The organism is Sphingomonas sp. Leaf28 (genome assembly GCF_001421685.1).
GTDB classification, from domain to species: Bacteria; Pseudomonadota; Alphaproteobacteria; order Sphingomonadales; family Sphingomonadaceae; genus Sphingomonas; species Sphingomonas aurantiaca.
Window position 1 is genome coordinate 905,683 of record NZ_LMKX01000001.1, and the last position, 57,671, is coordinate 963,353.

General features: G+C 66.4%; 50 protein-coding genes and 1 tRNA gene (1 of these 51 running past the window's edge). 24 read left to right on the forward strand and 27 right to left on the reverse strand.

What is annotated here, in order from left to right:
• Positions 1-124: 124 nt before the first annotated feature.
• The 4 genes from ASE79_RS04230 to ASE79_RS04245 all read right to left on the reverse strand — a co-directional run bounded on the left by ASE79_RS04230 (position 125) and on the right by ASE79_RS04245 (position 5,560).
• Positions 125-1,204 carry an acyl-CoA dehydrogenase family protein gene (locus tag ASE79_RS04230; RefSeq protein WP_056412096.1) on the reverse strand — a complete coding sequence of 360 codons (1,080 nt, stop codon included), beginning with the start codon at positions 1,202-1,204 and terminating at the stop codon, positions 125-127.
• A gap of 4 nt (positions 1,205-1,208) precedes the next feature.
• The gene (locus tag ASE79_RS04235; RefSeq protein WP_056413367.1) at positions 1,209-2,405 is read right to left on the reverse strand and encodes an acyl-CoA dehydrogenase family protein; all 1,197 of its coding nucleotides are present in this window, start codon (positions 2,403-2,405) and stop codon (positions 1,209-1,211) included.
• Positions 2,406-2,632: 227 nt separating this feature from the next.
• On the reverse strand, positions 2,633-4,156 hold the full coding sequence (locus ASE79_RS04240) for an alginate export family protein (RefSeq protein WP_416354503.1): 1,524 nt from the start codon (positions 4,154-4,156) through the stop codon (positions 2,633-2,635).
• A 60-nt stretch (positions 4,157-4,216) separates the two neighbouring features.
• Positions 4,217-5,560, reverse strand: a complete 1,344-nt coding sequence (locus ASE79_RS04245) for a dicarboxylate/amino acid:cation symporter (RefSeq protein WP_268796147.1) — start codon at positions 5,558-5,560, stop codon at positions 4,217-4,219.
• A gap of 206 nt (positions 5,561-5,766) precedes the next feature.
• On the opposite strand from ASE79_RS04245, the gene ASE79_RS04250 reads away from it, so the two are divergent.
• Positions 5,767-7,566 (forward strand): sensor histidine kinase, encoded by a 1,800-nt coding sequence (locus ASE79_RS04250; protein ID WP_056412101.1) that lies wholly within the window; start codon positions 5,767-5,769, stop codon positions 7,564-7,566.
• Positions 7,563-8,915, forward strand: coding sequence for a sigma-54-dependent transcriptional regulator (locus tag ASE79_RS04255; RefSeq protein WP_056412103.1), 1,353 nt, complete (start codon positions 7,563-7,565; stop codon positions 8,913-8,915). Before ASE79_RS04250 ends, ASE79_RS04255 begins: the two co-directional genes overlap by 4 nt.
• A 95-nt stretch (positions 8,916-9,010) precedes the next feature.
• On the opposite strand, the gene ASE79_RS04260 is transcribed toward ASE79_RS04255, so the two are convergent.
• The 14 genes from ASE79_RS04260 to rpiA form a co-directional block, all read right to left on the reverse strand.
• Complete coding sequence (locus ASE79_RS04260) at positions 9,011-10,045, reverse strand: AbrB family transcriptional regulator (protein WP_200910305.1); 1,035 nt, start codon at positions 10,043-10,045, stop codon at positions 9,011-9,013.
• Positions 10,046-10,062: 17 nt separating this feature from the next.
• A complete protein-coding gene (locus ASE79_RS04265; protein ID WP_056413375.1) occupies positions 10,063-10,725 on the reverse strand; it encodes a hypothetical protein in 663 nt (220 codons plus the stop codon).
• Positions 10,725-12,023, reverse strand: coding sequence for an Hsp70 family protein (locus ASE79_RS04270; protein ID WP_056412105.1), 1,299 nt, complete (start codon positions 12,021-12,023; stop codon positions 10,725-10,727). The genes ASE79_RS04265 and ASE79_RS04270 overlap by 1 nt, the downstream gene beginning before the upstream one ends.
• Before the next feature lie 90 nt (positions 12,024-12,113).
• Positions 12,114-12,587 carry a YaiI/YqxD family protein gene (locus ASE79_RS04275; RefSeq protein WP_416354498.1) on the reverse strand — a complete coding sequence of 158 codons (474 nt, stop codon included), beginning with the start codon at positions 12,585-12,587 and terminating at the stop codon, positions 12,114-12,116.
• Positions 12,588-12,819: 232 nt separating this feature from the next.
• Complete coding sequence (locus ASE79_RS04280) at positions 12,820-14,589, reverse strand: DEAD/DEAH box helicase (RefSeq protein WP_056412108.1); 1,770 nt, start codon at positions 14,587-14,589, stop codon at positions 12,820-12,822.
• Between the two features lie 56 nt (positions 14,590-14,645).
• Positions 14,646-15,827, reverse strand: coding sequence for an NAD(P)/FAD-dependent oxidoreductase (locus tag ASE79_RS04285; protein WP_056412112.1), 1,182 nt, complete (start codon positions 15,825-15,827; stop codon positions 14,646-14,648).
• Positions 15,828-16,153: 326 nt separating this feature from the next.
• The gene (locus tag ASE79_RS04290; protein WP_056412115.1) at positions 16,154-16,336 is read right to left on the reverse strand and encodes a hypothetical protein; all 183 of its coding nucleotides are present in this window, start codon (positions 16,334-16,336) and stop codon (positions 16,154-16,156) included.
• On the reverse strand, positions 16,336-16,803 hold the full coding sequence (locus ASE79_RS04295) for a GreA/GreB family elongation factor (protein WP_056412118.1): 468 nt from the start codon (positions 16,801-16,803) through the stop codon (positions 16,336-16,338). Before ASE79_RS04295 ends, ASE79_RS04290 begins: the two co-directional genes overlap by 1 nt.
• 4 nt (positions 16,804-16,807) lie before the next feature.
• Positions 16,808-17,551, reverse strand: a complete 744-nt coding sequence (locus ASE79_RS04300; RefSeq protein ID WP_056412121.1) for an HAD-IIB family hydrolase — start codon at positions 17,549-17,551, stop codon at positions 16,808-16,810.
• Positions 17,548-18,375, reverse strand: coding sequence for an HAD family hydrolase (locus ASE79_RS04305; protein ID WP_235516738.1), 828 nt, complete (start codon positions 18,373-18,375; stop codon positions 17,548-17,550). The genes ASE79_RS04300 and ASE79_RS04305 overlap by 4 nt, the downstream gene beginning before the upstream one ends.
• Positions 18,372-19,355: a phosphogluconate dehydrogenase (NAD(+)-dependent, decarboxylating) gene (gnd, locus tag ASE79_RS04310; RefSeq protein ID WP_056412124.1), complete on the reverse strand. Its 984-nt coding sequence runs from the start codon at positions 19,353-19,355 to the stop codon at positions 18,372-18,374. The genes ASE79_RS04305 and gnd overlap by 4 nt, the downstream gene beginning before the upstream one ends.
• 50 nt (positions 19,356-19,405) lie before the next feature.
• Positions 19,406-20,530 (reverse strand): transaldolase, encoded by a 1,125-nt coding sequence (gene tal, locus ASE79_RS04315; protein ID WP_056412128.1) that lies wholly within the window; start codon positions 20,528-20,530, stop codon positions 19,406-19,408.
• On the reverse strand, positions 20,530-22,620 hold the full coding sequence (gene tkt, locus ASE79_RS04320; RefSeq protein WP_056412131.1) for a transketolase: 2,091 nt from the start codon (positions 22,618-22,620) through the stop codon (positions 20,530-20,532). Before tkt ends, tal begins: the two co-directional genes overlap by 1 nt.
• Before the next feature lie 70 nt (positions 22,621-22,690).
• A complete protein-coding gene (rpiA, locus tag ASE79_RS04325) occupies positions 22,691-23,365 on the reverse strand; it encodes a ribose-5-phosphate isomerase RpiA (RefSeq protein WP_056412134.1) in 675 nt (224 codons plus the stop codon).
• A gap of 422 nt (positions 23,366-23,787) precedes the next feature.
• On the opposite strand from rpiA, the gene ASE79_RS04330 reads away from it, so the two are divergent.
• From ASE79_RS04330 to ASE79_RS04340, 3 genes are read left to right on the forward strand one after another with little or no spacing between them, the layout of a single operon-like run.
• Positions 23,788-25,026 (forward strand): efflux RND transporter periplasmic adaptor subunit, encoded by a 1,239-nt coding sequence (locus tag ASE79_RS04330; protein WP_056412137.1) that lies wholly within the window; start codon positions 23,788-23,790, stop codon positions 25,024-25,026.
• 6 nt (positions 25,027-25,032) lie between these two features.
• Positions 25,033-28,314: a multidrug efflux RND transporter permease subunit gene (locus ASE79_RS04335; protein ID WP_082445046.1), complete on the forward strand. Its 3,282-nt coding sequence runs from the start codon at positions 25,033-25,035 to the stop codon at positions 28,312-28,314.
• Positions 28,311-29,888: an efflux transporter outer membrane subunit gene (locus ASE79_RS04340; RefSeq protein ID WP_056412140.1), complete on the forward strand. Its 1,578-nt coding sequence runs from the start codon at positions 28,311-28,313 to the stop codon at positions 29,886-29,888. Before ASE79_RS04335 ends, ASE79_RS04340 begins: the two co-directional genes overlap by 4 nt.
• 204 nt (positions 29,889-30,092) lie before the next feature.
• Here the strand turns inward: ASE79_RS04340 and ASE79_RS04345 are convergent, their stop codons facing one another.
• Complete coding sequence (locus ASE79_RS04345; protein WP_056412143.1) at positions 30,093-31,232, reverse strand: Gfo/Idh/MocA family protein; 1,140 nt, start codon at positions 31,230-31,232, stop codon at positions 30,093-30,095.
• 374 nt (positions 31,233-31,606) lie between these two features.
• On the opposite strand from ASE79_RS04345, the gene ASE79_RS04350 reads away from it, so the two are divergent.
• The 4 genes from ASE79_RS04350 to ASE79_RS04365 all read left to right on the forward strand — a co-directional run bounded on the left by ASE79_RS04350 (position 31,607) and on the right by ASE79_RS04365 (position 39,711).
• Positions 31,607-34,285: an EAL domain-containing protein gene (locus tag ASE79_RS04350; RefSeq protein ID WP_235516739.1), complete on the forward strand. Its 2,679-nt coding sequence runs from the start codon at positions 31,607-31,609 to the stop codon at positions 34,283-34,285.
• A 90-nt stretch (positions 34,286-34,375) separates the two neighbouring features.
• Positions 34,376-35,101 carry a haloacid dehalogenase type II gene (locus ASE79_RS04355; protein WP_056412149.1) on the forward strand — a complete coding sequence of 242 codons (726 nt, stop codon included), beginning with the start codon at positions 34,376-34,378 and terminating at the stop codon, positions 35,099-35,101.
• Between the two features lie 105 nt (positions 35,102-35,206).
• Entirely contained in the window at positions 35,207-37,312 is a 2,106-nt protein-coding gene (locus ASE79_RS04360; RefSeq protein WP_056412152.1) for a PAS domain-containing protein, read from the forward strand.
• Between the two features lie 500 nt (positions 37,313-37,812).
• Entirely contained in the window at positions 37,813-39,711 is a 1,899-nt protein-coding gene (locus ASE79_RS04365) for a ribonucleoside-diphosphate reductase subunit alpha (protein WP_416354499.1), read from the forward strand.
• A 100-nt stretch (positions 39,712-39,811) separates the two neighbouring features.
• On the opposite strand, the gene ASE79_RS04370 is transcribed toward ASE79_RS04365, so the two are convergent.
• Positions 39,812-40,072 (reverse strand): DUF2171 domain-containing protein, encoded by a 261-nt coding sequence (locus ASE79_RS04370; RefSeq protein ID WP_055881432.1) that lies wholly within the window; start codon positions 40,070-40,072, stop codon positions 39,812-39,814.
• A gap of 56 nt (positions 40,073-40,128) precedes the next feature.
• Between ASE79_RS04370 and ASE79_RS04375 the strand changes: the two genes are divergently transcribed.
• From ASE79_RS04375 to ASE79_RS04405, 7 genes are all read left to right on the forward strand, one after another.
• Positions 40,129-40,332 (forward strand): hypothetical protein, encoded by a 204-nt coding sequence (locus ASE79_RS04375; RefSeq protein ID WP_056412158.1) that lies wholly within the window; start codon positions 40,129-40,131, stop codon positions 40,330-40,332.
• A gap of 59 nt (positions 40,333-40,391) precedes the next feature.
• Complete coding sequence (locus ASE79_RS04380; RefSeq protein WP_056412161.1) at positions 40,392-41,444, forward strand: ribonucleotide-diphosphate reductase subunit beta; 1,053 nt, start codon at positions 40,392-40,394, stop codon at positions 41,442-41,444.
• 186 nt (positions 41,445-41,630) lie between these two features.
• Positions 41,631-41,831: a hypothetical protein gene (locus ASE79_RS21220; RefSeq protein WP_056412164.1), complete on the forward strand. Its 201-nt coding sequence runs from the start codon at positions 41,631-41,633 to the stop codon at positions 41,829-41,831.
• 55 nt (positions 41,832-41,886) lie between these two features.
• Positions 41,887-42,201: a type II toxin-antitoxin system RelE/ParE family toxin gene (locus ASE79_RS04390; RefSeq protein ID WP_056412165.1), complete on the forward strand. Its 315-nt coding sequence runs from the start codon at positions 41,887-41,889 to the stop codon at positions 42,199-42,201.
• The gene (locus tag ASE79_RS04395; RefSeq protein ID WP_056412168.1) at positions 42,201-42,443 is read left to right on the forward strand and encodes a DNA-binding protein; all 243 of its coding nucleotides are present in this window, start codon (positions 42,201-42,203) and stop codon (positions 42,441-42,443) included. Before ASE79_RS04390 ends, ASE79_RS04395 begins: the two co-directional genes overlap by 1 nt.
• A gap of 37 nt (positions 42,444-42,480) precedes the next feature.
• On the forward strand, positions 42,481-42,783 hold the full coding sequence (locus ASE79_RS04400) for a DUF4160 domain-containing protein (protein WP_235516740.1): 303 nt from the start codon (positions 42,481-42,483) through the stop codon (positions 42,781-42,783).
• On the forward strand, positions 42,764-43,039 hold the full coding sequence (locus ASE79_RS04405; protein WP_200910306.1) for a DUF2442 domain-containing protein: 276 nt from the start codon (positions 42,764-42,766) through the stop codon (positions 43,037-43,039). Before ASE79_RS04400 ends, ASE79_RS04405 begins: the two co-directional genes overlap by 20 nt.
• 22 nt (positions 43,040-43,061) lie before the next feature.
• Here ASE79_RS04405 and ASE79_RS21560 read toward each other — a convergent pair whose 3' ends face one another.
• Together ASE79_RS21560 and ASE79_RS04415 are read right to left on the reverse strand one after the other, a co-directional pair.
• Positions 43,062-43,844 (reverse strand): thermonuclease family protein, encoded by a 783-nt coding sequence (locus ASE79_RS21560; protein WP_235516741.1) that lies wholly within the window; start codon positions 43,842-43,844, stop codon positions 43,062-43,064.
• 435 nt (positions 43,845-44,279) lie between these two features.
• A complete protein-coding gene (locus ASE79_RS04415) occupies positions 44,280-44,945 on the reverse strand; it encodes an outer membrane protein (protein ID WP_056412176.1) in 666 nt (221 codons plus the stop codon).
• Between the two features lie 338 nt (positions 44,946-45,283).
• Here ASE79_RS04415 and ASE79_RS04420 point away from each other — a divergent pair, with 338 nt between their 5' ends.
• The gene (locus ASE79_RS04420; protein WP_235516742.1) at positions 45,284-45,448 is read left to right on the forward strand and encodes a hypothetical protein; all 165 of its coding nucleotides are present in this window, start codon (positions 45,284-45,286) and stop codon (positions 45,446-45,448) included.
• A gap of 40 nt (positions 45,449-45,488) precedes the next feature.
• Here ASE79_RS04420 and ASE79_RS04425 read toward each other — a convergent pair whose 3' ends face one another.
• Positions 45,489-45,833, reverse strand: a complete 345-nt coding sequence (locus tag ASE79_RS04425) for a hypothetical protein (protein WP_056412184.1) — start codon at positions 45,831-45,833, stop codon at positions 45,489-45,491.
• 79 nt (positions 45,834-45,912) lie between these two features.
• Complete coding sequence (locus tag ASE79_RS04430) at positions 45,913-47,172, reverse strand: multidrug effflux MFS transporter (RefSeq protein WP_056412187.1); 1,260 nt, start codon at positions 47,170-47,172, stop codon at positions 45,913-45,915.
• Positions 47,173-47,308: 136 nt separating this feature from the next.
• Between ASE79_RS04430 and ASE79_RS04435 the strand changes: the two genes are divergently transcribed.
• The 4 genes from ASE79_RS04435 (at position 47,309) to ASE79_RS04450 (ending at position 53,657) form a co-directional block, all read left to right on the forward strand.
• A complete protein-coding gene (locus ASE79_RS04435; RefSeq protein WP_056412192.1) occupies positions 47,309-47,797 on the forward strand; it encodes a hypothetical protein in 489 nt (162 codons plus the stop codon).
• A gap of 139 nt (positions 47,798-47,936) precedes the next feature.
• Complete coding sequence (locus tag ASE79_RS04440; RefSeq protein WP_056412194.1) at positions 47,937-48,893, forward strand: isopenicillin N synthase family dioxygenase; 957 nt, start codon at positions 47,937-47,939, stop codon at positions 48,891-48,893.
• A 356-nt stretch (positions 48,894-49,249) separates the two neighbouring features.
• Positions 49,250-52,024, forward strand: a complete 2,775-nt coding sequence (polA, locus tag ASE79_RS04445) for a DNA polymerase I (protein ID WP_056412197.1) — start codon at positions 49,250-49,252, stop codon at positions 52,022-52,024.
• A 118-nt stretch (positions 52,025-52,142) separates the two neighbouring features.
• Positions 52,143-53,657, forward strand: a complete 1,515-nt coding sequence (locus ASE79_RS04450) for a lipopolysaccharide biosynthesis protein (RefSeq protein ID WP_056412200.1) — start codon at positions 52,143-52,145, stop codon at positions 53,655-53,657.
• Here the strand turns inward: ASE79_RS04450 and ASE79_RS04455 are convergent.
• Positions 53,654-54,970: an Nramp family divalent metal transporter gene (locus ASE79_RS04455; protein WP_056412202.1), complete on the reverse strand. Its 1,317-nt coding sequence runs from the start codon at positions 54,968-54,970 to the stop codon at positions 53,654-53,656. The genes ASE79_RS04450 and ASE79_RS04455 overlap by 4 nt on opposite strands.
• A 184-nt stretch (positions 54,971-55,154) precedes the next feature.
• A complete protein-coding gene (locus ASE79_RS04460; RefSeq protein ID WP_056412210.1) occupies positions 55,155-55,778 on the reverse strand; it encodes a DNA-3-methyladenine glycosylase family protein in 624 nt (207 codons plus the stop codon).
• A gap of 60 nt (positions 55,779-55,838) precedes the next feature.
• Between ASE79_RS04460 and ASE79_RS04465 the strand changes: the two genes are divergently transcribed.
• The gene (locus ASE79_RS04465) at positions 55,839-56,156 is read left to right on the forward strand and encodes a 2Fe-2S iron-sulfur cluster-binding protein (RefSeq protein ID WP_056412212.1); all 318 of its coding nucleotides are present in this window, start codon (positions 55,839-55,841) and stop codon (positions 56,154-56,156) included.
• Positions 56,157-56,317: 161 nt separating this feature from the next.
• On the opposite strand, the gene rlmB is transcribed toward ASE79_RS04465, so the two are convergent.
• Positions 56,318-57,061, reverse strand: coding sequence for a 23S rRNA (guanosine(2251)-2'-O)-methyltransferase RlmB (gene rlmB / locus ASE79_RS04470; RefSeq protein WP_056412214.1), 744 nt, complete (start codon positions 57,059-57,061; stop codon positions 56,318-56,320).
• Between the two features lie 150 nt (positions 57,062-57,211).
• Between rlmB and ASE79_RS04475 the strand changes: the two genes are divergently transcribed.
• Both ASE79_RS04475 and ASE79_RS04480 read left to right on the forward strand, forming a co-directional pair.
• A tRNA-Tyr gene (locus ASE79_RS04475) sits at positions 57,212-57,297 on the forward strand.
• Between the two features lie 173 nt (positions 57,298-57,470).
• Positions 57,471-57,671 carry the 5' end (the start) of a glycogen/starch/alpha-glucan phosphorylase gene (locus tag ASE79_RS04480; protein WP_056413385.1) on the forward strand. 2,232 nt of this gene lie beyond the right edge of the window, so 201 of the gene's 2,433 nt are visible here — the first part of the coding sequence; the start codon lies at positions 57,471-57,473; its stop codon lies off the right edge, out of view.

Consider the following 57,671-nt stretch of genomic DNA (forward strand, 5'->3'; position numbering starts at 1 on the left):
TCCCCCCACCGTCATCCTGACGAAAGTCAGGACCCAGAGCCACGAAGGACGACGCCCGTAACCCTGGGCCCTGACTTTCGTCAGGGTGACGAGCAGGCGATAACGGAACGCAAATGACGGGCCCTCACCCCAGCGCGATATACCGTTGCAGGTGATAGTCTTCGTCGCCGAGCTGGTGGTCGATCATTACCAGCCGCTTGGCGTAGTGCGACACCGCATATTCCCACGTCATGCCGATCCCGCCGTGCAGCTGGATCGACTCCTCCGCGACCAGCGCGCCGGTCCGCCCGATCGTGTACTTCGCCGCCGCCAGCGCCCGTGCGCGCGCCTTCGCATCGTCGCCGTCGAACGCCGAGGCGGCGTTGATCACCGCGGACTGTGCCTGCTCGATCTCGAGCAGCACCGTCGCCATCCGGTGCTGGAGCGCCTGGAACTTGCCGATCGGCACGCCGAACTGCTTGCGGTCGCGCAGATAGCCGAGCGTCGCCTCCTTGACGAACTCCATCGCGCCGACCGCCTCGGCCGACAGCGCGAGCAGCCCTGCGCCGACCGCTGCGTCGACGATTCGCTGCCCATGCCCTTCGCCCCCGATGCGTGCGTCCGCGCCGAGCGTCACACCATCGAACGTCACGTCGCCAGCGCCGCCGCCTTCGACGACGCTGTAGCTGCGGACCGACACCCCGGCGGTATCCGCGGGCACGAGGAACACCAGCGGTTCGTCCTGTTCGACCACCACGACGAACACCGACGCCGCACCAGCCTGCGCCACGACCGCTTTGGTCCCGCTGAGCGTCCAGCCGTCGCCGGTCTTCGTCGCGGTCACCGGCGTCGCGCCATCCTCTTGCGCGAACGCGGCGATCGTCTCGCCGGACACGATTCCGGCGAGCGCTTCGTCATGCCCGCCGCCCGCCGCCAGCGCGCGCCCCGCCATCAGCGCACCCAGAAACGGCTCGACCACCAGCGCGCGGCCAAGCGCCTCGAACACCACCATGATGTCGAACCCGCTGCCGCCGAAGCCGCCTGCCGCCTCGTCGAACAGCGCCGAGACGATGCCGAGTTCGGTCAACTGCTGCCAAACCGCCGGGTCGTACCCAGCGTCGCTATACGCCCCGGCGTTGCGCGTATCGATCGGATAGCCGTCGCGCAGCGCGCGGACGAGCGTATCGGCGAGCATGCGGCGGTCGTCGGTGTGGTCGAAGTTCATGTGCTCAGAGACCCAGAATGGCTTTGGAGATGATGTTCTTCTGGATCTCGTTCGATCCGCCGAAGATCGACAGTTTCCGATTGTTGAAATAGCTGGGCGCCGCCATCGCCGCGTCCTCCGGCCCGACATCCTCGCCGTTCCACCCGGCTTCCAAAGCTTCGGGTATGTAGGGCGCGGCGTAGGAGCCATAGGCCCGCCTGGTCAGCGCGGTGATCTCCTGGCGGATCTCGGTGCCCTTGATCTTGAGCATCGAGCTTTCCGCACCCGGCGCGCCGCCGCCCGCGACCGCGGCCAGCACGCGCAAATTGGTCGTCTGCATATTGGCGAGATCGATCTCGACGCGCGCCATCCGTGCCGCGAACAGCGGATCGTCGGCGAGCGCCCGCCCGCCCTTCTTCTGCATCTGCGCGACCTCCTTCAACCGCTCGAACGACGCGATCGAGAAGCCGACGCCCGCGATGTTGGTGCGCTCATAGGTCAGCAGATATTTGGCGTAGGTCCAGCCCTGGTTTTCCTCGCCGACGAGGTTGGCGACGGGCACCTCGACATCGGTGAAGAACACCTCGTTCACCTCCTGCTCGCCGTCGATCAGCGTGATCGGGCGGACTTCGATGCCGGGCGACTTCATGTCGATAAGGAGGAACGAGATTCCCTCCTGCTTCTTGGTGGTCGCATCGGTGCGGACGAGGCAGAAGATCATGTCGGCATGCTGGCCGAGCGTCGTCCAGGTCTTCTGGCCGTTGACGACATAGACGTCGCCGTTCCGAACCGCGGTGGTCTTGAGCCCCGCGAGATCGGAGCCCGCGCCCGGCTCGGAATAGCCCTGGCACCACCAGTCGGAGCCGTCGAGGATGCGCGGCAGCCACTGCTTCTTCTGCTCTTCCGAGCCGTATTTGATCAGCACCGGCCCGAGCATGTTCACGCCGAACGGAACGACGCGGGGGGCGTGCGCGAGCGCCGATTCATTGTCGAAGATGAAGCGCTGGATCACGCTCCAGCCTGGGCCGCCCCATTGCTCGGGCCAATGGTTCGCCAGCCAGCCGCGTTCGTTCAGGATCGCGTGCCATTCCTCCATGTCCGCCTTGCGCAGGCGTTTGCCTTCGCGGACCAGCGTCGAGAGGCGGGCGGGGAGTTTGTCGCGGAAGAAGCTGCGGACTTCGTCGCGGAACGATTCTTCCTCGGGCGTGAAGCTGAGATCCATGGCCATGTGCTCCTGATGTTGGAGTCCATGTGCCACAGTCGATCACGGAATTGAAGGACCGGTATGGTCTAAATCGTACGGATCTTGACGCAATGTGTCGCAGGTTAATCCGGACGGTATCGCCGCCGCCCCGCGTCATCCTGACGAAAGTCAGGACCCAGAGCCAGAAGCGTTAGCAGCTGTTACCCTGGGTCCTGACGTTCGTCAGGATGACGGCGTGGGGGAGATCAGAACCGGTAGCTGATCCAGCCGGCCATGAAATCGGAGTTCTTGTACCCCGCATTCGTCAGCGCAGGGCCGGCGATCAGATGCTCGTACCGCCCGAGCAGCGACAGTCGCGAGGTGATCGGATAGGTCGCCTGGAACCGGATCGTATCGGCGATCTTGCGCCCGCCGAAATTCTGCGTCCCGGCAAAGGCAGTGCCGTTGGCGCGGTATACCGCGTCGGTCGTCGTGTCGCGCCACGACAATTGATATTCCGCCGTCACGCGCAGCTTCTTGAACGCGCTGAAGGTGACGTTCGGCGCGAGCGCGATCAGGTTGGTCGGCGTCGCGAACAGCTGATAGCTGTAATAGATGTTGTTGCCGAACGGCGCGAGCGAGTTGCGCAGCGTGCCCTTGCCGTACGCGCCGCCGCCGCTGGCATAATCGGCGTGGAAGCCGATGCGCGGCGCGGTCTTGCCCTTGCCCAGCTGGTACGTCTGCGCGAGCAGCACCAGCCACGCCTTGATCGAGCGGTTGTCGTACGACCCGCCCTGATAGTTGATCGTCCAGTCGAGATTGACCGGACCCGCATCGCCCCAGACGTGCAGGCCGTAGAAGTTGCGGACTTCGCGCGCGGTGTCGGTGCCCCATACCGCCGTCCGGTTGCGGAGCCGCCAGAGGAAGGGATCGACGTACAGCTTCGACCCGCCGAACAGCGTCTCGGGCACGACGATTCCCGTCGAGATACCCGAGAAGCGCCGCGCGCTCTCCGCATTGTCGTCCTGCGTCCCGCCATTGCCATAGGCCGTCGGCTTGAAATCGAACACGTCGGCGCGGACGCCCGCCGCGCGCGCCCAGGCGCGGAAGCCGTTGAACCCGAAATAGAGCGTGTTGTTGTCGCGCGGCACGACCATCAGGTTCGGACCATCGGCGAAGGTCTGGCGACCATAGCGGACCCCGACATCGACATCGGCGACCGTGCCCGTCAGATCGACGAACGCCTGCTGCACCGCCAGCTTGTTGCGCAGGTTCGGCAGCGCGGTCCCCAGATTCTCACCCTCGAGCGTGCCGTGGGCCAGCTCGCCGTAGAACCGCACATGCTTGCCGACATGCAGGTCGGCGCCGCCGAAGAGGCGAAGAATGTCCTGCCGCTGCGCTTCGGCATCACGCAGATTGGGGTTGGTCGTCTGGTTGACGCGCAGCCGCGCCTCGCCCGACAGCGTCAGATACACGTCGCCATCGCCCGCGAGCGAGATGAACTTCAGCTGGTCGACGATGTCCTTGCGCTTCTTGGGGTCGCGCAGCTTCGACCAGTCTTCCGCCCAGCGCGACTGGTTGTAGCCACCCGCCGTCACGCCGTCGCCGATCGCGGCGTCGGGGTAGCTTTCGGCGATCGGCGACGCTGCGGCACTGTTGGCCGATTCCTTCGCCAGCAGCCCGGTCGGGTTCGCCGGCGCCGCCTGGGCGGTCGCAGTGGTCGAGGCAGCAAGCATCGAAAGCGCGGCCGCGGTCAGGCCGGCTGCATACGCCGTGCGGCGCATCATCATCGAGGTCATAGTGAATATCCGGTACAGGACGTGGGACCGGACGAACCGGCCCCGTACGCGTCAATGGGCGGTGGCGGCAGGCGGGATCGTCGCAGGCACGAACTCGGGCAGCTTGCCCGACAGCGCCGCGTCGAGCTTGTCGCGGTCGAGCGCGCCTTCCCAGCGGGCGACGACGATCGTTGCGACCGCGTTGCCGATGAAGTTGGTGAGGCTGCGGCACTCGCTCATGAAGCGGTCGACGCCGAGGATCAGCGCCATCCCTGCGATCGGCACGGTCGGCACGATCGACAGCGTCGCGGCCAGCGTGATGAAGCCCGCACCCGTCACGCCCGCCGCACCCTTCGACGAGATCATCGCGACGACCAGCAGCAGCAATTCCTGCCCGAGCGTCAGATGCGTGTTGGTCGCCTGCGCGATGAACAGCGCCGCCAGCGTCATGTAGATGTTGGTACCGTCGAGGTTGAACGAATAGCCGGTCGGCACGACCAGCCCGACGACAGACTTCTCGCAGCCCGCGGCCTCCATCTTCTGGATCAGGTTCGGCAATGCGGCTTCCGACGACGAGGTGCCGAGCACCAGCAGCAGCTCGGCCTTCAGATACTTGATCAGCTTGAAGATCGAGAAGCCCGTCAGGCGCGCGACGGTGCCGAGGACGACCACCACGAACAGCGCCGCGGTCAGATAGAAGGTCGCGACCAGCGCGCCGAGATTGGCGAGGCTGCCGATCCCGTATTTGCCGATCGTGAACGCGATCGCGCCGAATGCGCCGAGCGGGGCTGCGCGCATCAGGATACCGACCAGCTTGAAGACGATCAGGCTGAGGCGCTCGAGGAAGTTGAGCACCGGCTTGGCAGGCTCACCGACCAGGCTCAGCGAAATGCCGAACAGGATCGCGACGAGCAGGATCTGGAGGATGTTCCCTTCCGTGAACGCGCTGACCATCGTGTCCGGGATGATGCTCATCAGGAACCCGGTGATCGTCGTCTCATGCGCCTTCACGGTGTAATCGGCGATGCCCTTGGTATCGAGCGAGGCGGCGTCGATGTTCATCCCCGCGCCCGGCTGGACGACGTTGGCGACGATCAGACCGACGATCAGCGCGAGCGTCGAGAAGAACAGGAAATAGGCGAACGCCTTGCCCGCGACGCGGCCGACCGAGCCGAGTTCCTTCATGCCCGCGATCCCCGTGACGAGCGTCAGGAAGATCACCGGGGCGATGATCATCTTCACCAGCTTGATGAACGCGTCGCCGAGCGGCTTGAGCGCCGCGCCGTACGTCGGATAGAAGTGCCCGAGGGCCGCACCCAGCGCGATCGCGATCAGCACCTGGATATAGAGCTGGCCGCTCCAGCGCTTGCGCGCCGGCGTTTCCGCGACGCCATATGTCTGGGATGGTAGGGTCAACATCGCCTCCTGAAAACCTTCGTCCGCTGTCACGGGACGTTATGGCGATGGTAATGCCCGGCCGAACCGCGGACTACAAGACCGAGTCTGACTCCATATAAAACGTTGGTTTTCCGAGAGTTTTCGACATACCCACCTTTCAGATGTGTGAAAAATGCCGCTTTTCAGCAGTAGCAGGACGCGTTGGTGTGTGATAATCCGCACAAATGGCGCGGCTCAGATCCCCCCTTTTCATCACCGCGCTGGCGGTGCTGCTGGCGTTCGCCGCGCTCGGCATGGTCGTCGCAGGAGTCGCCTCGATTTATGGTCCGCGCGCGGTCGAGGACGCGACCGCGACGGTGCGGATGCGCGCGGTCCAGCAGACCCGCAGCAACCTCCGCCTGCTCGAGGCGGAGCTGCAAACCTATCGGCTGTTGCCCGTCATGCTCGGCGAATATCCCGACGTCCGTGCCGCACTCGCCTCGGGCACGATCGATCCGGCGCTCAATGTGAAGCTGGCGATGCTGGCGGAGCGGACCGGCGCCCCGGTGATCTACGCGCTCGATACGCAGGGCATGACGATCGCCGCCTCGAACGCCGCACGTGCGGACAGCTTCCTCGGCCATGATTATCGCTATCGCGACTATTTCACCAAGGCGATGGCGTCGGGCGCGACCGAGTTCTTCGCGCTCGGCAGCGTCAGCGGGCGGCCCGGCCTGTATCTGTCGCGGCGTATCGACCGCGCGGGCCGACCGCTCGGCGTGGTCGTGGTGAAGGTCGAGTTCGGCAAGATCGCGCGCGCGTGGATCCAGGACATGATGGCGACCTTCGTCACCGATCCCGATGGCATCATCCTGATCTCGAGCGATCCGAAGCTCGAATTCCGGACCACGCGCACGCTGTCCCCAGCGCGCCGCGCGGCACTGGTCGCGACGCGCCAGTTCGGCACGTCGCCGCTCGACCCGGCACCGCTGACGCTGCGCGGCGGCGTATGGCACGAGGGGGTGTCGCGGCTGCCCAACGGATCGCCGGCGATCGCAGTCTCGCTCCCGGTGCCGATCGCAGGCTGGCGGCTGGTGCATATGGAGCCGCTCGACGCCGCGTTGCGCACCGCCGCCGCACGCACGCGCTGGGCGACCGCGATCGCGGCGCTGCTGACGATCGCGGTGATCGTTGCCGCATGGTGGCTTCAGGCCCGCCGCAAGCGCAACGCGGGCGCGCGCGCCGAACTTGAGGCCGAGGTCGCAAGGCGCACCGCAGAGCTGCGCGCCACCGCCGACCGCCTCCAGATCGAGGTCGAGCAGCGCGAGGCGTCCGACCAGCGCTTTCGCCAGGCACGCGAGGAGCTGGCGCACGCCAACCGCGTCGGCTCGATCGGCACGATCACCGCCAGCGTCGCGCACGAGATCAACCAGCCGGTCGCCGCGATCCGCACCTTTGCCGACAATGCCGCCGCGTTCCTCGCGCGCGGCGAACCCGCGCGTGCGGCCACGAACCTCCAGTCGATCGTCGATCTCACCAGCCGGATCGGCACGATCACCGCCGGCCTGCGCCGCTACGCACGACGCGGCGCAGGGTCGATCGGCCCGGTTGCGCTCGACGAGGCGGTCGACGGCGTCCGCCTGCTGATCGGCGACCGCTTCCGCGCGAAGGGCGTGACGCTCGACCTCCCCACCGGTCCCGAGGCGCGGCTGACCGTGATCGCCGGCCGTGTCCGGCTGGAGCAGGTCCTCGTCAACCTCCTCCAGAACGCGCTCGACGCGGTCGCCGACCGGCGCGACGCGCGTGTCAGCGTCACGGTCGGCCGGAAAGGCCGCGACGTCGTGCTGACCGTCGCCGACAACGGCCCCGGCATCGCGCGCGATATCGCCGACCATCTCTTCACCCCGTTCGCGACGAGCAAGAAGGACGGCCTCGGGCTCGGCCTCGGCATTGCGCGCGACATCATGACCGAGTTCGGCGGCACGCTCGACCTCGTCCCAGCCCCCGAAGGTGCGATCTTCCGCATGATCCTGGTAAAAGCATGACCGAGCAGCCCCAGTTCGAGCAAAGCGTTCTCCTGGTCGACGACGACGACGTCCTGCGCGGCGCGCTCGAACAATCGTTCGAACTCGCTGGAATCGCGGTGATTGCCGAGCGCGATCCGACCGTCGCGCTGGCCCGCGTTCATGCCGGGTTCGACGGCGCGGTGGTGTCCGACATCCGCATGCCGAAGATGGACGGGCTGGAACTGTTCCGCCGGATTGCCGCGATCGACCACGAGATTCCGGTGCTGCTGATGACCGGCCACGGCGACGTCGCGATGGCGGTCGCCGCGCTCAAGAACGGCGCGTTCGACTTCATCCCGAAGCCGTTCGCGACCGATCACCTGATCGCGGGCGCCAGGCGTGCGCTCGAGATGCGCCGCCTCGTCCTCGACAATCGCCGCCTGCGCGCCGCCGCCGAGGAGACCATCGGCGCGGAACCGCTGATCGGCGAAACCCCGGTGATGGTCCGCCTCCGCGAAACCATGCGCCAGATCGCGCAGGCCGATATCGACGTGCTGGTCGAGGGCGAGACGGGCACCGGCAAGGAGCTCGTCGCCGTCCTCCTCCACCGCTGGAGCAACCGCCGCTCGCGCCCATTCGTCGCGGTCAACTGCGCCGCGCTGCCCGAGGCGGTCGCGGAGATCGAGCTGTTCGGCCATGACGGCGACTCGCGCCTGCCCCGCACCGGCCGGATCGAGGCGTCGAACCGCGGCACGCTGTTCCTCGACGAGATCGAGAGCACGCTGCCGGCGTTCCAGGCGAAGCTGCTGCGGGTGCTCGAGGAGCGCGAGGTGATGCCGGTCGGCGGCGACCTGCCGCGCGCGCTCGACCTTCGCGTGATCGCGGCGGCCAAGCCCGGGCTCGACCAGGCGGTCGAGGACGGCCGCTTCCGCGCCGACCTGCTGTTCCGGCTCGACGCGGTGCGGCTTCGCATCCCGCCGCTGCGCGAGCGTCGCGACGACGTGCCGTTGCTGTTCGGCCACCTGCTCCACCAGGCGGCGGAACGGTTCGGCCGCGACGTGCCGACCATCGATACCGCGACGCTCGCCTATCTCGGCCAGCACGACTGGCCCGGCAACGTCCGCGAACTCGACAACCTCGCCAAGCGCCTCGTGCTCCGCGTCGAAGCCGAAGACGCGGTCGACGAAGACAGCGACATCCCCCTCCCCGCGCGCGTCGACAAGTTCGAGGAAGCGACGATCCGCGCCACGCTGCAACAGGTCAGCGGCGACGTCCGCTCCGCGCTCGCCGCGCTCGGCATCCCGCGGAAAACCTTCTACGACAAGCTCAAGCGCCACGACATCGACGTCGAAGCCTATCGCCCGACCAAAACACCGCCGTCATCCTGACGAAAGTCAGGATCCAGAGTTCCAGACGACGCCGATTATGGCTCTGGATCCTGACTTTCGTCAGGATGACGGCAGTATGGGGCCACGGCGGAGTGTCAGGTCGGAATAACCGGCGGCACCCCGCCCTGCCGCGTCGCCACGAACCGCGCGAGCGGCGGCCCGATCAGCAACACCCCCAGAAATCGCAACACCTGCAACGCCATCACGAACGGCACATCCACCGGGCTCGACGCGGCGATGATCGCGACCGAATCCATCCCGCCCGGGCTCGTCGCGAGATAGGCGGTGACCGGATCGATCCCCCACCAGCGAGTCAGCGCCGCCGCGATCCCGCCGCAGAACGCGATCAGCAGCGCCACCGACAGCAGGATCCTCGGCATCGCCTTGCCCGCCACGCGCAAGGTATCGCGCGTGAACGACAGCCCGATCCGCCACCCGACCACCGCATAGCTGATCGCGAGCAGCCACTGTGGCAACACCGGCGTCGCGATCCCGGTGACGTTCAACGCTGCCCCCGCGACTAGCGAGCCGAGCAGCGCCCCCGCCGGCAGCTTCAACGCGACGCCCACCCCTGCGCCGACCCCAGCGATCGCGATCGTCCGCAGCACGGCGATCGGATCGACCGCCGCGAACCACGTCGCGGCGACGTGATGCCCGCTCCCGCCGCCGACCATCACCGCCGCCAGCACCGACGCGACCACCGCGACGCTCACGACGCGCGTGTAGGTCATCACCGCGACCAGCCGCGAATCCGCGCCGTATGCCTGCGCCATCAGCACCATCGCGCTCGCAGCCCCCGGCGTCGATCCCCACACCGCGACGGTGCCCGGCAACACCTGCCACCGGCTCAGCAGATAGCCGAGCACGCTGCTCGCCGCGAGCGTGACGCCGTTGACCATCAGGAACACCGGCCAGTGGTCCGCCACCGTCGCGACGATCCCCGTCGTGATCGACCCCGCGATCAGCGTCCCCACCGCCGCCTGCGCAGCCCGAAACGCCGAGGTGGGCACGCTCAGCGACCAGCCGCGCACCGCGAGCACCACCGCCGCGATCATCGGCCCGAGCAACAGTCCCGCGGGCAGCCCGACGAGTTCGAGCACGCCCGCAACCACCGCCGACAGTGCGATCAAGACGGCCCAGCGCCCGATCAAGACTTGGTCGCGAACCAGATCACGTGCCGTGCGCCACCCTTGCGCGTGGCGCGCGCGATAACCTCGTCGACCGCGAAACCGGCCTCGTCGAGCCGTTTGGCGAACGGCTTGCTCGGCGCAGACGACCACACCGCCAGCACCCCGCCGGGTCGCAGCGCCGCGCGCGCACGCGCCAGCCCTGCCGCGCCGTACAGCCGATCGTTACCGGGCCGGGAAATCCCGTCGGGACCATTGTCGACATCGAGCAGGATCGCATCCCACGCCCCTTCCGCGATCGCCGCCGCCACGTCGCCCTCGAAGATCCGGGTTCGCGGGTCTCTCAGGCTGTCGCCGTGGAATGCTGCCATTGGCCCGCGCGCCCATTCGACCACCGCCGGCACGATCTCCGCCACCGCCACCTCGGCATCAGGCCCCAGTCGCGCGAGCGCGGCGCGTAACGTGAACCCCATGCCGAGCCCCCCAATCAGCATCCGCACGCCCGGCCGCGCACCGATCCGGTCGCACGCCTGCTCCGCCAGCGCCTCTTCCGAGCCGCTCAGCCGACTGTTCATCAGCTCGTTCGCGCCGAGCATGATCGAGAACTCCGCGCCGCGCTGGAGCAGCCGCAACTCGCCGCCCCCCGGCACCTGCGCCGTCCCGAGAAGAACGCGCGGTACCATCAGGCCGACCACGCCGCGATATCGTCCTGCTCGCCGATCAGCGCGAGCCCGTGCGCGATCGAGGTCAGTTCGCCCCCGCTCATGATCGCCGCCTCGCCGAACCGCTCGACGAAGATCCGGCGGATGCGCGGGATCAGCGACGAGCCGCCGGTCAGGAACACGCGGTCGATATCGCCGCCGACGACGTTGGCGACCTCGAGCGCCCGGTCGACCGCCGCCTCGATCCGCACGACGTCGTCGGCGATCCAGCCCTCGAACTGCGCGCGAGTCACGTCCGCCTCGATCTCCAGCCCCGCCCCCGCAAAGTGGAAATGCGCATCCTCACCGCTCGACAGCGCGCGCTTGAGCGACCCCACCGCATCATACAACGGATAGCCCAGCTCGTTCTCGATTACCGCGATCATCCGCCCGATCGCGTCCGGATCGACCGCGGTCTTCTGCAACCGCTCCAGCTCGGTCATCGTCTTGCGGTTGCGCATCAGCGCTAACCTGGACCAGTCCGCGAAATCGGCGAAATAGGCGCGCGGGATCTCCAGCTCCTTGCCGAACGACTTGTACGCGCCGCCCTTGCCAAGCATCGGCAGCACCAGCCGGTCGAGGATCCGGTAATCGAACCGGTCGCCCGCAATCCCGACGCCCGCATGCCCCAGCGGCGTACACCGCCGCGCCGCGCCCGGCTCGGCCACGCGCACCACCGAAAAGTCGCTCGTGCCGCCGCCGAAATCGGCGACCAGGATCGTCGCCGGCTCGGTCAGCCGCGTCGCGTAGCTGTAGGCGGCGCCAAGCGGTTCGTAGACATAATGGATCTCCGCGCCGAAGCCCTTGAACATCGCGTCATACCGCGTCCGTGCGAGCGCCTCGTCGGGCCGCGCGCCCGCATATTCGACCGGCCGACCGACGACGATCCGGTGCGGCCGCGTGTCGAGCTTGCCGCCCGCATGCGAAATCAGCTTTTCGAGGAACAGCTGCCCCATCTCCTCGAAGCGATAGCGCTTGTCGAAGACCGAGGCCTGCTCGAACGTCTTCATCGCCGCGACCGACTTGAACGACTGGATGAACCGGCTGTCGAGCGGGTATTCCATATATTCGGCGATCGCCCATGGCCCCGCATCCGACGCGAGCCCCTTGCCGCTCTCGTCCTGCCAGAAGCAGAGCGCCGAGCGGAACACCGGGCTCGTCTCCGCGGGCGCGGCGAAGGTTACCAGCTCGGGCGTGCCCCCCGCCGTCCCCAGCGCCACGACGCTGTTGGTCGTGCCGAAATCCAGCCCCAAGGCGGGGCCGCCAGCGTCCGTCTGCATCGCGTCGTCCTTTAATGAACGCGCGCCTATGCCGATGCGGAGGGCGGGATGGCAACCGGTAAAGTCGGTTTCCACCCGATCGCGCGCGCCTTAGCGGCGCTTCAACCGGACGAGCGCGGCGTCGAGCGCGGAGAGGAAACTCGACCGATCGGTCTTGGAAAAGGGCGCCGGCCCGCCGATCACGTCGCCGCCCGCGCGCAGGTCGGCCATGATCGCGCGCGTGGCGATGGCGCCGCCGATCGAGCTGGTGGTAAACGGCTTGCCGGTGTTCGCCAGCACGGTAGCGCCGGCCTTCAGGCAGCGATCGGCAAGCAGGATATCGGCGGTGATCACGACCGCTTTCGCGTCGCTTTGCTCGGCGATCCAGTCATCGGCGGCATCGAATCCGTCGCTGACGACCACGCGACTGATCAGCGGGTGGACGGGGATGCGGAAATGGCTGTTGGCGACGATCGTGACGGGCACCTCGTGGCGCCACGCGACCTTGTAGATCTCGTCCTTCACCGGACACGCATCGGCGTCGACGAGGATGCGGAGCGGGGATGGCGTGTCGGTCATGGTCATCTCACGCCTCTCGTCATCCTGACGAAAGTCAGGATCCAGGGTCACGGGCGGTGTCGTTCGTTACTCTGGGTCCTGACTTTCGTCAGGATGACGGGGGGGGCCTGGAGGCATTCTGCACCTCTCCCCCCACCCGTCATCCCAGCGAAAGCTGGGATATCCCCGTTTGGCGCACGTCGCGAACCACGGGGGAGACCCCAGCTTTCGCTGGGGTGACGGCAGCAAGGGTCGTCGCTCAGCTGCGCTCGCGATTCCCACGATAGGGCGGCTTGCGCGCCGGTGCCGGACCGCCACGCGGTGCAGCCCGGTGCAGCGTCGAGCGCGGACCGCCCGCATTGCTGCGACCGCCGCCGCCGCCGTCATGCCGCGCACCGCTCTCGGGCGCGCCCTGCATCGCCTCGATCGCGACGCCGCTCTCCTCTTCGCCCTGCTGCGCGGTACGCTGGATCGCTGCCGAGAAGCGCGAAGCCACCGCACGCGGAATCTCGAACGCGGTTTCGTTCGGGCCGATGCGGATCGCACCGATCTCGGACTTGGTGATGTGCCCGCGACGGCAGATCAGCGGCAGGATCCAGCGCGGATCGGCGTTCTGGCGACGGCCGATATCCATGCGGAACCAGACGGTGTCCTCGAAGCCCGCGCGCGGACCCTGCGACCGATCGTCGCTGACCGACTGCTTGCTCTGGTCGATCAGGTCCTCGGCCTGCGGCATCGTCGAACGGTGCATGTGCACCAGTGCGGCGGCGATATCCTCGGGCGTCTTCTCGGCCATCAGGCGGACGGCGAGCGCGCGATCCTCCTCCTCGACCTCGACCGGCTGCAACAGCATGCCGATCAGCCGCTCGTGATCGTTCTTGCGGATGTCCTCCGCGGTCGGGGCGTTGACCCATTCCGCGTTGATCTTGGCACCGCGAAGCATCATCTCGACGCGACGGCGACGCGGGAACGGCACGATCAGGACGGCGGTGCCCTTCTTGCCCGCACGACCGGTACGACCCGAGCGATGCTGGAGCGTCTCGGCATCGCGCGGCAGTTCGACGTGCACGACGAGGCTCAGCGTCGGCAGATCGATGCCGCGTGCGGCAACGTCGGTCGCGACGCAGACGCGCGCACGGCGGTCACGCAATGCCTGAAGCGCCGCGTTACGCTCGTTCTGCGAATGCTCGCCCGACAGCGCGACCGCGGCAAAGCCACGCTCGACCAGGCTCGCATGCAGATGACGCACATTGTCGCGAGTCGCGCAGAACAGCATCGCCGTCTCCGCCTCGTGGAAGCGCAGCAGGTTGATCACCGCATGCTCGATCTCGGACGGCGAGACCGTGACGGCCTGGTACGAGATGTCGCCATGACCGCGATCCTCGCCAACGGTCGAGATGCGCAGCGCGTCCTTCTGGTAGCGCTTGGCGAGCGCCACGATCGGCCGCGGCATCGTTGCCGAGAACAGCAAGGTACGACGCTGCTCGGGCGACGCGTCGAGGATCTGCTCGAGATCTTCGCGGAAGCCCATGTCGAGCATCTCGTCGGCCTCGTCGAGCACCGCGACCTTCAAGGCCGACAGGTCGAGCGCGCCGCGCTCGAGATGGTCGCGCAGACGGCCAGGCGTGCCGACGACGATGTGCGCGCCGTGGGCGAGGCTACGACGCTCCTTCGAGGCGTCCATGCCGCCGACGCAGGTCGAGATGCGCGCACCGGCCTTGGCATAGAGCCACATCAGCTCGCGGCTGACCTGGAGCGCGAGCTCGCGGGTCGGGGCGATGCAGAGCACGAGCGGCTTGTGCGGGGCCGGCAGGCGCTGGACGCCGTCCTCGCCGGCTTCACCGAGCAGCTCGCCGGCCATCGCCAGGCCGAACGCGACGGTCTTGCCCGAGCCGGTCTGCGCCGACACGACGAGATCGCGACCGATCGCATTGTCCTCGATCACGTGCGCCTGCACAGGGGTGAGCGCGGTATAGCCACGCGCGGCGAGCGCCTCGGAAAGAAGCGATGGAATATTTGTAAAAGGCATGTACGTCCTACTTGGTGGCCGGCTTACGCAACGGCAAGGCACTGGCGTGGTGGTCCCTACAGGACTTGACCCGCGGCCCACCCGCTCGACCATGCCCATTGGAAATTGTAGCCGCCGAGCCACCCTGTGACATCGACCGCTTCGCCGACTGCATACAGCATTGGTACGCGTTTGGCTTGCATTGTTTGCGAGGAGAGCTCCGCGGTGCTGATTCCGCCCGCGGTAACCTCGGCCTTCGCATAGCCTTCGGAGCCATTTGGCGTGAATTGCCAGTGGCTTAGCGCGCGTTCGGCGTCCTGAAGCTTGCGATCGGTAAGCGTGGAAATCTCGTTTGCCATGCCCAATCGGTCGCTCAAAGTCTCCGCGAGTCGGTCCGGGAGCGTGTTTGCGAGCAGTTTGCGCAGAGTCGTGCGCGGCGTGGTACGCTTGGCGGCGGGCAACCAGCCGGAGTCGCGGTCGGGCAGAAAGTCGATCCCGATCGGCTGGCCGTTACGCCAATAGGACGACGCCTGCAGGATCGCCGGGCCCGACAGGCCACGGTGCGTAAACAGCGCCGCCTCGCGAAATGCGGTCTTGCCCGCGGTGGCGACCACGTCGGCGGCCACACCCGAAAGCTCGCGAAACAGGATTTCGTCGCCGCCCAGCGTCAGCGGCACCAGCGCGGGGCGCGGCTCGACCACCTTCAACCCGAACTGCCGCGCCAGGTCATAGGCAAATCCGGTCGCGCCCATCTTCGGGATCGAGGGCCCGCCGGTTGCGATGACCAGCGCCGGCGCGGTGACGGTGCGCCCGTCGAGCGACACCCGGTACCGGCCATCGGCATGCTCGACTCCCGTGACCGCGCGACCCAGCGACAGATCGACCTGCCCCTTGTCACACTCGTCTAGCAGCATCTCGACGATCTGCTTGGCGGACCCGTCGCAGAAGAGTTGCCCGAGCGTCTTCTCGTGCCACGCGATCCCGTATGAGTCGACGAGCGCGATAAAGTCCTGCGCGGTGTAGCGGCCGAGCGCGGACTTCGCGAAATGTGGATTGGCGGAGAGGTACCGATCGGCCGCGGTATGCACATTGGTGAAATTGCACCGCCCGCCGCCGGAGATCAGGATCTTCTTCCCCGCCTGCTCGGCGTGATCGACGAGCAGGATCTTCCGCCCGCGCTGCCCGGCGACCGCGGCGCACATGAGGCCGGCGGCACCAGCGCCGAGGATGATCGCGTCGTAGTTAGGGGAGGTAGCCAAGTCGGGTCACCAAAACTCCCCTTCCGCTTGCGGGAGGGGTCGGGGGAGGGAACACGTCCGAGACCGACCCGGCGCGTATGCGGCATTGCCCTCCCCTAGCCCCTCCCGCAAGCGGAAGGGGAATTTGGGATAGCGCCTGCTCTCAACCAAACACCACCCCGGCGAAGGCCGGGGTGGTGTTTGGTTGAGAGCAGCGCCCTTCTGCTCCCTCTCCCCTCCGGGGAGAGGGTCGGGGTGGATGCGGGTGTAGCTGAGCGGGCACCGCCCGGGACAGCCCCTCACCCAACCCTCTTCCCGGAGGGGAGAGGGCTTCTCGCCCCTCAAACCTACCGCAACTTCGCGATATTGAGCGAGTCTTCCTTCGCGCGCGTCTTCACCGATTCCTCGCTCCGCGTCAGCGCCTTGGCGATCGCCTTCAGCGCCATGCCCTTCTTGGCGAGCGTGTGCAGCTTCTGGATCTCGTCCTGCGTCCACGCCTGACGATGCCGCTCGAATTTCGCTTCAGCCATCAGCCCTCATCCTTGTCGATCGCCAGCACCTCGATCGCGTCCGCCTTGTCCGCAAACGCAACCTTTTCGCCGACCGCCGCGCCCATCAGCGCGCGCGCCAACGGCGCCGAGAACGCCAGCCGATCCTCACCGGGCTCGGCCTCGTCCCCGCCGACGATCGCAATCACCCGCTCGGCGCCGTTCATGCGGACCCGGACGCGCGATCCGATCCCGACCTCGTCCTCCTCGGGCGAAGGCGCGATCTCCGCGGTCGTCTGGCGCGTGTGCCAATAGCGCAGGTCGCGCAGCAAAACCTTCCGAGCCTCCTCGTCAGTCTCTGCCGCGACCGCCGCCTCGATCGCGTCGACGCGCTCGCCGATCAATCGCAACCCGCGCGCCGTGACCAGATTGGGCCCCGGCGCGATCGGCTGCTCGAACTTCGGCTCAAGATGTTCCTCGTCGCTCTCCCGGCGAAACGCGACGCTCACGAGATCACTTCAGGCATGCGACGATCCCGGCGATCGCCGCGAGCGTCCCGTCGACATTCTTGACCTTCACGACGTCGAGCCCGAGCTGCTCGGCCGGATAGTCGTTCCCGCCCGGGAAGATCGCGTCGCCGATGAACATCATCTTGTCGAGCGCAATGCCGCTCGCCTCGTTGAGCTTCTTGAGGCCGTACGCCTTGTCGACGCCTTCACGCGTGATGTCGATCGAGGTCGCGCCGCCCATGTTGATCGACAGCCCAGGCAGGCGCTTGCGCAGATCGGCCTGGATCACCTTGCGCTTGGCGAAGTCGGGATCCCAGCTGTGCTTGGCGTCGATCGGCGCTTCCTGGCCGAGCGCCGAGAAGGTGATCTGGCTGCCGCGATCCTCGATCCGCTCACCCCAGGTCTGCTCGGGCACGAACCCGGTCGCCTCGAGCGACTCGTCGAACGCCTTGAGGATCTTCTGCTTCTCGTCTTCCTCGAACAGCTCGGCATAGACCGCACGCCATTCGTCGTCGAACCGGTACAGCTTGGTGCCCGTCGTCGGCATCAGCCACAGCTTGGTGCGGTCGGCGCGCTCGGGCAGACGGCTCGCGACCTGCTTTTCGAACTGCGGCCAGTCGCCACCCGAGATCACCGCGACATGCGCGACGTCGAGCAGGTTCGCGAGCGCCTCGCCCATCGGCTCCTGCAAGGGCTGCTTGCTTTCGGCCAGCGTTCCATCGAGGTCGAAGGCAACCAGTTCTTTCATGCGGAAACTCCATTCAGGATAAAGGTATCGATCGCGTGCGCGACGCCGTCGGCATCGTTCGCGGATGTAATTTCGTGCACAACGTCGCGGACGTTTTGCGGCGCATTGCCCATCGCGATCGCGAGCTTGGCGCGCTTGAGCATCGCGATGTCGTTCGCCTGATCGCCGATCGCCGCGGTCTGCGTCAAGCTGATGCCGAACGCGTCCGCCAGTTCCTCGATCCCGCTACCCTTATTGCCCGCAACAGGCGTGATATCGAGATAATAGGTCTGGCTCTGGACGATCGTCGCCTGCGTATCGAACTTCGCCGCGACCTTCGCATGCAGATCGCGCAGCAACTCTTCGTCGTCGCTGACGAACGTCACCTTGTCCGCCTTGGCGAGCAGATCGGAGAAGTCGGAGACGATCACCGGGTCCTGCGCCGACGCCTTGCGCTCGCTGCCGACATGCCCGCCCTGGTCGGTGCTGGCATACCAGACGTCGTCGGCGAAAAACCACGTATCGACCGGCGCATCGCCGACGATCTCCATCGCGCCGCGGACGACGTCGACGTCGATCATGTGGTGCTCAATCACGGTGCCGTCGCGCTTGAACACGATCCCGCCGTTAAAGGCCCCCATCGGCTCGTCGATGCCGAGCAGCTCGGCGATCGGCATCATCCCCGATCGTGGCCGCGCGCTGATGATCGTGAAGCCGAGACCCGCCGCCTTCAACCGCTTGACCGCATCGACGGTCGCGGGCGTAACCTTCTTCTCCTTGTCGACGAGCGTGCCGTCGACATCGGAGACGAGGAGCTTGATCGCCCCGCTCACTTCGCCGCTCACTGGGGCATCTCGACATGCCCGCCAAAGCCGAAGCGCATCGCCGACAACAGCTTGTCGCCGAACGTATGGTCCACGCGGCTGCGATAGCGCGCGTAAAGCGCGGCGCTCAGCACGTTGGCGGGCACCTTCTCCTCCATCGCCGCGTCGATCGTCCACTGGCCCTCACCCGAATCCGCGACGCTGCCGCTGAACCCTTCGAGCGTACCGTCCTTCGCCAGCGCGATCGCCGACAGGTCGAGCAGCCACGACGAGATCACGCTGCCGCGACGCCACACTTCGGCGACGTCGGTCAGGTTGATGTCGAAACGCTGGTCCTCGACGACATGCTCGCCGGACTTGCCCTTGAGGATGTCGAAGCCCTCGGCATAGGCCTGCATCAGGCCATATTCGATGCCGTTATGCACCATCTTGACGAAGTGCCCGGCACCCGGAGGGCCCGCATGGATATAGCCCTTTTCCGCGCGCGGATCGGCCTTCCCCTCGATGCGGCCCGGCGTGCGAACGATGTCGCCCATGCCCGGCGCCAGCGTGTCGAAGATGGGGTCGAGATAGTCGACCGTATCCTTCTCGCCGCCGATCATCATGCAATAGCCACGCTCGAGGCCCCAGACGCCACCCGACGTCCCGACGTCGACATAGCGGATGCCCTTTTCGGCGAGTTCCTTCGCGCGGCGGACGTCGTCCTTGTAGAAGCTGTTGCCGCCATCGATGATGATGTCGCCTGCGGACGCCTTTTGGGCGATCGCCTGGACGGTCTGCTCGGTCGGCTCGCCGGCTGGCACCATCACCCACCAGATCGCCGGGCTGTCGAGCTTGGCGTGCATGTCGTCGAGCGAGTCCGCGCCTTCCGCGCCGTCGGCGGCAAGCTTCTTCACCGCCTCCGCATCACGATCATAGGCAACGACCGCGTGGCCGTTCTTCATCAACCGGCGCGCGATATTGCCGCCCATCCGGCCGAGGCCGATCAGTCCGATCTTCATGTGAAATCCTTATCTTCTCCCTCTCCCCWMCGGGGAGAGGGAGTAGAAGTTCACGCCGTCGCGGGCTGCTTCTTCGCGATCGCGCCGAGCAGGTCGTCGAACGCCTTCACGAACGACGCCACGCCCTCTTCGACCAGCGTGCCCGTCACGCCGTCGAGGTCGAGACCCAGCCGCTCGGCTTCCGCCAGCGTGTGCTTGGCGCCGTCGACGTCCTGCGTGATCGTCTCGGCCGCCGTACCATGGTCACGGAACGCGTCCATCGTCTTGGGCGGCATCGTGTTGACCGTGTCCTTGCCGATCAGCGTGTCGATATAGAGCGTGTCGGGATAGCTCGGATCCTTCACGCCGGTCGACGCCCAGAGCAGGCGCTGCGGCTGCGCGCCCTTGGCGGCGAGTGCCTGCCAGCGGTCAGATTTCAGGAAGTCGAGATACCATTGATACGCCATCTTCGCATTGGCGATCGCGACCTTGCCGCGCACCGCCTTCAAGGCCTCCACCTCGGCATCGCCCTTTTCGAGCCGTGCATCGATCGCCTTGTCGATCGTCGAATCGATCCGGCTGACGAAGAAGCTCGCGACGCTGGCGATCCGGTCGATCGGCTTGCCCTCGGCGACGCGCTTCTCGAGCCCCGCGGCATAGGCCTCGGCGACGCGCACATACGCCTCGATCGAGAACAGCAGCGTCACGTTGACGTTGATCCCTTCCGAGATCGCGGTCGAGATCGCCGGGCCGCCCGCGAGCGTCCCCGGGATCTTGATCATCAGGTTCGGCCGGTCGACCATCCCCCACAGCTTCTTCGCCTCGGCGATCGTCGCGTCGGTGTCGTCCGAGATATACGGCGACACTTCCAGGCTGACATAGCCGTCCTTCGCGTCGAGCTTGTCGTACACCGGCTTCAGCGTGTCCGCCGCCGCCTTGATGTCCTGGATCGCCAGATGCTCGTAGCGGTCGATCGTCGCCGCGCCGGCATGCTGCTTATCGTATTCGGCGAGCGTCGAGTCATAGGCGTCGCCATGCCCCATCGCCTTTTCGAAGATCGACGGGTTCGACGTGACACCGGTCAGGCCATCCTCGTCGACCAGCTTCTGGAGACCACCGGCCTCCAGGAACTTCCGGTCGACGAAATCGAGCCACACCGCCTGGCCATGGCCTTCGAGGTCGTTGAGCATGCCCATCACTTCGTCTCCATAACCTGGCGGGCCACCTTGACGACATTGTCGACGGTGAACCCGAACTTGTCCTGCAACTTCGCCAGCGGCGCCGAAGCCCCGAAGGTCGACATCGTCACGGTCGCGCCGTCGAGACCGACATAGCGGTCCCAGCCGATCGACCCGGCCATCTCGATCGCAACGCGCGCCCGCACGGCGCGCGGCAACACGCTTTCCTTGTACGCCGCGTCCTGCAGCTCGTAGCGATACCAGCTCGGCATCGACACGACCCGGCTCTTCACGCCGTCCGCGGTGAGCTTCTCATGCGCGTCGATCGCCAGCGATACTTCGCTGCCGGTCGCGATCATGATCACGTCTGGCGTGCCGTCTGAGTCTGCGAGGACATAGCCGCCCTGCTCGACGCCGTCGGCGCTCGCATATTTGGTCCGATCCAGCGTCGGCAGCGCCTGACGCGAGAGGATCAATGCGGCCGGCGTGCTGGCGTCCTTGAGGACCGCCTTCCAGGCCGCAGCGACTTCGTTCGCATCACCGGGACGCAGCGTGTCGAGACCCGGCACCGCGCGCAGCGTGGCGAGGTGCTCGATCGGCTGGTGCGTCGGGCCGTCCTCGCCGACGCCGATCGAATCGTGCGTGAACACCCAGACCGCGCCGACTTCCATGATCGCTGACAGCCGCACCGGTGCGCGCATGTAATCGACGAACACCAGGAAGGTGGAGCCGTAGGAGCGCAGATGCGACAGCGCCATGCCGTTGACGATCGCGCCCATGCCATGTTCGCGAATGCCGAAATGGAAGTTCCGGCCGCCGTAATTGTCCGCCTCGAACGAGGGCTGGCCCTTGATGTCGGTCTTGGTCGACGGCGCGAGATCGGCAGACCCGCCGATCAGCCACGGCACCTTCGCGGCGATCGCGTTGAGCACCTTGCCGCCCGAATCGCGGCTGGCGAGCCCCTTCGGATCCGCCTCGAACACGGGGATATCCGAATCCCAGCCCTCGGGCAGCTCGTCCTTGAGCATCAGGTCGAGCTCGGCGGACAGCTCGGGATGCGCCGTCCGATACTTGTCGGTCAGCGCGACCCATTCGTCGCGCAGTTTCGCGCCACGATCCGCGATCGCACCGTTGAAATGCTCGATCACGCCGTCCGGCACGTAGAACGACTTGTCCTCGGGCCAACCATAGGCCTGCTTGGTGAGGCGGATATTCTCGTCGCCGAGCGGCTCGCCATGCGCCTTCTCGCTGCCCGCCTTGGGGCTGCCGTAGCCGATCACCGAATGCACGACGATGAAGGTCGGCTTGTCGGTGGTCGACTTGAACGTTTCGATCGCGCGGGCAAGCGCGGCCGTGTCGTTGGCGTCGTCGATATGGATGACGTTCCAGCCATAGGCGTCGAAGCGCAGGCCGACATCCTCGTCGAAGGCGAGATCGGTCGCGCCCTCGATCGAGATGTGGTTGCTGTCGTAGATCCAGCAGAGATTGCTGAGCTTCAGATGGCCCGCCATGCTCGCCGCCTCGGCGGAGACGCCCTCCATCATGTCGCCATCGCCGCACAGCGTGTAGACGTCATGATCGAACAGCGTGAAGCCGTCCTTGTTGTAGCGCGCGGCGAGCCAGCGCTCGGCGATCGCCATGCCGACCGAATTGCCGCAACCCTGGCCGAGCGGGCCCGTCGTGGTCTCGACGCCGGTGGTGTGGCGATATTCGGGGTGGCCGGGGGTCTTCGACGACAGCTGGCGGAACTGCTCGATGTCCGCGAGGCTCACGGCCTCCTTGCCGGTCTTGTTCCCCTCGGCGTCGATCTCTTCGATCTTGGCGAGGTGGATCAGCGAATAGAGCAGCATCGATGCATGCCCGACCGACAGCACGAACCGGTCGCGGTTGGGCCAGTCGGCGTGCTTGGGATCGTAGCGCAGGAATTTCGACCAGAGCGTGTAGCCGACCGGCGCGAGCGCCATCGGTGTGCCAGGATGGCCCGAATTGGCCTTCTGCACCGCGTCCATCGACAAGGTGCGGATCGTATCGATCGCGAGGCGCTCGGGCGAACCGTCCTCGTGCAGCATGGGGTCCGCCTTGGGGGCGACGGTTGCGGTATCGGTCATGGAAGAAAGCCTCGCTCTAGACGGTGACCGAACGCCGCGCATCCGATCTGGTTGCCAACATAGGGTGCCTTTAGGCAGATGCACCCGCCCGTTCCAGTCGCGTAACGACGCCATTCGTTGCAATATATGCCGCATCGACCTCGTCGAGGAACAGCCCGTGGCCGAGAATGCCGGGGATGGCGGCGAGCAGCGCGGCGGTCGCGCGGGGGTCTTCGAGCGTGGCGAAGTGGCAGTCGATGACCAGATTGCCCTGATCGGTCCGGTACTTGTCGCGCATCACCGGCGCGACCCCCAGCTCGGCCAGCACGCGCTCGACATAGCCGCGCGCGAACGGCAGCACCTCGACCGGCAACTTGGCCGCGCCGATCCGGTCGACCTGCTTGGAGCCATCGGCGATCACGATCATCCGTGCCGAGCTTGCGGCGACGATCTTCTCGCGCAGCATCGCGCCGCCCGCGCCCTTGATCGCGAAGCACCGCGCGTCGATCTCGTCCGCGCCATCGATCGTCAGATCGACGCGCGCGATATCGGCGAAGTCGAGGACCGGGATACCCACCTGCCGCGCGAGCTGGCCGCTGGCGTCCGAGGTGACGACCGCGCGAACGGCCAAACCCGCCGCGACCCGCTCGCCAAGCGCCCGGATCGCGAACGCCGCGGTCGACCCGGTGCCGAGGCCGACGAGCATCCCGTCCCGAACCTCCGCCACCGCCGCCACCGCCGCGGCTTTCTTGTCGTCATCGATCATAGCGCCCCCCAATCCGTCATGCCGGGCACGTTCCGGCATCACGCTTCAACACATCCCAGAGGATTTAGTTTGCGGGACCCGGGGGCGAAGCACCACCCCGGCGAAGGCCGGGGCCCAATTGGGGGACGTCGCTGACGGAGCGCAGTCCGCCGTTACTACGACCTTGCCATTTGGACCCCGGCCTCCGCCGGGGTGGTGCTGTACTGATGCGGACGCGCCACTGTTCTCCCGCGAAGGCGGGAGCCCAGTCTGGATTCCCGCCTTCGCGGGGAAACGCTCTCTTACGTTCAGCGAGCACTCTCCAAAACACCCCCGCCCGACAAAGCAGGTTACTCTTTCTTCCCTATTTCTTGCGCCCGCTTTTCAACTGACATACTTCTGGTACATCCTCGTGGTTTAGCCCGACCAACACCTGATCGCGGATGCCCAACTTGATAGCCAAACGATTTTCTGCGCGACGGTCCGCCGTTCTGCTCGTCCCCGCGCTGGCGCTCGCCGCCTGTTCCGGCGGCGGCGGTGACAAGGCACAAGGCAAGGGCAAGGGCGGGCAACCGGGCCAGGGCACGCCGACCGTCGGCTATGTCGTCGTCCAGCCGACCAGCGTCGCGATGACCACCGAGCTCAGCGGCCGCACGACCGCGTTCGAAAGCTCGGACGTCCGCCCGCAGGTCACCGGCATCATCCGCCGCCGCTATTTCACCGAGGGCACGCTCGTGAAGAAGGGGCAGCCGCTCTACGAGATCGACCAGCGCCTCTACCGCGCCGCCGCCAACGAGGCGCAGGCCAATCTGCAAAGCGCGCAGGCGAACCAGCAGGCGCAGAAGGTCCTCGCGGATCGCTACAAGCCGCTCGCCGAGATGGAGGCGATCAGCAAGCAGGATTACACCAACGCGGTCGCCACCTCGCGCCAGGCCACCGCCTCGGTCGCGCAGACTCGCGCCGCGCTCGAGACCGCGCGGATCAACCTGAAGTTCACCACCGTCCCCGCGCCGATCACCGGGCGGATCGGCCGCTCGCTGTTCACCGTCGGCGCGCTGGTGTCCGCGACGCAGACCGACCCGCTCGCGCAGATCCAGCGGCTCGATCCGATGTTCGTCGACATCCAGCAATCCTCCGGCGACCTGCTCGCGCTGCGTCGTTCGCTCGGCCAGAACGGCATCGTCGCGACGCGCGCCGAAGTTCGCCTGACGCTCGAGGACGGCAGCGAATATGGCGCGACCGGCTCGGTCGAGTTCGCCGAGGCGCTGGTCAACACCGAGACCGGCACCGTGACGCTGCGCGCACGCTTCCCCAACCCGCAGGGGCTGCTGCTGCCCGGCATGTTCGTCCAGGCCAAGTTCGCGCAGTCGATCAACCAGCGCGCGTTCCTCGTGCCGCAGGCGGGCGTGTCGCGCGATGCCAAGGGCAATGCGACGGTCTATGTCGTCGATGCGAACAACAAGGCGGTGCAGAAGAAGATCAAGGCGGACCGCACCCAGGGTGCGTTCTGGGTCGTGACGGAGGGTCTCAACTCCGGCGACCGGATCGTCACGCAAGGGCTGTCGAAGATCGCGCCGAACCAGAGCGTGAAGCCGGTCCCCGAGAACGCCGCGCAAAAGATCGAAGCGCCCAAGGGCGACTCCTCAGGCGGCGATCAGGCCAGCCAGAAAAAGGCCGGCTAACCGCTCATGCTCTCCCGTGTCTTCATCGATCGCCCGATCTTCGCCTGGGTGCTCGCGATCATCGTGATGCTCGGCGGCATCGGCGCGATCATGAGCCTGCCGATCGCGCAATATCCCGACGTCGCGCCGCCGCAGGTGACCGTCCGCGCCACCTTCCCCGGCGCCAATGCACAGACGATCCAGAACAGCGTCACGCAGGTCGTCGAGCAATCGCTGACGGGCATCGACGGGCTGATCTATTTCAGTTCGTCCTCGTCGTCGCGCGGGTCGGTGACGATCACGGTGACGTTCGAGAAGGGCACCGATCCCGACATCGCGCAGGTCCAGGTCCAGAACCAGGTCCAGCAGACGCTGTCGCGCCTTCCCTCGCAGGTCCAGCAGCAGGGCCTCGTCGTCCGCAAATCGAACCCGGACAATCTCCTCATCGTCGGCGTCTATGACGAGACCGACAAGCTGACCAACCAGGACGTCTCGGACTATCTCGTCTCGAACCTGCAGGATCCGCTCGGCCGTATCCCGGGCATCGGCGACAGCAACGTGTTCGGCGCGCAGTATGCGATGCGGATCTGGCTCAACCCGAACAAGCTGGCGAGCTTCCAGCTGATCCCGAGCGACGTGACGACCGCGATCCAGGCGCAGAACACCGAAGTCGCCGCGGGCGAGCTCGGCGGCCAGCCGCAGCCCGACACGCAGATGCTCAACGCGACCGTCACCGCACAGTCGCGCCTCCAGACGCCCGAGCAGTTCGCCAACATCATCCTGAAGACGACCAACACCGGCGCGACGGTCAAGCTGCGCGACGTCGCGCGGATCGAGCTGGGCGCGGAGAACTACAACGCGCGCAGCCGTGTCAACGCGCATCCCGGCGCGGGTATCGCGGTGTTGCTCGCCCCCGGCGCCGACGCGCTCAAGACCGCCGAGCTGGTCAAGGCGTTCGTCGAGAAGTCCGCCAAGAGCTTTCCGCCCGGCCTGAAGTTCGCCTACGCCAACGACACGACCGACTTCATCAAGCTGTCGATCGACGAGGTCGTCAAGACGCTGATCGAGGCGGTCATCCTCGTCGTGATCGTCATGTTCGTGTTCCTGCAAAGCTGGCGCGCGACGCTGATCCCGACGATCGCGGTGCCCGTCGTGCTGCTCGGCACGTTCGGCGTGTTCTATCTCGCGGGCTTCTCGATCAACACGTTGACGCTGTTCGGGCTCGTGCTCGCGATCGGCCTGCTGGTCGACGACGCGATCGTCGTGGTCGAGAATGTCGAGCGCCTGATGGAGGAAAATCCCGAGATGACGCCTCGGGAGGCGACGATCGAATCGATGAACGAGATCACCGTCGCGTTGGTCGCGATCGCGCTGGTGCTGTCGGCGGTGTTCCTGCCGATGGCGTTCTTCGGCGGGTCGACCGGCGTGATCTACCGCCAGTTCTCGCTGACGATGGTGTCGGCGATGGTGCTGTCGGTGCTCGTGGCGCTGATCCTGAGCCCCGCGCTGACCGCGACGTTGCTCAAGCAGAAGAAGACCGACGCGGACGGCAACCCCGAGCAGAGCTGGGGCCAGCGCAAATTCCCCAAGGTCGCGAATTTCTTCACCCGCGCGGGCGACAAGTTCAACAGCGGGTTCGAAAAGGGCACGCAGAAATACACCAACACCGTGCAGTCGGTGATCGACCGCAAGTGGCTGTTCCTGCTGATCTACGCCGCGGTCGTCGCGCTGCTGGCGGTGCTGTTCCTGCGGCTGCCGACGGGCTTCCTGCCGACCGAGGACCAGGGATCGGGCATCGTCCAGTTCCAGCTTCCGGCGGGCGCCACGCAGGGCCGCACCTTCGCGCTGCAGAAGCAGATCGAGCAATATTACTACACCAACGAGAAGGCGAACGTCCGCACGATGTTCACCGTCAGCGGTGGCGGCGGCGGTGGCGCGAGCGGACAGAATACCGGCCAGGGTTTCATCGCGTTCGCGCCATGGGATCTGCGCGAAGGCAAGGACAACACCGCCGAGGCGATCACCGGTCGCGCGTCGAAGGCATTTGCGGGTTTCCGTGACGCGCAGGTCTATTCGCTCGTGCCGCCCGCGGTGCGTGGTCTCGGCTCGTCGAACGGCTTCACGATGGAGCTGCAGAACGCCGGCGGCCTCACGCAGGTCGAGTTCAACGCCGCGCGCGACAAGCTGCTCGCGCTCGCCCGTGCCGATTCGTCGCTGACCGCGATCCGCCTCACCGAACTGCCCGACGTCGCGACGCTGCGAGTCGATGCCGACCAGCAGAAACTGTCGACGCTCGGGCTCACCCAGGCGAACGTGAACTCGACGCTGTCGACTGCCTGGGGTGGCCAGTACGTCAACGACTTCATCGACCGCGGCCGCGTGAAGCGCGTCTATGTCCAGGGCGACGCGCAGTTCCGCGCGCAGCCCTCGGACCTCAGCCAGTGGTTCGTGCGCGGCTCGAACGGCCAGATGGCGCCGTTCTCGTCCTTCGCCAAGACCAGCTGGGGCCAGGCGCCGACGACGCTGTCGCGCTTCAACGGCATCGCCTCGTACGAGATCCAGGGCTCGGGCGCGCCGGGCGTCAGCTCGGGCGACGCGATGAACCGGATCGCCGAGCTTGCGGGGCAGATCCCCGGCACGTCGGTCGCATGGTCCGGCCTGTCCTATCAGGAACGCCTGTCCTCGGGTCAGGCGCCGATCCTCTACGGGCTGTCGCTGCTCGTCGTGTTCCTCTGCCTCGCCGCGCTCTATGAGAGCTGGTCGATCCCGATCGCGGTGCTGCTCGTGATCCCCTTGGGCCTCGTCGGCGCGATCCTCGCGGTGACGCTGCGTGGGCTGATCAACGACGTGTATCTCCAGATCGGGCTGCTCACGACGATGGGGCTCGCTGCGAAGAACGCGATCCTGATGATCGAGTTCGCCGAGCAGGAGGAGCGCAAGGGCAAGCGAGTCATCGAGGCGGCGCTGTCCGCGGCGAAGATCCGTCTGCGCCCGATCCTGATGACGTCGTTCGCGTTCATCCTCGGCGTGTTGCCGCTCGCGCTGTCGACCGGCGCGGGCGCCAACAGCCGCATCGCGATCGGCACCGCGGTGGTCGGCGGCATGCTGACCGCGACGATCCTCGCGATCTTCTACATCCCGCTGTTCTTCGTCCTCGTCCGCCGCGGCGCGCGCGACGGCATCGCCAAGCTGCGTGGGCGCCCAACCGGTCACCAGGGCGGCACGCATCACGACGGAAACGACGGCGACCACAGGGAACCGCTGGGTCCACCCGAACCACAGGGCCCTCATCGGCCGGAGCCCGCATGATGCGTTCGTTAGTCCTGATTATCGCCGCCTCGACCGCGCTCGCCGGATGCTCGCTCGCGCCCAAATATGCGCGCACCGAACTCCCGGTGCCGCCGTCGCTCCCGGTCGGCGACGCCTATCTGCGCCAGTCCGAGGCGGCGCTGCCCGCGATCACGTACCGCGACGTGTTCCGCGACCCGCGGCTCCAGCAGATCATCGTCCAGGCGCTCGCGAACAACCGCGACCTCCGCGTCGCCGCCGCCAACATCGCCGCGACGCGCGCGCAATACCGGATTCAGCGCGGCGACCTGTTGCCGCAGGTCGATGCGAGCGGCCGCTACACCTATTCGGGCGGCGGCAACGGCACGCGCAACACCGCCACGAGCGGCTCGGGGACGGGAAGCAATACCGGGACCGGAACGGGTAATACGGGAACGGGTAACACGGGCGGCACCGGCACCGGCACCGGCAGCACCGGATCGGTGGTCAGTTCGTCGACCTCGAACAGTTCCTTCTCGGTCGATCTCGGCACGACCGCGTTCGAACTCGACCTGTTCGGCCGAATCCGCTCGCTCACCAGCGCCGCGCTCGATCGCTATTTCGCGACCGAAGCCGCCGCGCGCGCGACGCGGCTGACGCTCGTCGGCGACATCGCCGATGCCTGGCTCACCTATGCGTCGGACCAGAGCCTGCTCAAGATCGCCCAGGACACCGTTGCCAGTTCGCAGCGCAGCGTCACGCTGACCGAGGCGCGGCTGCGCGGCGGTGTCGCCCCGCGCACCGACCTGCGCCAGGCGCAGCAGATCCTGTTCACCGCGCAGAGCGACCTCGCGCAACAGCGCACCGCGCTCGCGCAGGACGTCAACGCGCTGCAACTGCTCGTCGGCGCGCCGGTCGATACGGCGCTGCTGCCCGCCTCGATCGAGCAGGCGCTGCCGACCATCGCGACGCTGCCCGCCGGCCTCGACAGCAGCATCCTCCTGCGCCGGCCGGACGTGGTCGAATCCGAATATGAACTGCGCGCCACCAATGCCGAGATCGGCGCGGCACGCGCAGAACTGTTCCCGAAGATCTCGCTGACCGGGATCCTCGGGTTCGCGAGCACCGCGCTGACCTCGCTCTTCAGCGGCGGCGCGTTCAACTATTCGGTCGCGCCCTCGATCAGCTACCCGATCTTCCGCGCGGGCGCCGGGATCGCCGGGGTCGCCTATTCGAAGGCGCAACGCGATGCCGCGCTCGCGACCTACGAGAAGACGATCCAGACCGCGTTCCAGGAGACCGCCGACGCGCTCGCACGACAGGGCACGATCGCCGACCAGCTCAAGGCGAACCAGAACTTCTCCGCCGCGGCGCTGGACACCTATCGCCTGTCCGATGCGCGCTATCGTGGCGGGATCGACACGTTCCTCAACTCGCTCGATGCGCAGCGATCGCTCTACACCGCGCAGCGCAACCTCGTCGCGACGCAGCTGGTCGGCGCGAGCAACCGGGTGACGCTGTACCGCGTGCTGGGCGGCGATTCGACGCTCGAGGCGACCGCAGCCGGGCCGCAACCGGTGACGATGAGCGGGGCGGCTCGGTCGGAGACGAACTGACGCTCGGCGTCGGTGTTCTGACACACCCGCTTATCGAACGCTCCCTCACCCTCCCCACGTCGTCATCCTAACGAAAGTCAGGATCCAGGGTCACGGGCATAACGATCTTGGCTCTGGATCCTGACTTTCGTCAGGATGACGATCGGGGGTGGTGCAGGAGTGCCCCCCTCCCCCGGGCTACAGCCGGGGAAGGGGCGCCTCCGCTCAGCCGGTCGGGCTGGCGGCGTTGACGAGCTCGGGCACCTTGATCGGCGACAGCGTCTGCTCCTGGTCCGCCGAGATCCGGCGCGAGCGATGGAACGGCGGCAGCGTGACCGACTTGCCCGTCTTGAGCGACTCCAGCACGCCCTCGATCACGCGCAGGTCGGCGAGCCCTTCCTCGGCATCGGGCTCGGGATCGCGGTCTTCGAGGATGCAGTCGGAGAAATAGCGCATCTCGCCGCCGAACTGGTCGGTCGGCTTGAAGCTCTCATGGCTCTTCTTCTCGCCGATCGTGACACGCTGCTCCATCGCATCGCCAAAGCCGTAGGCGGGATCCATGTGGATGCTGCCCTTCGTCCCCGAGATCGTCAGGCTGTCGACGTTGTTCGCGTAATAGGAGACGGTGAACTGCGCGAGCCGGTCGCCGGGAAAGCGTAGCGTCACCGCATAGGTGTCGTCGAGATCGGGGAAACCCGAATCCGCGTGCCGCGATGCGGCGGCGGCGACGACCTCGATCGGCTCCGCGCCGAACAGATAGCGCGTCGCGTTGATCGGATATGGTGCCATGTCGAACAGCGGCCCGCCGACGACGCCGTTCTTCGCGCGGTGGTTGGCCGGATCGAGCTTTTGCATGAAGCACGAGGTGAACGCGACGAGGTCACCCAGTTCGCCCGCACGGATGCGGCGGATCGCGTCGAGCGTCGACGGCTCGAAATGCAGTCGGTACGCGGTCATCAGCTTGGCGGACGATGCGCGCTCCGCGTCGCGGATCGCCTCGGCCTTCTCGGTCGAGATTTCGAGCGGCTTTTCCGACAGCACGTGGATGCCTGCCTTCAGCGCGGGGATCGCGAACTCGGCATGACGCCAGTTCGGCGTCCCCAGATAGATCGCGTCGATCAGGCCGGACGCGAGCAGTTCGTCGAACTGGTCGTAGCGATAGGTCGCCTCGACCCCGTACATCTTGCCCAGCTTGCGGGCCTTTTCCGCATCGTCGGTGACGAGTGCGGTGATCTCGGAATTGCCGGTGTGCGCGACACCCGGCATCATCGACGCCTGCGAAATGTCGCCAAGCCCGACGATCGCGTACCGGATCTTCTTCTTGCCCAGCCCAAGGGCGGACGTGATCGTGGAAACTGCGCTCATAGGAAATACCTCGATGATAGGGGTCGCGCGCTCAACGCGACAACGCGCATAGCTATCCCTCGAAATTTCCCGACAGGCCCCGCGCAGAGCCAGGTTTGCGCGCAGACCTGCCCTTCGAAACCATTGATTATGCGTGAGAACGGATGGCGGCGTTTACCCGAACGAAACCAATTCGGGCCGATTACCCTGGTACGCGAATGATCGGGCATCGCGCGTGCTCCCCCCCCTAGCCCGCCCTGGTGACGACACGATGACCGGCTTGCGAATTCGGACGTTCGGGATGCGAGGGGCACCACGTGCATCCCGGCGCCATGGACGTGCGCAGGCCTATCGTCGTCCCGCCGGCCAAGCCTCGATCCGGTAGGATGCCGCCGATGTACGCTCCACTTCCTGCCGCCGATCGCCGCGCGCAAACCCGCCCCCCCGGTGGCCCCGACGGACAGCCGCACAGCCTGCCCTTGCAGGGGCTGTTCGGCCTGACCGAGAATGATCGCGCGTCCGTCACCGAGCTGTTCGTGATGAAACTCGCGCAGGTCTCGGTCGTCTGGCCGTTCACGCTCGCGATCCAGCTCCTGACCTGCTCGCTGCTCGTCGCGCTCGTGCTGTTCGACGGCACGTCGACCGGGGAGCGGATCATCGGCATCGCGGTCCATACCGCCATCCTCGCGGTCGGCTCGCTGCTGATCTTCGCGACCGTCCGCCTGCCCGCGGCCAGCGCGCTGGCGTCCTACAAGCGCAACCGGATCGTCACGCTGTGCGCGGCGGCGATGGCCGCGACGCTGACGTCGCTGCTATGGGCGATCACGACGATGCCCGACGGCGCGATCCAGCTCGACAGCACGATCGCGGTCGGCGGCCTGATCGGCGTGACCGCGGTAAGCCTCCACCCGATCCGCGCGGCGACGCTCGGCTTCGCGACAGGCCTCGTGCTGGCGCTCGCGGTGCTGGCGGGCCCCAGCGTGTCGGTCGCAATCGCGCTTGCGTTTCTCGGCTGCCTGATCGCCGCGACCGTCAGCCTCGCGCGGATCGACCATGCGCGCGAACTCGACCGCGAGACCGCGTCGAACGAAGGCCGCATCGCGGTCAAGATGATCACCGAGTTCGAGGATCACGGCGCCGGCTGGTTCTGGGAAGCCGATCGCCAGGGCCGAGTCACCTATCTGTCGGACAAGGTCGCGCGCGATATCATGCCGTCGGGCACTGCGGTCGGCCAGATGTTGACCGACCTGTTCCGGATGGACAGCGACGCGCCCGGCACCGAACGCACGCTGGCCTTCCACATCTCGTCGCGCACCTCGTTCGCAGAGTATTCGGTGTGCGCCGCCGCACAGCAGTGCGAGCGCTGGTGGTCGATCTCCGGCCGTCCGGTGGTCGACGATCTCGGCCGGTTCCAGGGCTTTATCGGCTCGGGCAGCGACCTGACCGAACAGCGCAAGTCGGAGGCCGAGATCACGCGCCTGGCGCTGTTCGACAGCCTGACCGGGCTTGCCAACCGCCAGCGGATGCGGATCTCGCTCGAAAAGACGCTGGCGCAGAACACCGGCCCCTACCGCGCGACCTCGCTGTTCCTGATGGATCTCGATCGGTTCAAGGCGGTCAACGACACGCTCGGCCACCCGGCCGGCGACGCGTTGCTGCAACAGGTCGCGCAACGCCTGCAGCGCGGGGTCGGCGATGCCGGGCTGGTCGGGCGGCTCGGCGGCGACGAGTTCAAGGTCGTGCTGCCGGGCATGGGCAACCGCGATGCGCTGGCGACGCTCGCCAAGGATCTGATCGCATCGCTGTCGCAGCCCTATTTCATCAGCGGGACCGCGGTCACGATCGGCTGCTCGATCGGCATCGCGATCTCCCCCGACGACGGCGAGACCTCCGAGACGCTGGTCCGCAACGCCGATCTCGCGCTCTATGCCGCCAAGGGCGACGGGCGCGGCGTCCACCGGTTCTTCTCGGACGAGATGCTGGCGGGCGCGCGGACGCGCAAACTGCTCGAGGACGATCTGCGCGTCGCGGTCGCGGAAGGCGCGTTCCACCTCTGCTACCAGCCCGTCGTCAGCACGAAGACCGTCCGGATTGTCGGCTATGAGGCGCTGATCCGCTGGAACCACCCGACTCGTGGCATGGTCTCGCCCGCCGACTTCATCCCGGTCGCCGAGGAATGCGGGCTGATCGAGGCGATCGGCGAATGGGTGTTGCGCACCGCGTGCATCGAGGCGGCGCGCTGGCCCGACGGCATCCGCGTCGCGGTCAACGTCTCACCGATCCAGTTCGCCAACCCGGTGCTGCCCGCGATCGTCACCAGCGCGCTGGCCCAGTCGGGGATCGCGCCGCGCCGGCTCGAGCTCGAAATCACCGAGGGCGTGTTCCTCGACGAGACGCGGTCGTCCGAGCAGATGTTCAAGGCGCTCAAGGGCGTCGGCGTGCGACTGGCGCTCGACGATTTCGGCACCGGCTATTCGTCGCTCGGCTACTTACGCAATGCGCCGTTCGACAAGATCAAGATCGACCAGTCGTTCGTGAAGGGCGCGGCCGAACCGGGCAACCGCAACGCCGCGATCATCAAGGCGATCGTGACGCTGGCCGACACGCTCGGCATGGAAACCACCGCCGAAGGCGTCGAGGTGCAGGACGAGATCGACCTGTTGCGCGATCTGGGGTGCAGCCACATCCAGGGCTATGTCTATGGCCGCCCGGTGCGCGCGGAGGAGGCAATGCGCCAGTTGGGCGTCGAGAACGGGACGGCGACCGCGAGCGGCTTCAAGGTCAGCCGCGCGCCGCGGACCAAGATGCTGCGCTCCGCGCGCATCATGATCGGCGGCGTGCGCGGCGATGTCCGCATCCGCGACATCTCGACCTCGGGGGCGATGGTCGACGGGCTCCGGATCGACGGCGATCCCTATGGCGTCGAGATGCAGATCGAGCTGCTCGAAGACCAGCTCACCCCCGCCCGCGTCCGCTGGGCGCGCGACGGCAAGGCGGGGATCGAGTTCCATGAGGCGTTCAACCTCGACCGGTTGAACCACGGCCAGGCATCGCGGATCCGCCGGGCGGGATGATCGGCAACGGACGTTCGTCCGGGCTTGGGGAGACGGGGAAAATGGCGAGCCAAGGGGGAACCAACCGCCCCCTGTCGCCGTCTCTCCTTCATGGTAAATCGCGCCCCGATCAAAGCCCTGGCCTTCGACGTATTCGGCACCGTCGTCGATTGGCGATCGGGGATCGCGCGCGACGCGGCGCCCGTCCTCGCGCGGCTGGACCGCAGCGATATCGACCCGCACGCCTTCGCCGATGGCTGGCGCAAACGCTATCAGCCCGCACTCGAAGAAGTGCGCAGCGGTCGCAGGCCGTTCGTCATCCTCGACACGCTCCACCGCGAAGCGCTCGAAGACCTGCTCCGCCATCACCGCATCGATCCAGCGGCGATCGATGACGCCACGCTCGACGACCTGACCCACGCCTGGCACCGGCTCGACCCCTGGCCCGATTCGGTCGAAGGCCTCGCCCGCCTGAAAACCCGGTTCCCGATCGTGACGCTGAGCAACGGGAACATCGCGCTGATGCTCGACATGGCGCGTCGCGCGGGTCTCCCCTGGGACGCGATCCTGGGTGCCGAGGTCAGCCGAGTCTACAAGCCGCTGCCCGAATCCTACCTCGCCACCGCGCGCCTGCTGGCGATCGATCCGTCCGAGCTCTGCCTCGTCGCCGCGCATCATAGCGATCTCGCCGCGGCGCGCGCGGCGGGCTTGCAGACCGCCTATGTCGACCGCCCGCACGAATATGGCGGTCGCGCCGCGCCCGACGCCGATGCCGCGCAGGACTGGGACGTTTCCGTCGGCAGCTTGACCCAGCTGGCCGACGAACTGTGCCGTTGACCTGTCGAACCGCGCGCAAAATGGTGGAATCACCAGGCGCAGGCCCTTATCGAACGGCCGTCGACGTAAAATTCGACCCGGTGTGCGACCCGGCAGGATCTTGAGATGACTTCACAGACGGCCCAGGCCGATTTCCTGACCGGCGGCGGCGAGATGGCCGCAATGATCCGCGCGCATGACTGGTCGTCCTCGCCGCTCGGCCCGATCGCGGGCTGGTCGCAGTCGCTGCGCTCGATCGTCTCGCTGATGCTCGCGTCCGAGTTCGCGATGTGCCTTGCCTGGGGGGACGAGCTCGGCTTCCTCTACAACGACCATTACGCACGGATCATGCACGACAAGCATCCCGCCGCGCTTGGCCGGCCGTTTGCGGATGTCTGGGCGGACGTCTGGAGCGATATCAGCCCGCTGGTCGACAAGGCGCTTGGCGGAGACGCGTCGTTCTTCGAGAATCTGCCGCTCGTCACCAACCGCAAGGGCTATGACGAGCAGGCCTGGTTCACCTTCTCCTACTCGCCCCTCCGCGACGACAGCGGCGCGATCGCGGGCATGTTCTGCTCGACCTATGAAAGCACCGAGCGGGTCCAGACCGAACGCGCGCTGCGCGACGAACGCGAGCGGATGGGCCAGATGTTTGCGCAGGCGCCGACCTTCATGGCGATGCTGCGCGGCGCCGAGCACCGCTTCGAACTGACCAACCCCGGCTATGACAAGCTGATCGGCCACCGCGACGTGCTGGGCCGCACTGTCGCCGAGACACTGCCCGACGCGGTCGAACAGGGTTTCCTCGATCTGCTCGACGGAGTGTTCACCAGCGGCGTCGCGTTTACCGCGACGGGCATGCTCTATGCCGTCCAGGCCGAACCCGGCGGGCCGATCAACGATCGCTATGTCGATTTCGTCTACCAGCCGATCCGCGATGCGATCGGTGCGGTCGTCGGCGTCTTCGTCGAGGGCGCGGACGTTACCGACCGCAAGCGGCTCGAACGGGATCTGCAGTCGCTCAATGCCGATCTCGAACAGCGAGTCCGCGACCGTACGCAAGAACTGATCGAGGCGCAGGAGGCGCTGCGCCAGGCGCAGAAGATGGAGGCGGTCGGCCAGCTCACCGGCGGCATCGCGCATGATTTCAACAATCTGCTGCAAGGCATCACCGGCAGCCTCGAGATCGTCCAGCGCCGCGTCGCGCAGGGGCGGATCGACGAACTCGATCGCTTCATCACCGGCGCGACCACCGCCGCCAACCGTGCGGCGTCGCTGACCCACCGCCTGCTCGCCTTCTCGCGCCGCCAGCCGCTCGATCCGCGCCCGGTCCAGGCCAACGCGCTGATTGCCTCGCTCGAAGACCTGCTCCGCCGCACCACCGGCGAGCAGATCGCGTTCGAGACGGTGCTCGCGGAGGGGCTATGGACGACGCTATGCGACCCCAACCAGCTCGAAAACTCGCTGCTCAACCTGGTCATCAACGCGCGCGATGCGATGCCCGATGGCGGCGTGCTGACGATCGAGACCCGCAACGCGCTGCTCGACGACCATTTCGCCGCCAGCCAGCGCGACGTCCGGCCGGGGCATTATGTCTGCATCTGCGTCTCCGACACCGGCACCGGGATGTCCGCAGACACGATCGCCAAGGCGTTCGAGCCGTTCTTCACGACCAAGCCGATCGGCCAGGGGACGGGTCTAGGCCTCTCGATGATCTATGGCTTCGCGCGCCAGTCGGAGGGCTATGCCAGGATCTACAGCGAGGTCGGCCACGGCACGACGATCAAGCTCTATCTCCCCCGTCATTATGGCGAGGCGGAGCAGGGCGAGGCACTCCCCGGGCTGACTCAGGACCATGCCACCAACGCGGGCGAGATCGTGCTGGTGGTTGAGGACGACGCGGTCGTCCGCGCGCTGATCGTCGAGGTGCTCGGCGAACTCGGCTATCAGGCGGTCGAGGCGCATGACGGCCCGGCCGGGCTCGACTGCTTGCGGACGATGGAGAGGATCGATCTGCTCGTCACCGACATCGGCCTGCCCGGGCTCAACGGCCGCCAGGTCGCCGATGCCGGCCGGATGATGCGTCCCGGGCTGCGCGTGCTGTTCATGACCGGCTATGCGGAAAATGCGGCGCTGGCGTCGGGCTTTCTCGAGCCGGGCATGTCGATGATCACCAAGCCCTTCGCGATGGAAGCGCTCGCCACGCAGATCCGCACGATCATCGAGGGCTGAGCCGCAGGCCAGGGCGGCGAGGATCGCACCGAAACGAGACAGCCGACCCCTAGATCTGGTGGCCGTCGCAACGTTGCCGTTCGCGAAGAAACATTTGCCACTTCCCAGCCCGAAATAATTCTTCGTTCCCGCTTCGTCCCCTTGCACATCGCGAACCCCGCAGAACTCCACGCGTCGCGAATATGCCGGTCGGCCAGTGCTCAGCCGAACGCGACGAACCGAGCCTCGAACCACCCCCTCACCCCCTTGCGTCTCTTCGCGGTTTGGCACAATCTCTTGGGGTTGCGTTCGGGGGCGAACCCAATCGCTGGTAGAACAACCCTTGCATAGCCCTATGCGATTTGACCGTAAGCGCGCCTTCCACCGCCGCGATGGTCACTTTTTGTTCTCCCGTTTGGGCCCGTCCGATGGTAGCATGGCGACAGGCGACCGATTCGAACGAATACAGAACACTAGGAGCGGTTTCGATGGATTTCAGAAACAGCAGCCGGGATAGCGACATGACCACAGATACGATCGAACAGACCACCGAAACGCCTGCAGCAGCCAGCGAAACGGGGGCCCCCAAGGCGCCGCGCCAGGCGCAGGACAGCCACTCCGTGCGCGCGCAGATCTACCCGGTCGAGGTCGATCACAGCCGCGACGCGCTGCTGACCGAGTTCGGCAAGGACACGCTCAAGGACCGCTATCTGCTCCCGGGCGAGAGCTACCAGGACCTGTTCGTCCGCGTCGCGTCGGCGTACGCGGATGACGCCGGCCACGCGCAGCGCCTCTACGACGCGATCTCGAAGCTCTGGTTCATGCCCGCCACCCCCGTTCTGTCGAACGGCGGCACCGGCCGCGGCCTGCCGATCTCCTGCTATCTCAACTCGGTCCCCGACAGCCTCGGCGGCATCGTCGACACCTGGAACGAGAATGTCTGGCTCGCCTCGCGCGGCGGCGGCATCGGCACCTATTGGGGCAACGTCCGCGGCATCGGCGAGCCGGTCGGCCTGAACGGCAAGACCAGCGGCATCATCCCGTTCGTCCGCGTCATGGATTCGCTGACGCTCGCGATCAGCCAGGGCTCGCTGCGCCGCGGGTCGGCCGCCGTGTATCTCGACGTCTCGCACCCCGAGATCGAGGAATTCCTCGAAATCCGCAAACCCTCGGGCGATTTCAACCGCAAGGCGCTCAACCTGCACCACGGCGTGCTGATCACCGACGACTTCATGGAAGCCGTGCGCAATGGCGAGGAATGGCATCTGCGCAGCCCGAAGGACCAGGCGATCCGCGCCACCGTCGACGCGCGCTCGCTGTTCCAGAAACTCGTCGAGACCCGCCTCCAGACCGGCGAGCCGTACATCGTCTTCGCCGACCACGTGAACAAGGCGATGCCGAAGCATCACCGCGAGCTTGGCCTCAAGGTCTCGACCTCGAACCTGTGCTCGGAGATCACGCTGCCGACCGGCAAGGATCACCTCGGCAACGAGCGGACCGCGGTCTGCTGCCTGTCCTCGCTGAACCTCGAAACCTGGGATCAGTGGAAGGACGAGAAGGGCCTGATCGAGGACGTCATGCGCTTCCTCGACAACGTCCTGCAGGACTATATCGACCGTCACGAGCCCGGCATGGAGCGCGCCGCTTATTCGGCGGGCCGCGAGCGTTCTGTCGGCCTCGGCGTCATGGGCTTCCACAGCTTCCTCCAGGCGCGCGGCATCCCGTTCGAGGGCGCGATGGCGAAGTCGTGGAACCTGCGGATGTTCAAGCACATCAGCAGCCAGGCGAACGAAGCCTCGATGCAACTCGCGATCGAGCGCGGCCCCTGCCCCGACGCCGCCGATGTCGGCGCGATGGAGCGGTTCAGCTGCAAGATGGCGATCGCCCCGACCGCATCGATCAGCATCATCTGCGGCGGCACGTCGGCATGCATCGAGCCGATCCCCGCGAACATCTACACGCACAAGACGCTCTCGGGCAGCTTCTCGATCAAGAACCCGTATCTCGAGAAGATGCTCGCCGAGAAGTCGAAGAACTCGGATGCGGTGTGGAACTCGATCCTCGAACAGGGTGGGTCTGTCCAGCATCTCGACTTCCTCTCGGTCGAGGAAAAGGACTGCTACAAGACCTCGTTCGAGATCGACCAGCGCTGGCTGCTCGAGCTCGCCGCGGATCGCACGCCCTATATCGACCAGGCGCAGTCGCTGAACCTGTTCATCCCGGCCGACGTGGAAAAGTGGGACCTGCTGATGCTCCACTTCCGCGCGTGGGAGCTCGGCATCAAGTCGCTCTATTACCTGCGCTCGAAGTCGGTGCAGCGCGCCGGGTTCGCGGGCGGGGTCGAGGCGGACAACACCATCGACCTGCGTCAGATCGACGTGGAATCGAAGGATTACGATGAGTGCCTTGCCTGTCAGTAAGGCCCTTCGCTGCGGCCTGACGCAAAAAACCCCGGCCCGCATGGCGCGGACCGGGGTTCAAGCAGGCTCGGCGGCACGCGTTACGCGTACCGCCCGCGGCTCAGGCCTCTTCTTCGAACGTCACCGCCACGTCGGCGTTGGCCGAAAGGCGGACCTTGCCGTCCTCGATATCCGCAACCAGCCCGAGCGAGATGAAGTGATGATGCCCTTCATGGCTGCCCGTGCCCTCGTTGACCTGCGCGCCCGAGTCCTTCTTGGTCAGCTTGATGCGGTTGCCTTCGACCTTGTCGACGGTGCCGACATGGACGCCGTCCGCACCGATGACTTCGGCATGTTCCTGAATCTGGGTTGCATCGACCATGGTCGTTCTCCTGTGTTGAATACGGGTGCTGAACGCGCGCCGCGCGAGTTGGTCGCATGACGTATGGTTCAGCTATCATGTTCGCGGTCGCGGCCGTGCTCGGAATCGTCGGCACCGCGCTTCTTTTGCGGCTGCGCTCGCCGACGATCACCGAACCGCAGACTTATGCGTTCAGGATGATCGGCATCATGCTCACCTCGGGCGCGATCGTGCTCGCCATGTCCGCCGCCGCGATGTGGCGATGGAGCACGCAGATATGACGCACCGCTAACCCACCAGTTTCCCCAGTTTACGACAGATTTCCCGAAAGGCTTACCCCATGTCCCTCCTTCACGCCTCCAAGCAGTACAAGCCGTTCGAATACCCCTGGGCGTTCGAATTCTGGAAGCGCCAGCAGCAGCTCCACTGGCTCCCCGAGGAAGTGCCCCTGGGCGAGGATTGCCGCGACTGGGCGCAGAAGCTCAGCGATCACGAGCGCAACCTGCTCACGCAGATCTTCCGCTTCTTCACGCAGGCCGATGTCGAGGTGCAGGATTGCTACCACGAGAAGTATGGCCGCGTGTTCAAGCCGACCGAGATCAAGATGATGCTGACCTCGTTCAGCAACATGGAGACGGTCCACATCGCCGCCTACAGCCATCTGCTCGACACCATCGGCATGCCCGAGAGCGAGTATGGCGCCTTCCTCGAATATGCCGAGATGAAGGAAAAGCATGATTACATGCAGAATTTCGGCGTCGAGAACGACCAGGACATCGCGCGCACGCTCGCCATGTTCGGCGGCTTCACCGAGGGCGTCCAGCTGTTCGCGTCGTTCGCGATGCTGATGAACTTCCCGCGCTTCAACAAGATGAAGGGCATGGGCCAGATCGTCACCTGGTCGATCCGCGATGAGTCCTTGCACTGCGAGGGCATCATCAAGATGTTCCACACCTTCTGTCAGGAGCGCCAGTGCCTGACCAAGGCGGTCAAGGACGACATCGCCGACGTCTGCCAGACGACGATCCGCCTCGAGGACAATTTCATCGATCTCGCCTTCGAGATGGGCCCGGTCAACGGCATGACCCCCAAGGAGATCAAGAAGTATATCCGCTTCATCGCCGACTGGCGCATGACTCAGCTCGGTCTCAAGCCGATCTACATGATCGACGAGCACCCGCTGCCGTGGCTCGCCCCGATGCTCAACGGCGTCGAGCACGCCAACTTCTTCGAACAGCGCGCCACCGAATATTCGAAGGCCGCGACCAAGGGCCAGTGGAACGACGTCTGGGACTCGTTCGACAAGCGCCAGACCGCGAAGAAGGGCCCGGCGGCGAATCTGGACATGAGCGAAGTGCGCGACATGTTCAGCGACTCGGTTGCTGCTGAGTAAGTCGCACCGCGCGCGGAGTTAGCGTCAAGCTAACTCCCGCTCCCGGCGGCGCGACCGGCCGGCGGCGCTAAGAGCGCCGGCCGACGGCATGGGCTTTGCCCATGACGCTCAGTCCAATACCGACCATGTTCATTCTTTGACCCGCTGTGGATCTGTTACGGGGTTTATCGTTAACAGGGAAAAACCATGGCAAGCTACTATGTGAACAAGAACGCGCAAGCGAACGGCGACCATGAAGTCCATGAGGCATCATGTCGCTACCTTCCGAACGACAAGAAATATCTTGGTGATTACACGTCATGCTCGCCGGCCGTGACCGAGGCCAAGAAAACCTATTCGCAGTCGAACGGCTGCAAAACTTGCTCGACCGCATGCCATACTAGCTGATCGCCGTCGCTATCGCGGTCCCTGCGGCCGAACATATCGGCGGGACCGGTAACTCATGGGCAAACCGCTCCCTATCGAAATCCGCCAGACCGCAATTTTCATGCGCTGGTTCGCAAATCTCCGCGACATCCGCGCAAGGGCTCGAATCACGGCCCGCATCCGCCGCGTGTCACTCGGCCAGTTCGGCGACGTCAAATCGCTAGGCGGCGGCATCAGCGAACTTCGCATCGACTATGGTCCAGGTTATCCCATCTATATCGCGCACCGGGCCCCCTCACTGGTTCTCCTGCTGACGGGAGGTGACAAATTCCGGCAGAGCGCGGATATTCAGCAAGCCCGCGACATCGCCAGGGCTTGGGAGTCCGATTGATGCCCGTTGAAACGACCGGCTGGAACGCCACCGACCACCTCGACAGCGACGCCGCGATCCTCGCCTATCTCGAGGCAGTCTTCGAGCACGGCGATCCCTCGTTGATCGCCGCGGCGTTGTCCGACGTAGCGAAGGTCCGCGGTATCGCCGTCCCACTCGCGCCAACGCCCGATATCGGACTAGACTCGGTCATTCGGACACTCAAGGCGCTCGGCCTCGAACTGACCGCCAAGGCGGCGTGATCCGAACCTCAGCGCATAACCTGAAACGAGGCGGACTTTGGCACGCCTCGAAACTCGGCATGCGGTCTCGATGCCGGTAATCTCGCTCTTCTTCGGCATCGTGATCCGGATGTACTTCGACGATCATCCGCCCCCGCATTTCCATGCGAGCTATCAGGGCTTCGAAGCCTTTGTGCGGATCGCGGACGGCAAGATCATCCGTGGCAGCCTGCCCCGCAAGGCGGAACGGATCGTCCAGCAATGGGCCCTCGACCACACACCCGAACTCATGGCAAACTGGCAACGCGGCGTTGACCTGTTGCCGCTGGAGATGATCGCCGGTGCAGACCTCGATGATTAAGCTCATCCGCCTCACGGTCACGGGGCGTGACACGCTTGAACTCATGTTTTCGGACGGGGCGGCAGCGCAGTGGTCGGCTGCCAGCCTTATCGCTCGCGATACCGTGATGACGCGCCCCCTGACCGATCCGGCCTATTTCGCGCGCGCCTTCATCGAGGGCGGCGCACTCGCCTGGCCTAACGGTTTCGAATTATCGGCAGACGCCTTGCATCAAAAGCTGAACAGCGTCGGGGCATTGATCCGCCACGCTGCCTGAAGCCGCAATCGCCAGGCGCACGTTACGCCCTGCCCCACCCACACCAAGGCGAGCGCTTTCCGCCGCCATAGTTCCGCGCAAGGCCGTGGCGGACGAGTTCCGCGCCCAGCGACTTGCCATCGCGCTCGACGAGGCGGAGTTTGCGGCCGTAGCGGTCGACGTCGCGCTTGATCGGGACCAGCGTGAACGGGCCGGCGTTGAGCAGCGCCTGCATCTTCACCGTCGCGGCCTGCCCGAGCCGTGCTTCGCGGGCGCAGCGCGGCGGGTGCGTCTCGGGCGTATCGATGTCGGCGATGCGGATCTTGGTGCCTGCCATCCAGAATGTGTCGCCGTCGACCATGCAGTCGATCCGCTTGGCATGGCCGCAGATCGTGAAGCGCGTCGATACGGGCTTGCTGCCCGACAGCGCCGAGGCGAGCGCGGCCGCGGTCGACGCCGCGCTCGCGACGCCCGCCGCGGTGGCGAGCGCGCCCGTGGCGGTGGTGGCAGCCCCGGCAGCGGCAGCAGCGGCCGACGATGCGTCCGCCTTAGCCCCCGCCGCGGCCGCGTCCGCCGCCTTGCTCCAGCCGCCGGGGACGCGCAGGTGCCCGGCAGGCCAGGCGATCCCGAATCCGGTCGGCCATTCGATCTTCAGCCCCGGCGGCACCAGCGCCGACCAGTCGATCTGGCGGATGACGGGCATCATCAGCCCGATCAGCACGCCGTAGAACACCAGGCGGAGCTGTAGCAGGACACCGGGCGCGGCCGTGCGGCCCGACCCGCCGCGACGCGTGGCGCCTGCGCGATCGCCGCTCAGCAACCGCATGAAATCAAAGACATACTCCATCGTCCCCCGCGCGTACGCGCGCGCGCGAGGATGTCACCTGTCCGACCGTTCGACTTGCGCCAGGCGGAGTCAGAAATGAGGCGAACGCATCGTGAACATCGCACGGACCGCATCGGCGGGCCGAATGGTCAGCGCCAAGCCGTGCGCTGCCCCGAAATGCCCGGGATTTCGGTGTCCTACACGAGGTTGCCATGCTCACGTCGACGCATGGCACGACACGGCACAACCAGCGCACATCCGGTCCGGACCGGCGCCACGCACATGCTCCGACGAACGTCGTGCCAGCGTCTCTACTTTCTATACTTCACTCGCTCGCAACACCGTGGACGCCAGACGCACGAAGGGCGGGAAATGGCCCTAGCCACTCCCCGCCCCCGTCACGCGTTCAGCAATTCCCTCTTGCGAGGCAAGGGCTTAGAAGTGCGTGATGATGCCGAGCATCGGACGGAAGCTCTGCGCGTCGCCGAAGGTGTTGACCTCGGCGCGGATGCGGAAGCCTGCGTTGCCGGTGATGCCCTTCAGGCCAATGCTCTGCGGACCGACTTCTGCGCCGATGCCGTAGGTGATCGCGCTGTAGTCACGACCGGTGTTGCCACCGTTGGTCGAGCGTGCCGAGAAGTGGTCGAAGTTGACCCACTGGTAGCCGACCTTGCCGTAGAACAGGCCGCTGTCGCCAGCGCGGAAGCCGAAACGGCCTGCTGCGCCATATTCCCAATCGATGTTGCCATCGATGCCCTTGATCACGTTGCCTTCTGCGCCGACGAAGACCGGGCCGAGCGGCACGTTCACGCCGAGCACGCCCTGGACCAGCGAGCCCGAGGGCTTGTAGCCGCGACGGAGCGAGTTGTCAGCGTTCAGCGCCTGCGGGATGCCATGGCCACGCTCGTTGTCGAACTGCTCCCAGCCGCCCATCACGCCGAAATACGGCTCGATGCCGAAAGCCTTCGAGCCGTCGGGCGCTGCTGCTTCGCCGGGCTGCGCGCTGTTGTCGGTGGGGGCCGGTGCCGACATGTCCTGCGCGAAGGCGGGAACTGCGACCGTTGCGGCGGCGAGGGCGATTGCCAGGGAAAGCTTACGCATGCGTGTGACCTTATCTCGAGTGTTGCGTGGATCCCCGACTGCACGGTGCGCCGGTTGGTCCAGGCAAGTCGAAACAGGCCGGCGGGCACAAGGTTGCACAAAAAACGTCACAATCGGGGAACTCTTCCCGAGTGTTGCGTTACAGCAACGGTTCCTGTCGCTTTGATGAACGAACTATGGCGCCGGCACCCGGAACCGGGTCAAAAGACAGCGGAAAAGTGGCAAAAATCAGCCTGTGCCGCCGTTAACGCTGTCGCTTCACACGCCGGTGATATCCCGTGTGCAATGCAGCATGAATGGGATTTTCGAGGCTTTTCCGCAGCCGCTGGGCAGCGTTGTTGTGGTCCGCGGGGATCCTGTGGACCGCGTATGACGTCGCCAGCGATGCGCCGGAATCGCAGCCCAAGACGGTGTCGGGCCGGACGGCCGCGCAGCCCACCGATGCGACCGGCGCTGCGTTTGATCCCCGCGACCTCGTGGTGCTCGCGAACGCGGGGGAATAGCGACGCACTCAGCCTGAGCGCGTCGCGGATCGTTCGGGGTTCAGGGCTTCAGCGCGACGTCGTCGGCGTCCTTGAGATCCTCGTCCTCGTCGATGCTGCCGTCATCGAGTTCGTCCTGGACGTCGTCCTCGTCCATGTCGTCCTCGTCCATCGTGACCGAGGAATCGGTCTCGCCGACCTCTTCGGAGTCCATCGCGGTTTCGTCGATCGACTCGTCGTCCGTGTCGTCCTCGCCCAGGTCGGGATCGAGGTCGGTCAGGATGACGCCGTCGCTCGGCCCGTTGCGCGTGGCCTCGAGGATCTCGGCGCGCTGGCTCTCGTCATAGCCTTCTTCGTCATAACCGTCGTCGCCCGATCCGGCACTCGGCACCTGATGTCCGCCCATGGTCACACTCCCTCGTTCCAGGACGCCCGCACGGTGCGGGCTTACCCGATGCGAACGGTGGACGTGCGCGGTGGTTCCTTCAAGCGCGCGTCGGCGCCGTGGATGCGGGCCGGAACAACCGCCCGCGCTCGGTGACGAGGATGGCAACCAGCGCGGCGATCCCGGCGATCAGAAAGCCTGCGACCAGCGGCACGGTGGTCCCGTCGAACGCCTGCCCGATCACCGCGCCGATGACCGCGCCCACGGTGACGCTCAGGAACCCCTGCACGCTCGATGCGGTACCAGCGATCCGCCCCATATTCTCCATCGCCATCGCCGAAAAGTTCGACGTCGCCAGCCCGAAACAGCCCAGCGTCAGCGCCTGGAAGATCGCAAAGCTCACCAGAGTCTCGAACCCGATCTCGATCGCGAACAGATGGACCAGCGACACCAGGATCAGCACCGACAGCGCGCCATGGCTGATCAGCCGGGTCCCCAGCCGCATGACGATCCGCGAGTTGAGCAGGTTGCACGCCGCCATCGTCACCGACGTCGTCGCGAAGATCAGCGCGAGCAGGCCGGGCTTGTGAAACACGTCCGCCATGACCTGCTGGATCGAATTGAGATAGCCGTACAGCGCGCCCATCAGCGCGGTCGAGGCGAGCGTGTAGCCGAGCGAATTGCGGTCGCCCAGCGTCTGCCGCCAGTCGCTGAAGATCCGGCTCGGCGTGATCGGCAGGACGTTCTCGGGCGCCAGAGTCTCGGGCATCCGCAGATAGAACCAGACGAGCACGCCCAGCGTCAGCACCGCGACGGTCCAGAAGATCGCGCGCCAGTCGCCGAACTGCAGCACCGTCCAGCCGAACGTCGGCGCCAGGATCGGCACGATCATGAACACCATGAACGCGATCGACATGACCCGCGCCATCGCCCGCCCGTGATAGCAATCGCGCACCAGCGCGATCGTCGCCACCCGCGCCGCTGCGATCACCGCGCCGCCGAACACCCGCGCCGCCAGCAACAGCGTGAAGCTTCCCGCAGTGGCGCACGCCACGTTCGCGACGATGTAGAGCGCCAGCGACCAGAGCAGCACGGTCCGCCGCCCGAACCGATCCGCAAGCGGGCCATGGACGAGCTGCGCGACGCCGAAGCCGATGATGAACGCGGTCACGACGAACTGTCGGCCGTTCTCCGACGCGACGCCGAGCGAGTCGCCGATCGCCGGGAGCGCGGGGAGCATCGAGTCGATTCCGAGTGCGGTCAGCGACATCAGCGACGCGACGAGCGCGACGAACTCGACGAAGCCGATCGGCGCGCCACGCATCGCCGGCGCGTCGGATTGGGGGTCCTGGGTCTGCATGATGCCAGCGCCTTACCCGCTCGGGCTGTCTTGCGGAACCCGTCAACCGGCGCAATCCGTGCCGGGCATGCCCGATTGCGGGATCGGGCGGTGCGCCCTATCTGTATTGCGATCGCAACACACTTGGGAGACCGCCATGTTCCGCCCCCTTCTGCTTGCCACCGCCGGCCTGCTCGCGCTGTCCGCCTGCGACCGCTCGAACGAGGACGCATCGGTGTCGATCAACGCCGATGGCGGCAATGTCCTTGGCGCGATCAACGGCGAGACGGGCGAGATGAAGATCAACGTCCCCGGCTTCCAGGGCTCGGTGAAGCTGCCGAAGATCAAGATCAATGCCGGCGATTTCGACCTGAACGGCGTGCGGCTGTATCCGGGGTCGTCGATCAAGACGCTGAACATCGTCGGCGACGACAAGACCGGCGGGCTCCGCGTCGCGTTTGCGGCTCCCGCCACCCCGGCGATCGTCCGCGACTGGTTCGCACAGCGTCTCGGCAAGGTCGGCTACCAGGTCCATGCGGACGGCCCGAACCTGATCGGCACGACCGACGAGAACAAACCCTTCCGCCTCGAACTCGCCCCCGACGGCGCGGACAAGGCGACGGGCACGATCGTCATCAGCGGCTGACGCAAAATAGCGCGGCCCTGACATCCCTGCCCTTCAAACCAGGGGGGCGGTCGAAATCTCGGTTCGCCCTAACCCTAGAATTTGGCACGGCTTCCCCGAGCGCCTATATCGGACGGCCACCAATCCGGACACGCACCCCATGCTCGACACGCCCGCCGCCCAGGTCCCGACGCTCAGCCTCGCCACGCAGGACACCGACCCCGATGGCTTTGCCGCCGCGTTCGGCGAATCGTTCGAACGGTTCGGCTTTGCGATCGTCGCCGATCACGGCATCCCCGCCGACCTGATCGAGCGCGCCTGGGCCGAAACCAAGCTGCTGTTCGACCTGCCCGAGGACGAGAAGCGCGGCTATCACATCGCCGGCGGCGGCGGTGCGCGCGGCTACACGCCGTTCAAGACCGAGATCGCCAAGGACGCCAAGGTCGTCGACCTCAAGGAGTTCTGGCACGTCGGTCGCGAGCTGCCCGAGGGTCATCGCTATGCGGACACGATGGCGCCGAACGTCTGGCCGACGCGGCCCGAGGGGTTCAAGCCGGTGTTCCTCGAGCTGTTCGCCGCGTTCGACCGCGCGGGCGACAAGCTGCTGTCGGCGATCGCGCGCCACCTGAAGCTGAAGCCCGACTGGTTCGATCCCGCGGTCAAGGACGGCAACAGCATCCTGCGCCTGCTCCACTACCCGCCGATCCCCGCCGATGCCGAAGGCGTCCGCGCCGGCGCGCATGAGGATATCAACCTCATCACGCTCCTCCTCGGCGCCGAGGAAGCCGGGCTCGAACTGCTCGACCGCGCGAACGGTCGCTGGCTGTCGATCAAGCCGCCCGAGGGCGCGATGGTCGTCAACGTCGGCGACATGCTCCAGCGACTGACGAACAACGTGCTGCCGTCGACCACGCACCGCGTCGTCAACCCGCCGCCCGAGCGCCGCGGCCATTCGCGCTATTCGATGCCGTTCTTCCTGCACCCGGCCCCCGATTTCCTGATTCAGACGCTGCCGGGCACGATCACACCGGACAATGCGAACCGCTACCCGAACCCGATCACCGCGCATGATTATCTGTACGAGCGGCTGGTCGAGATCGGGCTGATCAAAAAGTAACCTTCTGTTCCCCCGCGAAGGCGGGGGCCCAGGAGCCACATACACTATCGCCTGCGACTCCTGGACTCCCACCTTCGCGGGAGAACCCGAAAACCTACGTTTCCACCCCGGCGAAGGCCGGGGTCCAGTTGGGGGACGGCGATAACGAAGCGATACGCATCGTTACTGCAACCTTTCCAACTGGACCCCGGCCTTCGCCGGGGTGGTGCTTGGCTAGGGGCGGTGTTTGGCTAGAGCCGGTGCTCCGTCCGGGACCGGTAGCCCCCCAACACCCCATCGCTTTTCTCCCCACCTGATACCCAACAACCACGCTTCGCCCATTGGTCCGCGCCCCCGCATCCGCTAGACCGCGCGCGATGCCCCATCTCTATCTCGTCGACGGCTCCGGCTATATCTTCCGCGCCTATCACCGGCTGCCGCCGCTCACCAACAAGCATGGCGAGCCGGTCGGCGCGGTCTATGGCTATACCACCATGCTGTGGAAGCTCGCGGACGAGGTGCACGCCGCCGACGGCCCCACGCACATGGCGGTCATCCTCGACAAGTCGTCCAAGACCTTCCGCAACGATCTCTACGACAAGTACAAGGCGCAGCGGCCCCCCGCCCCCGCCGATCTGATCCCGCAATTCCCGATGATCCGTGACGCCACGCGCGCTTTCTCGCTGCCGTGCATCGAGACCGAGGGTCTCGAGGCGGACGACATCATCGCCTGCTATTCGAAGGCGGCGCTGGCGCAGGGCTGGTCGGTCACGATCGTCTCGTCGGACAAGGACCTGATGCAGCTGATCGAGCCCGGTCTCGACATGTACGACACGATGAACAACCGCCGGCTCGGCCCCGAGCATGTCGCGGAGAAGTTCTTCGGCATCACCCCCGCGCAGCTCGGCGACGTACTCGCGCTGATGGGCGACAGCGTCGACAACGTGCCGGGCGTCCCCGGCGTCGGCCCCAAGACCGCCGCCAAGCTGATCCTCGAGCATGGTGATCTCGAATCGGTGCTGGCCGCTGCCGACGGCATGAAGAAGAGCAAGCTGCGCGACAATCTGATCGAGCATGCCGAGATGGCGCGGCTGTCGAAGGTGCTCGTCTCGCTCAAATGCGACGTCGCGCTGCCCGAGCCGCTCGAGGATCTCGAGCTCAAGGGCATCCCCGATGCGCCCTTGCGCGCGTTCCTCGAACATCACGGCTTCAAGTCGCTGATCGCCAAATTGTCGGCCGTCGCCGAGGCGCCGGTCGCCGAGTCGCCCGTCGTGGCGGACATGGACGCGGACGAGCCCTGCAAGCACGACGACTATGAAACGGTGGTCGACGAAGCCGCGCTCGATCGCTGGATCACGATCGCGCGGCACCAGGGCTGGATCGCGATCGACACCGAAACGACCGGGATCGACGCGACGCGCGCGGATCTCGTCGGAATCAGCCTCGCGCTGCATCCGAACCTCGCCTGCTACGTACCTATCGCGCATGGCGGCACCGATTTGCTCGCGGAAAACCCGGTCCAGATCGACCGCGCGGTCGTGCTCGCGAAGATGAAGCCGCTGCTGGAGGATCCGAGCATCCTGAAGATCGGCCATAATCTCAAATACGACATGATCGTCCTCGCCCGCGCCTATGCGGCGACCGGCGGCGTGACGATCGCGCCGTTCGACGACACGATCCTGATGAGCTTCGATCTCGATGCAGGACTTCACGGCCACGGCATGGACGAGCTCGCCGCCACGCATCTCTCGCACACCTGCATCGCGTTCAAGGACGTGGTCGGCACCGGCAAGTCGCAGCGCAGCTTCAACGAAATCGACCTCAAGGCCGCGACCCACTATGCCGCCGAGGACGCCGACGTCACGCTCCGCCTCTGGCGCCGGTTCAAGCGCCGCCTGCCTGCCGAGGGCTCGACCCGCGTCTACGAGATGGTCGACCGTCCGCTCGTCCCCGTCATCGCGCAGATGGAGATGCACGGGATCAAGGTCGACGCCGCCAAGCTGTCGGCACTGTCGACTGAGTTCGCCGGCCAGATGGCGAGTCTCGAAACCGAGATCCACGCGCTCGCCGGCGCGCCGTTCACGATCGGCAGCCCGAAGCAGCTTGGCGACGTGCTGTTCGAGAAGATGGGGATCAAGGGCGGCCGCAAGGGCAAGTCCGGCGTCTATTCGACCGACGTCACCGAGCTCGAGCGGATCGCCGCGGACAAGGATTCGCCCGGCGCGGTGATCGCGCGGAAGGTGCTCGACTGGCGCCAGCTGTCGAAGCTGAAATCGACTTATACCGATGCGTTGCAGGCGCAGATCAACCCGGCGACGGGGCGCGTCCACACGTCGTATTCGCTGACCGGCGCGCAGACCGGGCGGCTGTCGTCGACCGATCCCAACCTGCAGAACATCCCGATCCGCACCGAGATCGGCCGCCAGATCCGCGACGCGTTCGTCGCCGAGCCCGGCAACGTCATCCTCGCTGCCGATTACTCGCAGATCGAGCTTCGGCTGGCCGCGCACATGGCCAACGTCCCCGCGCTGAAGCAGGCGTTCGCGAACGGCGACGACATCCACAGCCTGACCGCGCAGGAGCTGTTCGGCGAGGTCAACCGCGACACGCGCGGCCGGGCGAAGACGATCAACTTCGCGATCCTCTACGGCATCTCGCGCTGGGGGCTCGCCGGTCGGCTCGATGTGTCCGCGGACGAGGCGCAGGCGATGATCGACCGCTATTTCGATCGCTTCCCCGGCATCTCCAGCTACATCGTCGACACCACCGAGAGCGTCCGCGCGACCGGGTTCACGACGACACTGTTCGGGCGGAAAACGCATTTCCCGCGGATCCGCTCGAAGATCCAGCACGAACGCCAGGGCGCCGAGCGTGCTGCGATCAACGCGCCGATCCAGGGGACGAGCGCGGACATCATCAAGCGTGCGATGGTCCGCATGGGCCCTGCGCTGCTCGAAGCCGGGCTGCCGAACGTGCGCATGCTGCTCCAGGTCCACGACGAACTCGTGTTCGAACTGCCCGAGGGCGATGTCGAGGCGGCCAAGCCCGTGATCGAACGCGTGATGGCCAACGCCGCGACGCCGGTGGTCACGCTCGACGTGCCCTTGGGTATCGAAATCGGCACCGGCTTGAGCTGGGGCGCGGCACATTGATCGCGCAGGGCGGCAGCCGGCCGCGCCCGGCTGACTTGCACAAGCGCGGCCGGCGGAGCGCTTGCTCCGACCGACGACGCGGCTTTGCCGCGGCGCGACGTACCAACGGCGCCCGCCCGTGACCGAATCCACGCAGGATATCGACACGCTCGCCAAGGGCGGTCGCACCAATATCGCGGGCTTCGTCCTCCGCCTCGCCGCGCGGATCCCGTTCCTGTTCATCGCGGGCCGCATCTACGGTCCCGACCTGGTCGGCCGGTTCGCGATCGCGGTCGTGGTCGTCGAACTCGCCGCGTTGCTGGCCACGCTCGGCCTCAAGCGCGGTCTCGCGCAGGCGCTCAGCAGCGCGGATCGCCCGCACGCCAACGTCGTGTGGGATGCGATGGCAGTCGCGTTCATCGCCTCGCTCATCGCCAGCGCCGTCCTCTGCACCTTCCCGCAGATCATGTACCCGAACAGCGCGATCACCGGGCTCGACCGGTTCCTGCCGCTGATCATCGTCGCGATCGCCTGGTCGGACGTCAGCCTCGCAGCCCTCGCCTACCGCCTCAACGTCAAGGCGGCGGTGACCGCGCGCGCGGTGGTCGAGCCATGGACGATCTCGATCGCCGCCTGGGCCTTCTCCTACTTCACGATCCGCGACGGGCTCGTGCTCAGCTATGTCGCGTCGATGACCGCGGCGCTGATCGCCAGCCTCGTGCCGTTCCTGCGCAGCTACGGCGTGCCGCGCGGCTGGTCGCCGCACCTGCGCCCGCTCTATGCGCTCGCGCGCGCCAACGTGCCGCTTGCCGGTGCCGACATCCTCGAATGGGGCAGCCGCAACGTCGATCGCTTCATCCTCGGCGTGATGTTCGAGCCGAAGGTCGTCGGCATCTATTACATGGCGCAGCAGGTCGCGAGCCTCCCGCAGAAGCTCAAGACCAGCTTCGATCCGATCCTCGGCCCCGTCATCACGCACAGCCTCGCAATCAACGACCGCGCCGCGATCGCCAACCAGGTCCGCCAGGTCGCGTTCTGGATCATGGCCGCGCAAGGCGGTCTCGCGCTGATGGGCTCGATCCCCGGCGAGGCGGTGATGGGCGTGGTCGGCCCGCAATTCGTTGCGGGCACCGCCGCGCTCGCGTTCCTGCTGACAGCCGAATTCCTTGCCTCGACCGGTGCGGTCTGCGAATCGGCGCTCGTCTATATCGCGCGCCACCGCAACCTGATGATCTCGGCGGCGATGCTCGCCTTCCAGATCGGCCTGAGCTTTGCGCTGATCTTCGCGATCCGTCGCCTTGGTTATCCGGTCAACTACCAGGCGGCGGGGCCGGCGATCGCGCTGATGCTGTCGGTGGCGCTGACGTCGATCATCAAGTCGAAGCTGCTCGGGCACCTGCTGGGCGCGAACGTGTCGCCGTGGCGCTGGCCGCTGGTCTGGGCCGCGCTCGCCGCGATCGTCGTCGGGGCCGGGTTCACCGCGCTCCCCAAGCGCTACGAATGGGTCGAACTGGCCGTCGGCGAGCCCGCGATCGCCGCGACCTATCTCTACATCCTGTGGAAATACGCGTTCGGGCCGGCAGATCGCGCCCTGTTCGCCAAGAAGCCTGCCAAGGACGCCAGCCTCCCCAACGCCGGTGCGCCCGTCGCCTAGAGCATCCCGATCAGCAACGTCGCGTTCAGCCCGATGATCACCGCGGCGATTCCCCAGGCGAGGATCTTCAGCCAGGCCGGGCTCACCAGATCGCCCATGATAGTGCGGTCGCCGGTGAACTTGACGAGCGGCACGACCGCGAACGGCAGCTGGAGGCTGAGCACGACCTGGCTCAGCACCAGCAATTTCGTCGCGCCCGAATCGCCCGTCGCGCCGATCACGAACACCGCCGGGACGATCGCGAGCAGCCGGGTCACCAGTCGCCGCGCCCAGACGGGCATGCGCAGGTTGAGGAAGCCCTCCATCACGATCTGCCCCGCGAGCGTGCCCGTCACCGTCGAGTTCTGCCCCGACGCCAGCAGCGCCACTGCGAACAGGACGCTCGCCGCCCCCATGCCGAGCATCGGCGCGAGCAGTTCATACGCCTGATCGATCTCCGCGACGTCGGTGCGCCCCGCGACATGGAAGGTCGCCGCCGCCAGGATCAGGATCGCGGCGTTGATGAAGAAGGCGAGCCCCAGCGCGACCGTGCCGTCGATCGTCGCCATCGTGATCGCGTCGCGCTTGCCCGCCTCGTCCCGCGCGAACGCGCGCGTCTGGACGATCGACGAGTGGAGGTAGAGATTGTGCGGCATCACGGTCGCACCGAGGATGCCGATCGCGATGTAGAGCATCGCCGGGTTGGTGACGATCTGCGTCGTCGGCACCAGCCCGCTCAGCACGCCCGCCATGTCGGGGCGCGCGAGGAACAGTTCGAACACGAAGCAGCCGGCGATGATGACCAGCAGCGCGACGACGAACGCCTCAAGCTTGCGGAACCCGAAGCGTTGCAGCGCAAGGATCAGGAACACGTCGAGCACGGTGATCGCGACGCCGTAAATCAGCGGGAACCCGAACAGCAGCTTCAACGCGATCGCGGTGCCGAGTACTTCGGCCAGATCGCAGGCGATGATCGCGATTTCGCAGAAGAACCAGAGCGCGACCGAAACCGGCTTCGAATAGTGCGCGCGGCAGGCCTGGGCGAGATCGAGCCCGGCAACGATCCCGAGCCGCGCGGACAGCGCCTGCAGCACCATCGCCATCAGGTTCGACAGCAGCACCACCGACAGCAGGGTATAGCCGAACGCGGACCCGCCGGCGATGTCGGTCGCCCAGTTGCCGGGGTCCATATAGCCGACCGCGACCATGTAGCCCGGCCCGACGAACGCGAACAGCCGCCGCCAGAACGACGCGCCCTCGGGGATGACGATGGTCCGATGACTCTCGGCGAGCGAGTTGGCGAAGTCCGAGGCGGGAAGATTGGGCGCTGACATCGGGGGCTGCTTTGCCGGACGGGGCGAGCGGTAACAAGCGCTTGCGTCCGGGCGGACCGTCAAAGTCGCCCCCCCATCCGTCACCCCAGCGAAAGCTGGGGTATCCCGATTGGCGGGCGTCGCGGCTCGAACGGAGAGATCCCAGCTTTCGCTGCGATGACGTGGAGTGGGGGGAAACCTCCCCTCAGATTACCTTCATGTCCGCCTGGTAATGATGCCAGGCGAAGATCGCCGCCGCGCCGCGGTGCGGGCGCCACGCCTCCGCCACCTCGCGCGTCAGCTTCTCGCTCGGGCGGGTCTCGTGACCGAGGATCCGACCGACCTCGATCTGGATCGCCAGGTCGCCCGCGGGCCAGATGTCGGTCCGCCCTTCGGCGAACAGCAGGTAGATCTCCGCCGACCAGCGGCCGATCCCCTTGACGCGGACCAGCGCGGCGATCGCCTCCTCGTCGTCCTCGGGCAGGTTGGTCAGATCGAGCCGGCCGCTCGTCACCTCGTCGGCGAGACTGCGCGCATAGCCGAGCTTCTGCCGCGACAGGCCGGCGCTGCGCAGCGTCTCGTCGCTGGCGGCGGCGATCTTCTCCGGGTCACCTGCGCCGCCGACCACGGTATCGAGCTTGGTCCACACCGCCTGCGCCGAGGCGACGCTCACCTGCTGGCCGACGATGGTCCGCAGCAACGTCGCAAAGCCGCGCTCGCTGATCCGCGGCGCCGGGTGCCCGGCATTCCCGACCGCCACCGCAAAGGCGGGCTCGATCGCGCACAACGCGGCCATCGCGGTTTTGAGCTGGTCAGCGTTCAGGCCCATGATGCTTGATCCCGGCGCCGTGCAACGGCATGAACGGAGGAAGATTTTTCGGAGAATGACATGCCCAAGCTTATCGTCGTGACGCGCGAAGGGGAAGAACGCGAGATCATGGGCGAAGCGGGGCTTTCGGTGATGGAAGTCATTCGCGACGCCGGCATCGACGAGATCCTGGCGTTGTGCGGCGGCTGCTGCTCGTGCGCCACCTGCCACGTCCATGTCGACCCGGACTTTGCGGCCAAACTGAAGCCGATGGGGCCGGACGAGGACGACCTGCTCGATTCGACGAGCGACCGCGATGCGGGATCGCGACTGTCGTGCCAGATCGAACTCACCGACGCGCTGGACGGACTGAAGGTCCGCATCGCCGCGGAGGACTGACCCAAGTCCCTCGCCCCTCCGGGGAGAGGGAGGGAGGAGCCGTAGGCGACGGAAGGGAGAGGGGCGTTGGGACGGGTGTCCCGAGCCTCAAACCCCTCACCCTTCCCACCGCAAGCGCGGCGGGCCCCTTCCCTCTCCCCGAGGGGGAGAGGGAGCTCAGGTCACCGCGTCGTGACCGCGTAGAGCGCGATCGCCGCGGCGTTCGAGACGTTGAGGCTCTCGACCTTCTCCGAGATCGGCAACTTGGCGAGCTCGTCGCAATGCTGCTCGGTGTTCTGCCGCATGCCCTCGCCCTCGGCGCCGAGCACGATCGCGATGCGCTGCGTGCCCATCGCCTCGCCCAGCGTCTGCGTCGCGTGGCCGGTCAGCCCGATCCGCCAGAACCCGGCCGCTGCAATCTCCTCGAGCGCACGCGCCAGATTGACGACGCGAATCCACGGCACGCTCTCAAGTGCGCCCGATGCGGCGCGCGCGATCGTTCCCGATTCGGGTGGTGCGTTGCGATCCGGCGTCACGATGCCCAGCGCATCGAACGCCGCCGCCGAGCGCAGGATCGCGCCGACATTGTGCGGATCGGTCACGCCGTCGAGGATCACCAGCGGGCGAGTATCGTCCTTGCCATGCTCGAGCAGGTCGGCGAGCCACATGTCCTCGAGCGGCTCGACCTCGATCACCACGCCCTGATGCGGCGCATCGCCGGGCACCAGCCGCGCCAGATCGGCCGCCTCGGCATAGGTCACGGGGACGTCGGCGGGCAGATCGAACCCGGCCAGTGCCTCGCGCGTACCGAGGATCTTGCGCACCGTGCGCTCCGGATTGCTCAGTGCGGCGCCAACCGCGTGCTTGCCCCAGAAGCGGGGGCGGCCTGCCGGCGCCTTGCTCGGCCTGTGTCCCTTGCGTGCCATATTCGCTCTCGATCGTGTCTGTGTATGCGGCGTCCTTGTCGGCATTCTCCCCCCGCGGCAACAGCGAAGCGCGAAACTTCTCAAAACCTGCGTTGACACACAGGGCGCGCTTCGCCATTGAGCCGCCTCGCTTTGATAAGCGGCCCATCTGGACAGGTGGCCGAGTGGTTAAAGGCAGCAGACTGTAAATCTGCCCGTGCAAGCGTACGCTGGTTCGAATCCAGCCCTGTCCACCACTACCCTCGGGTAGTGTCTACCCAGACCATGTCGACCGGCCTTGCACGCGGTCGACGTCTCTCCCCCCGATACCGATTATCTTGCAGGCGAGCCGAAGCGCGCGTGACAACCGCGCATGGACGGCTAGGATTGTGGCGACCGTAACCAAGCCGGAAGCCGCGTGACCTCAGATATCGCCGTACAGCAGCCCACCCAGAATACGGCAACCGCCCAGGATCTTGCCGATTCGATCCTCGACACGCTCGTCCATCGGATCGGCAAGGATGCGCAGGCGGCGCTTCCGCACGACTGGCTTGCGGCAACGATCCTGACGGTGCGCAACGACATCGTTGAACGCTGGATGGCGTCGACCAAGGCGGCGCATGCGGCGGGC

What these genes read in the sequence shown, in the direction of transcription:
- ASE79_RS04275 (WP_416354498.1), bottom strand. Translation starts at nt 12,587, where the DNA reads ATGACCATGACCGACACGCCATCCCCGCTCCGCATCCTCGTCGACGCC.
- ASE79_RS04240 (WP_416354503.1), bottom strand. Translation starts at nt 4,156, where the DNA reads ATGATGATGCGCCGCACGGCGTATGCAGCCGGCCTGACCGCGGCCGCG.
- gnd (WP_056412124.1), bottom strand. Translation starts at nt 19,355, where the DNA reads ATGAAGATCGGACTGATCGGCCTCGGCCGGATGGGCGGCAATATCGCG.
- rpiA (WP_056412134.1), bottom strand. Translation starts at nt 23,365, where the DNA reads ATGATCGATGACGACAAGAAAGCCGCGGCGGTGGCGGCGGTGGCGGAG.
- ASE79_RS04350 (WP_235516739.1), top strand. Translation starts at nt 31,607, where the DNA reads ATGTACGCTCCACTTCCTGCCGCCGATCGCCGCGCGCAAACCCGCCCC.
- ASE79_RS04235 (WP_056413367.1), bottom strand. Translation starts at nt 2,405, where the DNA reads ATGGATCTCAGCTTCACGCCCGAGGAAGAATCGTTCCGCGACGAAGTC.
- ASE79_RS04435 (WP_056412192.1), top strand. Translation starts at nt 47,309, where the DNA reads ATGTTCCGCCCCCTTCTGCTTGCCACCGCCGGCCTGCTCGCGCTGTCC.
- ASE79_RS04345 (WP_056412143.1), bottom strand. Translation starts at nt 31,232, where the DNA reads ATGAGCGCAGTTTCCACGATCACGTCCGCCCTTGGGCTGGGCAAGAAG.
- ASE79_RS04270 (WP_056412105.1), bottom strand. Translation starts at nt 12,023, where the DNA reads ATGCAGACGGACGCTGGCGGCCCCGCCTTGGGGCTGGATTTCGGCACG.
- ASE79_RS04390 (WP_056412165.1), top strand. Translation starts at nt 41,887, where the DNA reads ATGGGCAAACCGCTCCCTATCGAAATCCGCCAGACCGCAATTTTCATG.
- ASE79_RS04430 (WP_056412187.1), bottom strand. Translation starts at nt 47,172, where the DNA reads ATGCAGACCCAGGACCCCCAATCCGACGCGCCGGCGATGCGTGGCGCG.
- ASE79_RS04395 (WP_056412168.1), top strand. Translation starts at nt 42,201, where the DNA reads ATGCCCGTTGAAACGACCGGCTGGAACGCCACCGACCACCTCGACAGC.
- ASE79_RS04250 (WP_056412101.1), top strand. Translation starts at nt 5,767, where the DNA reads ATGGCGCGGCTCAGATCCCCCCTTTTCATCACCGCGCTGGCGGTGCTG.
- ASE79_RS04460 (WP_056412210.1), bottom strand. Translation starts at nt 55,778, where the DNA reads ATGGGCCTGAACGCTGACCAGCTCAAAACCGCGATGGCCGCGTTGTGC.
- ASE79_RS21220 (WP_056412164.1), top strand. Translation starts at nt 41,631, where the DNA reads ATGGCAAGCTACTATGTGAACAAGAACGCGCAAGCGAACGGCGACCAT.
- ASE79_RS04365 (WP_416354499.1), top strand. Translation starts at nt 37,813, where the DNA reads ATGACCACAGATACGATCGAACAGACCACCGAAACGCCTGCAGCAGCC.
- ASE79_RS04255 (WP_056412103.1), top strand. Translation starts at nt 7,563, where the DNA reads ATGACCGAGCAGCCCCAGTTCGAGCAAAGCGTTCTCCTGGTCGACGAC.
- tal (WP_056412128.1), bottom strand. Translation starts at nt 20,530, where the DNA reads ATGGGCATGCTCAACGACCTCGAAGGCCATGGCCAGGCGGTGTGGCTC.
- ASE79_RS04290 (WP_056412115.1), bottom strand. Translation starts at nt 16,336, where the DNA reads ATGGCTGAAGCGAAATTCGAGCGGCATCGTCAGGCGTGGACGCAGGAC.
- ASE79_RS04330 (WP_056412137.1), top strand. Translation starts at nt 23,788, where the DNA reads ATGCCCAACTTGATAGCCAAACGATTTTCTGCGCGACGGTCCGCCGTT.
- ASE79_RS04425 (WP_056412184.1), bottom strand. Translation starts at nt 45,833, where the DNA reads ATGGGCGGACATCAGGTGCCGAGTGCCGGATCGGGCGACGACGGTTAT.
- ASE79_RS04355 (WP_056412149.1), top strand. Translation starts at nt 34,376, where the DNA reads ATGGTAAATCGCGCCCCGATCAAAGCCCTGGCCTTCGACGTATTCGGC.
- ASE79_RS04415 (WP_056412176.1), bottom strand. Translation starts at nt 44,945, where the DNA reads ATGCGTAAGCTTTCCCTGGCAATCGCCCTCGCCGCCGCAACGGTCGCA.
- rlmB (WP_056412214.1), bottom strand. Translation starts at nt 57,061, where the DNA reads ATGGCACGCAAGGGACACAGGCCGAGCAAGGCGCCGGCAGGCCGCCCC.
- ASE79_RS04440 (WP_056412194.1), top strand. Translation starts at nt 47,937, where the DNA reads ATGCTCGACACGCCCGCCGCCCAGGTCCCGACGCTCAGCCTCGCCACG.
- ASE79_RS04300 (WP_056412121.1), bottom strand. Translation starts at nt 17,551, where the DNA reads ATGAAAGAACTGGTTGCCTTCGACCTCGATGGAACGCTGGCCGAAAGC.
- ASE79_RS04375 (WP_056412158.1), top strand. Translation starts at nt 40,129, where the DNA reads ATGACGTATGGTTCAGCTATCATGTTCGCGGTCGCGGCCGTGCTCGGA.
- tkt (WP_056412131.1), bottom strand. Translation starts at nt 22,620, where the DNA reads ATGACCGATACCGCAACCGTCGCCCCCAAGGCGGACCCCATGCTGCAC.
- ASE79_RS04340 (WP_056412140.1), top strand. Translation starts at nt 28,311, where the DNA reads ATGATGCGTTCGTTAGTCCTGATTATCGCCGCCTCGACCGCGCTCGCC.
- ASE79_RS04370 (WP_055881432.1), bottom strand. Translation starts at nt 40,072, where the DNA reads ATGGTCGATGCAACCCAGATTCAGGAACATGCCGAAGTCATCGGTGCG.
- ASE79_RS04465 (WP_056412212.1), top strand. Translation starts at nt 55,839, where the DNA reads ATGCCCAAGCTTATCGTCGTGACGCGCGAAGGGGAAGAACGCGAGATC.
- ASE79_RS21560 (WP_235516741.1), bottom strand. Translation starts at nt 43,844, where the DNA reads ATGCGGTTGCTGAGCGGCGATCGCGCAGGCGCCACGCGTCGCGGCGGG.
- polA (WP_056412197.1), top strand. Translation starts at nt 49,250, where the DNA reads ATGCCCCATCTCTATCTCGTCGACGGCTCCGGCTATATCTTCCGCGCC.
- ASE79_RS04360 (WP_056412152.1), top strand. Translation starts at nt 35,207, where the DNA reads ATGACTTCACAGACGGCCCAGGCCGATTTCCTGACCGGCGGCGGCGAG.
- ASE79_RS04380 (WP_056412161.1), top strand. Translation starts at nt 40,392, where the DNA reads ATGTCCCTCCTTCACGCCTCCAAGCAGTACAAGCCGTTCGAATACCCC.
- ASE79_RS04265 (WP_056413375.1), bottom strand. Translation starts at nt 10,725, where the DNA reads ATGGTACCGCGCGTTCTTCTCGGGACGGCGCAGGTGCCGGGGGGCGGC.
- ASE79_RS04455 (WP_056412202.1), bottom strand. Translation starts at nt 54,970, where the DNA reads ATGTCAGCGCCCAATCTTCCCGCCTCGGACTTCGCCAACTCGCTCGCC.
- ASE79_RS04335 (WP_082445046.1), top strand. Translation starts at nt 25,033, where the DNA reads ATGCTCTCCCGTGTCTTCATCGATCGCCCGATCTTCGCCTGGGTGCTC.
- ASE79_RS04280 (WP_056412108.1), bottom strand. Translation starts at nt 14,589, where the DNA reads ATGCCTTTTACAAATATTCCATCGCTTCTTTCCGAGGCGCTCGCCGCG.
- ASE79_RS04230 (WP_056412096.1), bottom strand. Translation starts at nt 1,204, where the DNA reads ATGAACTTCGACCACACCGACGACCGCCGCATGCTCGCCGATACGCTC.